Here is a 55,638-nt window from a genome sequence, read left to right as displayed (position 1 = left end):
CGTACTTCTGCACGACAAGGCCCACGTGCGCTCCTCGCTCAGTCCGTTTGCGGTCAGCTCAGTCTAACGAGCGGTCGGGAAACGCCCCCGCGATACCACATCGTGAGATGTCCCGCTCACGGCGTGATCATCGTGGGGCGCTTCACGCCGCTCCGCCAGTACCTGCCCGTCCCCGCGGGGCGTACGCGGAATGTGTGCCGGGTCACCCCGCCGGGTCGCGCCGCCACCGACCGCCCCCGCCGGGGCGCGCCGCGGCTACTTGACCGTGCGCATGCCGAGCGGGCCGAGGATCTCCTGGGCCATCACCCGGCCCGCCTCCTCCGCGAGGGCGTCCTCCGTCAGGTCCTCGTCCGTGTCGAGCCCGTCCAGCTCCTCCAGCGGCTGGTCGAGGCGCACGTGCGAGACCAGGGACTGGAGGGCCCGCAGGGTCGCCGAGGCGGTCGGGCCCCAGTTGGAGAAGTACGAGAACTGCCACCACCACAGGGCCTCTGTGGTGCGGCCCGCCCGGTAGTGGGCCAGGCCGTGGCGCAGGTCCATGACGATGTCGGCCAGGTTGTCCGAGATGCGGCACGGCACGGGCGCCTTGCGCGGCTCGTACGGGTCGAAGACCTCCGAGAAGACGTCGACCGGGTCGAGCATGGCCGCGAACCGCATCCGCAGCTCGTCGACGTCCACGTCGGGACCGGTGTCCGGTTCGTACCGCTCCTCCGGGATGATGTCCTCGTGCGCGCCCAGCCGGCCGCCGGTGAGCAGCAGCTGGGAGACCTCCAGCAGCAGGAACGGAACCGCGCTGTCGGGTTCGTCGCCCTTGGCCACTTCCGTGGTGGCGACGATGAAGGACTCGATCGAGTCGGCGATCTGGACCGCGAAGCTGTCGGGGTCCAGCGAATGCGCGTGCAGTGTGGCGTCAGACATCGAGGAGTCGTCTCCCTTCGAACGCTCGCCCGAGCGTGACCTCGTCGGCGTATTCCAGGTCTCCGCCAACGGGAAGTCCGCTGGCGAGGCGCGTGACCTTCAGGCCCATGGGCTTGACCATGCGCGCCAGGTACGTCGCGGTGGCCTCCCCCTCCAGATTGGGGTCGGTCGCGAGAATCAGCTCGGTGACCGTTCCGTCCGCGAGCCGGGCCAGCAGCTCGCGGATCCGCAGGTCGTCCGGGCCGACGCCCTCGATCGGGCTGATCGCGCCGCCGAGCACGTGGTACCGCCCACGGAACTCGCGCGTCCGCTCGATCGCGACGACGTCCTTCGGTTCCTCGACCACACAGATGACCGCGTCGTCGCGGCGCGGATCCCTGCAGATGCCGCACCGCTCCTCCTGCGCGACGTTGCCGCACACCGCGCAGAACCGCACCTTGTCCTTGACCTCCAGGAGGGCATGGGCGAGGCGGCGTACGTCGGTGGGCTCGGCCTGCAGGATGTGGAAGGCGATCCGCTGGGCGCTCTTGGGACCGACGCCTGGCAGCCTGCCCAGCTCGTCGATGAGGTCCTGAACCACGCCTTCGTACAACGGAACGCCTCTCGTGGAGTGCTGTGATGCTTACGGTAGTTGCAATGCGTACGGGTTAGAAGGGCGGGAGCCGGGGCCGGTCCCCTCCCGCCCGGCCGCCGGCACCGGGCGGCGCCTAGAAGCCCAGGCCAGGGATGCCGCCGCCGCCCAGGCCCTGGGCCAGCGGACCGAGCTTGGCCTGCTGGAGCGCCTGCGCGTTCTCGTTCGCGGCCTGGACGGCGGCGACGACGAGGTCGGCGAGGGTCTCGGTGTCCTCCGGGTCGACCGCCTTCGGGTCGATGACCAGGGAGCGCAGCTCGCCGGCACCGGTCACGGTGGCCTTCACCAGGCCGCCACCCGCCTGCCCGTCGACCTCGGTCCGCGCCAGCTCCTCCTGGGCGCGGGCGAGGTCCTGCTGCATCTTCTGGGCCTGCTGGAGGATCTGCTGCATGTTGGGCTGGCCACCACCGGGAATCACGGTCACTCCTGGCATTTCGACGACAGGTATTCGGTAAGCCGAGCCTACGTGGTCGTCGGACGGTCTGCCCCATCCACCGGCCTTCACTCCTTCGGGTGGAATCCCGGCGCGCCCCCTAGCTGATCAAGCCCCTCTTGCGGGCGGAAATACCGGGATTCCGCGCTTCCGGCCCACCATTCGGCGGTAGGAAAGGCATGCGCACCAGTACGCACACGCGCATCGCACCGCCCGCACGTTACGGATTGTCACGCAGAGCGCAGAGGAGTGCCCCGGTGAGCCAGCCGGAGATGCAGCCCGGGGGCCCCGCCCGGGGGGAGGGCGACAGCCAGGACCGGTACGGCGGCCCCGGTGGCGATCTGACCGGGCGGCCCTTTCCGCTCGGGGACTGGGGCGAGCCGGCGGAGCGGCTGGACGAGCTCTACCGCTGGGTCGAGAGCCATGCGCTGCGTACGGCCGACTGGTACCTGGAGGGCCGCGCGTGGAAGCGCCGGGGCGCCCGGACCCTGCGGATCGGTACGGCGCTGGGCGCGACCGTCGGCGCCGGGCTGCCGCTGCTGGACCTGACCGGTGCCCTGGATGGGGCGTCGGGCTGGGGGTACCTGTCGCTGCTGCTGGCCGCAGCGTGCCTGGCCTGCGACCGGTACTTCGGCTTCACCTCCGGGTGGATGCGGGACGTGGCGACGGCCCAGGCGGTGCAGCGGCGTCTGCAGGCGCTCCAGTTCGACTGGGCGGCGGAGAGCATCCGGGAGGTGCTGGGCCCGACGGAGGGCACGGCGAGCGAGGCGGCGGAACGGTGCCTGGGGGTGCTGCGGCGGTTCTCGGAGGACGTGACGGAGCTGGTGCGGGCGGAGACGGCGGACTGGATGGTCGAGTTCCGGTCGGGGCCCGCGCCGCTGGTGATGCAGTCGACGCTGGCCTGCGCGCCGCCCCGGACGGAGGGCGGCCACCCCGCCGGGCGGTTCCCCCTGCCCCCGGGCACCCGCCCCAACATGCCGCGCCAGCGCCCGCCGGAGCCCCGCTGACCACCGACCCGCTGGGGGTCAGCTGAAGATGATCATCGAACCCTGGCCCAGGCTGCGCGTGGCCGCCGCGTGGAGGCCGAGCCAGACGTGCCGTTCGCGGGCGAAGGGGCTCTCGTCGTGCGGGATCGGCCCTGCGGGCTCCTCCAGGGCGGTCGGGCGCTCCGGGGGGCGGGGTGCGGCCGGGGGGTTCGCCGGGTCGATGCCGATCGACGGGGCGACGTACTCCAGCTCCCGGAGCAGGCCCTGGGCGGAGCCCAGCGGGCCGCCGCCCGACAGCAGTTCCTCGTTGGACAGCGGGGTGGGGAAGTCGACGGGCACGTAGGCGCCCGCGTGGTCGTAGTGCCACACCAGGTGCGACTGCTGGGCCGTCGACTCGAACATCTCCAGCAGCTGCTCGTAGTCCCCGCCCAGCGCGTCGACGGGCGTGACGGCGAGGCCGCAGATCTGGAGCAGGTAGGCCCGGCGCAGGAAGTGCAGGGCGTCGTAGTCGAAACCGGCCACCGGTGCGACGTCGCCCGACAGGCCGGGCATGTAGGCGAAGACGGGCACGGTCGGCAGGCCCGCCTCGGTGAGGGCCTGGTCGTACACGGCGATCTCTTCGGCGAAGGGGTTGTCGGGGCTGTGGCACAGCACGTCGACGAGGGGGACCAGCCACAGGTCACAGGCCAAGGGACACTCGCTCTCCTTAAGTGACGCACGCGGTCGCGCGCATACGGCGGTGGTGAGGGCCGTGTCCACGGCGGTGCGGGCCGGGGGCACGGCGGTGGCGGGCGGGACGGGGCGGTGCGCGGCGCGGGTGCACATCCCATACCCACCCGCCGTCGGTGGTAAGAGCCGTCAGCGCGGCCCGTCCTTCCTGTCCAGGTGGTCCGCCCACCGCAGGGAGTGCGCGTTGTACCCGTCGATGGCCGCCATCACCGCGTCCGGGTCGCCCAGCGTGACCGCGTCGACCAGTGCCTCGTGGCCGTTCCACAGCCAGGCGCCGGGGTCGCGGGCGTTCCGCAGGTGCGGGACGGCGAACACCCACGCCTGGACGCGCAGCCGGTGCAGGAAGTCGGCGATGTAGCGGTTGGCCACGAAGCCGCTGAGCTCGCGCCAGAACCGCAGGTCGTACCCGATGAGGATGTCCAGGTCACCGGCGCGCGCCGCCCGCGCCGCCTCCTCGGCCCGCCGCCGTACCGACACCAGCGGCGTCCCGTGCGGGTGGAGCGCTCCGACCCGGTCGGTCAGGCGCCGGAAGACGCCGTCCACGATCAGCGCGCGGGCCTCGACCATGCCCCGGTAGTCGTCGACGGAGAACCGGTGGACGCGGAAGCCCTTGTGCTGGTCGGAGTCGAGGAGCCCCTGGGCGGTGAGGTCGACCAGCGCTTCCCGTACGGGCGTCGCGGACACCCCGTACTGCTCGGCGATGTGCTTGACCGTGAACTCCTGGCCGGGCTGGAGACGCCCAGCGAGCACTTCGTCACGCAGCGCGTCCGCGATCTGCTGCCGCAGGGTGTTGCGGGTCACGGCTCCGCTCGCGGGCATGGCTTCTGGCCCCCTCCGTCCGGTTCCGCACACCTTAAGCCAGGCGGAGGGGGCGCTCGGAGGCGGTTACACGGTGTACTCGTCGGCGACCGCGAGCGCCGCGTCGAAGGCGGCGAGACCCTCCTTGGCCTCCGCCTCGGTGATGTTGCAGGCGGGGACGGCGTGGGTGCGGTTCATGTTGATGAAGGGCCACAGGCCGTTCTTCTTGCAGGCCGCGCCGAAGGCCGCCATGGGGGCGTTCGCCTCGCCGGTCGCGTTGTACGGGACGAGCGGCTCGCGCGTCTCCTTGTTCCGCACCAGGTCCAGCGCCCAGAAGGCACCCAGGCCCCGCACCTCGCCGACGGAGGGGTGGCGCTCGGCAAGTTCGCGCAGGCCGGGGCCGAGGACGTGCTCGCCGAGGTGGGCGGCCCGCTCGACGACCTTCTCCTCCTCCATGGCCCGGATGGTGGCCACGGCGGCGGCGCAGGCGAGCGGGTGGCCCGAGTAGGTGAGGCCACCGGGGTAGGGCCGCTTGTCGAAGGTCGCGGCGATCTCCGCCGAGATGGCGACGCCGCCGAGCGGCACGTAGCCGGAGTTGACGCCCTTGGCGAAGGTGAGCAGGTCGGGCGCGACGCCGTAGTGCTCGGCGGCGAACCACGCGCCGGTCCGGCCGAAGCCGGCCATGACCTCGTCGAGGACGAGGACGATCCCGTACCGGTCGCAGATCTCGCGTACGCCGGGGAGGTAGCCGGGCGGCGGGGTCATGATGCCGGCGGTGCCGGGGACGGTTTCGAGGATGATCGCGGCGATGGACTGCGGGCCCTCGAACGCGATGGTGTCCTCGAGGTGCCGCAGGGCCCGCTCGCACTCCTGCGCCTCGTTCTCGGCGTGGAACGGTGAGCGGTAGAGGAACGGCGCCCAGAAGCGCACGACGCCGGCGGACGCGGTGTCGGAGGCCCAGCGGCGCGGGTCGCCGGTGAGGTTGATCGCGGTGGAGGTGGCGCCGTGGTACGAGCGGTATGCGCTCATGATCTTGGGGCGGCCGGTGTGCAGCCGGGCCATCCGGGCGGCGTTCTCGACGGCCTCGGCGCCGCCGTTGGTGAAGAAGATCTTGTCGAGGTCGCCCGGCGTGCGCTCGGCGATGAGGCGTGCGGCCTCGGAGCGTACGTCGATGGCGAAGGCGGGCGCGAAGGTGGTCATCCTCGCGGCCTGCTCCTGGATCGCCGCGACGACCCTGGGGTGCTGGTAGCCGATGTTGGTGTAGACGAGGCCGCTGGTGAAGTCGAGGTAGCGGTTTCCGTCGTAGTCCCAGAAGTACGCCCCCTCGGCGCCGGCGACGGCGAGCGGGTCGATCAGGCCCTGGGCGGACCAGGAGTGGAACACGTGCGCGCGGTCGGCCGCCTTGACGGCGGCGCCGGTCTCGGGATCGGCGTGAGGGGCGGGATCGGCATGAGGGGTCATGCCGCACAGGGTAAGGACGTGCTGATGGGCGCCGGTATGGCCATCTTGTATGCCGGAAGGCGCGGAGGTCGGCAGGGTGTCGGGCGTGAGCCCTCGGAAGAGGTATTGACAGCATCCTGTCGAAGTGACAGCATTCTGTCATAGCTCGGCGGACCGCTCAGGGCCCAGCCACCCCATCCAGCCGAAGACGCGTGCACCAGGAGGCCACCATGCCCGGCACCGACGACCGCAGGACCGTCCATCTCGCCGTCTACGACACGCTGGCCGACTGGGAGACCGGCCACGCCACCGCCTGGCTGGCCCGCAGCGGCTTCGAGATCCGCACGGTCGGCCCCACCACCGACCCGGTGACGAGCATCGGCGGGCTGCGCGTCCTTCCCGACCTGGCCCTGGCCGACCTGCGGCCCGAGGACAGCGCGCTGCTGATCCTCCCGGGCGCGGACCTGTGGGACGCGGGTGACGAGCTGGCGCCCTTCGCCGCCACGGCGCGCGCGTTCCTCGACGCGGGGGTGCCGGTGGCCGCGATATGCGGAGCGACGGCTGGTCTGGCCCGGGAGGGTCTGCTCGACGACCGGCCGCACACCAGTGCCGCGCCCTTCTACCTCGCGGCCACCGGCTACAAGGGCGGCGAGCACTACGTCGGAACGGACGCGGTCACCGACGGCGGCCTCATCACGGCCGGGCCCACGGAGCCGGTCGCCTTCGCCCGCGAGGTCCTCGGGAAGATGGGCGCGTTCGAGGGCAGGCGGCTCGACGCCTGGTACCGGCTGTTCCACCACTCGGACGAGGCCGCCTTCGAAGAGCTGAACGCGTGACCCGCGCGGAACGGGAATTGCAGGACCTGCTCAGCCGCACGGCGCTCGGCGTGTTCCGGCTCAACGGCCAGTTCCTCGCCGTCTCGGAGAAGCTGGCCAGGCCGGCCGGGCTCACCGCCGCGTGGTGGCAGGTCCTCGGGGCCGTGCTGGCCGAGCCGCTGCCGGTGTCCGGGATCGCCCGCGCCATGGGCATCACCCGGCAGAGCGTGCAGCGGATCGCGGACCTGCTGGTCCACGAGGGCCTGGCCGAGTACCTGCCGAACCCGGCCCACCGGCGCGCCAAGCTCCTCGCCCCGACGCACCTGGGCCGGGTGACGGTCGCCCGCATAGAGCCCGGCCACGCCGACCTGGCGACGCGCCTGGCCGCCGCGCTCGGCGAGGAGGAGTTCGCCGAGACGGCGAGCGCCCTGGAGCGCCTGTCCGCGGCACTCGACACGGTCGACGCCGCGGGCCCGGGAGCGGCGCCCTCAGCCGGTACGGCGCGTTCCTGACGAACCGTAGGGCCGCCACGGGGCCGTCGGGTAATGTTGCCGCGTTCAGCAGGAGACCCACCGAGGAGGTGAGACCCATCAACGCCAGGTCAGGCAGGGCTCTCCCCTCCCACCGCTCGTAGACACGGGTCACGAGTCGCACGGGAGCGCCCTTCGGAGTCCCGAAAGGCTTCCGCTTCCATGTCCGCGTCACCGGTTCCCCCGTCGTTCTCCACCACCGTCACCAGGCTGCGCGCCGCCGGCTGCGTCTTCGCCGAGGACGAGGCGGAGTTGCTCCTGTCCACCGCCCGCACACCGGACGAACTCGACGCCATGGTCGAGCGCCGCGCCGCCGGGCACCCCCTGGAACACGTCCTCGGCTGGGCCGGGTTCCACGGCCTGCGGATAGCCGTGGACGAGGGGGTGTTCGTCCCGCGCCGGCGCACCGAGTTCCTCATCACCCGCGCCAAGGCCCTCGCCCCGCCCCGGGCCGTGGTCGTCGACCTCTGCTGCGGCACCGGCGCGCTGGGCGCCGCGCTGGTGGCGGCGCTGGACCGGGCCGAGTTGCACGCGGCCGACATCGACCCCGCCGCCGTGCGCTGCGCCCGGCGGAACGTCACCTCGGCGGGAGGGCGGGTGTACGAGGGCGACCTGTACGACCCGCTCCCGGCGGCGCTGCGGGGCCGCGTCGACGTCCTGCTCGCCAACGTGCCCTACGTCCCCACCGGCGAGGTGGAGCTCCTGCCCGCCGAGGCGCGGGTGCACGAGGCGCGCGTGGCGCTCGACGGCGGCGCGGACGGGCTGGACGTGCTGCGCCGCGTCACCGCCCAGGCCGCTGCCTGGCTGGCACCCGGAGGCAGCCTGCTGTTCGAGACCAGCGAACGCCAGGCGTCCGCCGCGGCGGCGGTCGTCGCCGGGGACGGGCTCGTCCCGCAGGTCGTGACCTGCGAGGACCTGTACGCCACGGTGGTCATCGCGACTCGGGCGGCGTAGCGGTCGCCCGCGCGACGGCCACCAGCGTCGCGAGCAGCAGATACGGGTGGACGAACCGGCCGGGTGCGGTCGGCGGGCACCGCCACGCGAGCGGCCAGGTGCGCCCGACGAGGGCCGGGACGGGTACGTAACTCACGGCCCAGCGAGCGGCGTTGAACGGCATCGCACCGGGCGGCCAGGCGCGGCCCGCCGAGCCGCCCGGCGGGAGGAGGAAGTACACGCCTCGCCGTCCGTTGGCCTCGATGACGACGGGACCCGGGTCGCCGCCGGTCAGGTGCTCCAGGAGGTCGGCGGCCCGGCGGCCGTCGTCCCCGTCGACGCGCACGGCGTCGAATTGGACGCCCGCTTTGCGGAGTTGGAATCCGGAGGACGGAATCCATTCGATGTTCGGGTGGCAACTTGGCGCATTCACAGGGACATCGTGGACCGCCACGGCTAGCGTTCTGCACGATTGCGGAGGCTCGTCGAACCCGCGTTGACCTGCGAAAACGACGTCATGCCGCAGTCGAATCCGACGGGGATGGGTTGTGACCGGTTGAGACTGGTCGAATCGAGGTGGTGACGCACTTTGGCGCGAACCGAGAACAAGGAGACGGCGGGTCCGGCGACGCGGCTCGTGGCGGACATGGCGCGCAAGATGCGTGTGAGGAAGGGATGGACCCAGGACCAGCTCGGCAGGGAGATCGGCTTCACGGGCGCGGCGGTGAGCGCCATGGAGACCTGCGCCCAGCCGGCGAGCGACGCGATGCTGGTGCAGCTGGAGAAGGTGCTCGGTGACGGGCTGGGCCTGTTCGAGCAGGCGCGGATGTACGTGCGGCTGGACAAGTATCCGGAGCAGTTCAAGAACTACGCGCTGCTGGAGCAGAAGGCGGTGAGCCTGTCGCTGTACGCGACGCTGGTGGTGCACGGGCTGTTCCAGACGGAGGCGTACGCGCGGGCGCTGATCGGCGGTGGGTACCCGCCGCTGCCGGAGCGGCGGGTGGAGGAGCTGGTCGAGGCGAGGATGGCACGCAGGGAGCTGTTCGAGCGGGAGCCGGTGGCGCTGATCGAGCTGGTGCTGGAGGAGTCGGTGCTGCGGCGGACGATCGGGAGCGCGGAGGTCATGCGGGGGCAGTTGCTGCACCTCGCGGAGTGCGCGCGGAGGCGGAACGTGACGGTTCAGGTGCTGCCGCTGGACTGCGGAGCGAGTGGGGAGCACGCTGGCGACCAGGGCGACATCAACCTGGTGGAAACCCCAGAGCACGACCACCTCGTCTACCTGGAGATCCAAACCGAGAGCCTGCTGATCAAGGACCGGGCGAAGGTCAGTACGTACGGCCAACGCTATGCGAAGATCCGAGCACAGGCCCTCGACACCCGGGAGTCGCTGGGCCTCATCGAGCGGTTGGCAGGAGAGAAGAGATGAGCAGCACCCTACGGTGGTTCAAGTCCAGCTACAGCGACAGCAGTGGCGGCAACTGCGTCGAAGTGGCCTTCGACTGGCGCACTTCCTCGTACAGCAGCTCCAGCGGCGGCGAGTGCGTCGAGGTGGCCGCCTGCCCCCACGCCGTCCACGTCCGGGACTCCAAGAACCCGGGCGGTCCCGTCCTCGCCGTCGCCCCGGCGGCCTGGGGGTCTTTCCTCGGCTGGGCCGAGTAGGGTTGTTCGTAGAAATCACCCGAAAGGGGGCGACATGTCCGCGATCAGGCAAAGTGTCGAGATCTCGCGTCGTCCCGAGGACGTCTTCTCCTACCTGACGGACGCCTCCCACATGCCCGAGTGGCAGGAGAGCGCCCTGGCGGTCAGCCCGGTCGGCGACACCGCCGTGGGCGTGGGCGCGCGGGTCAGGGTGACCCGGCAGATGGGTCGCCGGCGGATGCCGATGACCATGGAGATGCGCGAGTACGACCCTCCCCGGAGCTTCCGCATGGACGGGATCGACGGCCCCGTCCGGGGCCATGTGCACGGGACGGTCGAGCCGATCGGCGACGGCGAGCGGTCGCGCGTGACGCTGGACCTGGACTTCGAGTCGCACGGGGTCGGGAAGGTACTCGTGCCGCTGGTCGTCCGCCCGCACGCGAAGAAGGAGATGCCGAAGAACGAGCAGCACCTCAAGGACATTCTGGAGGCACGCCCATAGCCGACACCGGAGCCCGGGCGCGCTCCGGGCCCCGCGTTCGCCGACGGACCTGCCTTCGATGGTGACCACCCGCACGCCGGTCCCCCGGTAGCGAACGGGGTGGCCACCCGGCGGTGGCCACCCCTGTGTCATAAGCCGAATTCACCCTTGCCGGTGCGGCCGGCGAGGCTCAGTACAGCGTGCCGCGCGCTCCCCACCCCGAGCCGATCTGGATCGTGGGGCCGAACGTGCCGTCGCCCCTTCCGCTGTTGCGCAGCAGCTTGCCGTTGGTGTCGCGGGAGACGAGGTCGTTCTTCCCGTCCCCGTCGACGTCCCCCGCCCCGATGATGGCGTCGCGCCCCGCTCCCCAGTCGCTGAACACCAGGGTCCGGGCGTGGAACGCGCCCGTGCCGGTCGACTCGTACCGCCACAGCTCGCCGCCCGCGTCACGGGCGAGCAGGTCGGCGTGGCCGTCCCGGTCGAGGTCGCCCGCGCCGATGAGAGTGAGGCCGTTCCACTTGCCGGCGAACTTGACGCCCGCCTTGATGCCGCCCGCCCGGTCGTCCGCGTACAGGTAGAGGTCGCCCGTCGAGCGCTGGCGGGCCAGCAGGTCGGCGCGACCGTCGCCGGTCATGTCGCCGGGGTTGAGCAGCGCGTCGAAGGCGTTGAAGCCCGCGCCGATCTTCACCTTGGGGCTCGTGGGGCCGGGGACCCCGGCGCACTTGGCGCCGTGGCGGTACAGCTCGCCCGTGGTGGTGCGGGTGAGGACGTCGTTGCAGCCGTCGTTGTCCAGGTCCCCGAAGGGGACGACGGCGCTGACGCCGGTCCAGCCGCTCGACGTCGTCGACGTGCCCTTCACCGGCTCGTGGGCGCTCAGGGCGCCGCCGCTGCGGGCGAACAGCTCGCCGACGCCGTCACGGTCGTAGTCCCGGAACGGCAGGTACACGTCGGCGACCTGGATGGTCCCGGTGCGCACCGCGCGCGGACCGCTGCCGTCGCCGGGGTCGGCGGTGAGCGTCCAGGTGTAGTGGCCGGCGGGCACGGGGGCACGATCCGAGCCCCTGCCGTCCCAGCCCATCGAGACCTGCGCCCCGAAGCGGTCGGCGGAGCTCCAGCCGGCCACGGTCGTACCGGCCGGGTTCTTGAACTCGATGCTGGTGCGGAGGGCGGGCCGCGACAACTGCCAGGAGCCGTGCCAGCCGCTGTCCCCGCCGTTCGCGACGTTCAGCACCGTGGTGTCCTGGCGCTCCTCGATGACGGTGATCGGGGAGCGCGGCACGGTCACCGGCTTGATGTGGATGCGCTCCTCGGCGTCCGTGAACGCCACGTGTCCGCCGAACTTGTCGACGGACCAGTCGGCGTCGGCCGGGACGGAGGCGAAGTCGGCCGTCCTGACGGCCGCCGGGTCGCCCGTGTGGAAATCGGTGAGCGTGAGCTTCCCGGCCGCGCGGTCCTTGCGCACCACGAACCCGTCACCAAGCTGCGTCTCGCCGAACGGCACGGGGGTGCTCAGCCGGGTCTTCTGGTCCCAGACACCGGCCTTGGCACCCTTGGCACAGCTCCAGTGGAGCCAGCGGCCCACGGCCTGGAGCCGGTCGGGGGTGCAGCCGGAGCCGATCGCGAGGGCCGACGACGTCGCCTTCGTCTTCACGTCGTACCAGGAGACGGTGGAGGGCTTGGCGGGGTCGGACAGCCAAACGGTGGTGCCCCACACCGTGGACGCGGCCTTGCCGCTGAAGGAGCGGGTACTGAACTGCCGCTGGAGGTCGCCCACATACTGGGTGGTGGCGGTGCCCGACACGACGTACCGGCCGGAGCCGCCGGACAGCCGTCCGTACATCCCGTCGGCGTGCTCCCCGGTGAGTCCCCCGATGACGTCGGTGTTCGACTGGTGCGCCGCCTCGCCGTTGCCGAGCGGGACCAAAGCGTTGACCAGGATGGGCAGGCCCCGGACCATGACCCGCCGGTCCGCCGTGGGGGTTCCGGTGATGGACAGGAGGTGCCGGTACAGCTCCGAGGCGGGCGACGCGCCGGCCGTGGTCCGGTAGTGCAGCGCCCCGGCGCCCAGGGTGAGGCCGTCCACGGTCGTGGGCGCGGTCGGGACGTCCTGGACCTTGGTGATCACCGGCACGCCGTCCGCGTCGAGACCGATCCGGCGCACCGCCCAGTCCGTCGCGCCGGTGCCCCCGGTGACGAGCAGGCTGCCGTCGGGGGCGGCCTGCGGACGCGCGGCGGAGTGCGCCAGCAGGAAGCGGGGCTGGCCACCACCCACGGGGATGGCCTGGAGCTGTACGCCGGGCAGGGCGGACTTCCAGCTCTCGGGTGTCCAGCCGAACACGATCCAGTCGCCGATCAGCACCTCCGCGCCCTGGTCGTACCGGTATCCGTTCGCCGGTGCCGGCATCTGCGTCACCACCGGCGTGGCCATCGGGTTGTCGCGCGGCACGGTGCGGACCTGGCGCGGGGCGTCGCCGCCGTAGCGGTCCAGCAGGTGCCGGTCACCGAACTGTTCGAGGTCGACGTCCCCGTGGTCGGGCATCTCCCGCAGCTCGGCGGAGGCGTAGTCGACGAGGTACTCCTTCTCGACCGCCCCGTCGAGGGTGGCCAGGAACACCACGGCGCCCTTGGCCGTCCGCTGGTAGGCGACGCCGTACATCAGCTTGAAGCCACCGGGCACCCCGGTCACCGGCTGCTCGACCGCCTTGCCGTCCCGCATGCGTACGACACCGAGCGAGGCGAGCGACCCGTCCGCCGCCGACCGGGACACGAGGATCGAGTCGGCGGTGAAGCCCTCGGTCCAGCTCGCACCCTCCGGCACCTCCACCCTCCGCACCCCGGTGGAGCCCAGCGCGGTGATGCTCACCGTCCGGGGCGCGCCCGGCGTCGCGGGGTCGAGGGCGGCACGCATGCCGCCGTACCCGTCGCCGGTGGCCGCCAGCGGGGTGCTCGCGCCGGTGGCGTACTCCGTCCAGAGAGTCCCGGTGGTGCCTTCCCGCTGGTGCAGGAAGCCGTCGGCGCCCGCTTCCAGCACGGTGTCGGCGCGCGGCTGGTAGCGGACGGGCGCGGGCACCACGACCTCGGCGGCCGGGCCGTCCGCGGCGAGCGCCGCACCCGGGAACAGCGGCACGAGGGTGCCGGCCAGAGCGACGGACAGGACGACGGACGCGCCGGAGCGCGTCAGGGCATGACGTGGCAAGGGCCCCTCCCCAGGAACCGAAGAAGCGGGAAGACGGCGCGGCGGCTCGCCACGACTGACGTGTCCGGCCCGGCCCCCCGGCCGCACCCTCCCCCGCAAGACGCTGGGATCGTAACAGCGGCCCCGGACAACCCGGCAGGCACTCCCGACCTGGTACGACGAAGGGACCGGCTACGACGAAGAGGCGGCCACCCGCCGGTGGCCGCCTCCGTACCGGGTTGCGTACCCGGTGGGTCTCAGCAGCTCAGGTTCGAGCCCGCGGGGACGCCCAGGATCTGGGTGAAGCGCTGGTAGTTGTTGACGCGGCTCTGGACCTGCGCCGGGTTCTTGCCGTCGCACTCCAGGGAGCCGTTGATGGAGCGGATGGTCTGGCCGAAGCCGGCGCCGTTGACCATGGCGTTGTGGGGGGTCATCGTGCCGGGGCCGTTCTGGGTGTTCCAGTACCAGAGGCCGGTCTTCCAGGCGACCGCCGGCTCCCGCTCGACGCGGTGGGGGTTGTTCAGCAGGTCGATGCCGAGGGCGTCGCCGGCCGCCTTGTAGTTGAAGTTCCAGCTGAGCTGGATCGGGCCGCGGCCGTAGTAGGCGGCCTGGCCGGCCGGGCAGCCGTAGGGCTGGTTGCGGTCGCAGTAGTGCGGGTAGTTGGCGGTGTTCTGCTCCACGATGTGGACCAGGCCGCCCGTCTCATGGCTGACGTTGGCGAGGAAGGCGGCCGCCTCCTGCTTCTTCACCGTGTCGCTGCCCGTGTTGGCGAAGCCGGGGTAGGCGCTGAGCGCGGCGGTCAGACCGCTGTAGGTGTAGAACGAATTCCGGTTCGGGAACATCTGGTTGAACTGCGCCTCGCTCACCACGAAGCCCGAGGGGGACGGCGACGGTCCCGGGCCGGTGCCGCCGCCGCACGTGCCCTGGTCGGACCAGACGTCGGAGGAGCCGGGGCGTTCGTTCTGGGTCCACCACTTCGCCAGCCAGTTGCGGCCGTTGTAGGAGGCGGTCCCACCGCCCGTGTAGACGGCGGAGGAGCTCCACGGCGCCGCGCACTCGGCGGCCGACGCGGAGGAGGCGGGGAGGACGATGGCCAGACCGATGGCCATGACGAGTGCCGCGAGAGCGGCGAAGGAGGTCAACAGGCGTCGCACCATGGGGGTTGTCCTTCCGTGGGGATGGCAACCACCGAAGCGTGAGTGGTCTGTACCTGTCAAGGTCTAGACCAAGTTTTCCCCGATTCGGGACCGGCCCCGGGCGGCTGGCCCCGACCGCCCGCGCGCGCGGCGGAGTTCGCCGGACGGGTGTCTGGCATGCTCTGTTCGCGTGGACCCCCTGCATGCTGAAGACCCCGTCCGGATCGGCCCGTTCCGCCTGCTCGGCAGGCTGGGGTCCGGCGGCATGGGCCGCGTGTACCTGGCCCGGTCCGCGGGCGGCCGGACCGTCGCGGTCAAGGTCGTGCACGCCGGACTCGCCGCCCAGGACGAGTTCCGCCGCCGCTTCGCCCGCGAGGTCGCCGCGCTGGAGAAGGTCGGGGGCGTCGGCACCGCGCCCGTGCTCGGCGCGGACACCGGGGCCGAGGCGCCCTGGGTGGCCATCGGGTACGTCGCCGGGCCGTCCCTGCGCACCGTGGTCGGCACCGAGTACGGGCCGCTGCCCCCGGCGTCGGTACGCTCACTGGCCGTCGGGCTGGCCCGCGCCCTGGAGCACATCCACGCGGCCGGGCTGGTCCACCGGGACCTGAAGCCGGCGAACGTCCTGCTCACCGTGGACGGTCCGCGCGTCATCGACTTCGGCATCGCCCGCGCCGTCGACACGGTCACCGACGGCGGCCTGACCAGCACCGGCGCGGTCGTGGGGTCGCCCGGGTTCATGTCGCCCGAGCAGGTGCGGGGCGAGCGGCTCACCCCGGCGTCGGACGTCTTCTGCCTCGGCTCGCTCCTCGCGTACGCGGCGACCGGCCGCGCCCCGTTCGGCACCGCCGACAGCGGCGTCCACGCCGTGATGTTCCGCATCGCCCACGACGAGCCGGACCTCACCGGGCTGCCCGCCGAGCTGGACGACCTGGTACGCGGCTGCCTGGCCAAGGACCCGGCCGCCCGCCCCACCGCCGCCCGTCTCGCCGAGCACGTCGAGGCCACCGACCCGTGGCTGCCCGCCGGACTGCTCGCCCAGCTCGGGAGGACGGCCGCCCGGCTGCTGGACGAGGACGGCACCCCGCCGCACGGCGGCGGCTCCGCGCGGGAGGACGGCGCGGCGCGGGACGGTGACGCGGCGCGGGACCGCACCCCCGCGCGGGACGGTGACGCGGCGCGGGACGCCACCACCTCGCCGGCCGGTGCGCCGACCCGGAACGGCGACCCGACCCGGAACGGCGGCCCACGAAGGCGGCAGCGGCGGCGTCTGCTGGCCGGAGCCGCCGCCGCGCTGACCGCCGCGGCCGCCGTCGCGTACGGCCTGGTGGAACGGAACGGGACACCGGGCGCGCCCACCGGCGGCACGGTCGCGCGGGACAAGCCGCGCAATGCCGTCCCCGCCGGCTTCCTCGGCGCCTGGGAGGGGGTCCTGCGGGGCACCGAGACCGCTCCGTACGAGACCGCCCGCATCGAGATCACCGAGGGGGCGCCGGGCGACAAGGCGGCGGTCCACGTCCACGTGGGCGGCGAGCGGCTCTGCATGGGCCGGTCGACGCTCGTCTCGGCGGACGAGGACAAGATCGTGTTCGGCGAGAGCGACGTGACGACGAGCGTGCCCGCCAAGCGCTGCACACCGGCCGCCCACCAGAAGCTGACCGTGCGCTCCCCGGAGGTGCTGGAGTGGTCGTCGGGCGCGGCGACCGCCACGTTCCGCCGGGCGCGGTCGGGGCCGCGGGTGGTGCCCTCGGAGTTCCTCGGGCGCTGGAAGGACGTACCCCACCCGGACGTGTCCGACCCGCAGGCGGACCTCTACGAGCACGAGGTGACCATCACGCAGGGGCCGGTCGGCGCGCCGCTCGTCCGGTTCGCGCACAGCTTCCCGCGGACCGACGAGGAGACCGGCGAGCCGCTGCCGGACACGGTCCACTGCGAGCAGACCGCCGTCCTCGGCGGCGCCGGCACCCTGCTGGTCCTGGGCCCGGCGACGGTCGACGCCGCCGCGTCCGACCGGGAGTGCACCGCCTCGGGCGCGTCGGCGAACCTGCGGATCCAGCGCGTCGACGGCAAGGACCGGCTGCTGGTGTACGGCATGGACGCGGACGGGGAGCCCGGTGAGTTCTCCAAGGAGAACTGACCGGGCTCCCCGTCACGGGCCCCTGCTCGGGACCCGGCGCGTGCGCCTAGAGGAAGGAGTTGATCTCGATCGTCTCGGTACGGCCCGGGCCGACGCCGATCGCGGAGATCGGCGCGCCGGACATCTCCTCCAGCGCCTTCACGTACGCCTGCGCGTTCTTGGGCAGGTCGGAGAAGGTCTTGGCCTTGGAGATGTCCTCGGACCAGCCCGGCAGGTACTCGTAGACCGGCTTCGCGTGGTGGAAGTCCGTCTGCGAGTAGGGCAGCTCCTCGACGCGCTTGCCGTCGATCTCGTACGCCACGCAGACCGGGATCTGCTCCCAGCCGGTGAGCACGTCCAGCTTGGTGAGGAAGAAGTCGGTCAGGCCGTTGACGCGGGTGGCGTACCGGGCGATGACCGCGTCGAACCAGCCGCAGCGGCGGTCGCGGCCGGTGGTGACGCCGCGCTCGCCGCCGATGCGGCGCAGCGCCTCGCCGTCCTCGTCGAACAGCTCCGTCGGGAACGGACCGGCGCCGACACGGGTGGTGTACGCCTTGAGGATGCCGATGACCCGGCTGATCTTCGTGGGGCCGACGCCCGCGCCGGTGCAGGCACCGCCGGCGGTCGGGTTCGAGGAGGTGACGAAGGGGTACGTGCCGTGGTCCACGTCCAGGAGGGTGCCCTGGCCACCCTCGAAGAGGACGACCTTGCCCTCGTCGATGGCGTTGTTGAGGATCAGCGTGGTGTCGGCGACGAACGGCTTGATCCGGTCCGCGTACTGGAGCATCTCCTCGACGATCCGGCCGGACTCGATCGCGCGGCGGTTGAAGACCTTGGCGAGCAGCTGGTTCTTCTGCTCCAGGGCCGCCTCGACCTTCTGGGTGAGGATCGACTCGTCGTACAGGTCCTGGACGCGGATGCCGACGCGGTTGATCTTGTCGGCGTACGTCGGGCCGATGCCGCGCCCGGTCGTACCGATCTTGCGCTTGCCGAGGAACCGTTCCGTCACCTTGTCGAGGGTGACGTTGTACGGCGTGATCAGGTGCGCGTTACCGCTGATCAGCAGCTTCGACGTGTCGACGCCGCGCTCGTTCAGTCCGCTCAGCTCGGAGAGCAGGACCGCCGGGTCGACGACGACTCCGTTCCCGATCACCGGGGTGCACCCCGGGGAGAGGATTCCGGAAGGGAGAAGGTGCAGCGCGTACTTCTGGTCGCCTACGACGACCGTGTGGCCGGCGTTGTTGCCGCCCTGGTAACGCACCACATAATCAACGGATCCACCGAGGAGGTCGGTGGCCTTTCCCTTGCCCTCGTCACCCCACTGAGCACCGAGCAGCACAAGTGCGGGCACAGGCGTACACCCCTTCCGGGCGGGGCATGTCCAAGGCGCGGGGAGTACGGACGTCGTACGACGGTGTACGACACAACCTGAGCCGTCGGACCGGGTGCCCCGGAATAGACGAAGCCCCTGGCGCAATAGCGCAAGGGGCTCTTGCACAAAGATGCTACCCGAGGAAGGACCGAGGTGTCGGCTCCCGACCAGCTGCTGGTCGTCATCGACGCGGTAGCGCGCCGGAACGACGGCGAATCCGTACGGATCGCGACGGACGTGCTCCGCGCCGGGGCGAGCGTGAAGATCTGTCTGGCCGACACCCCCGCGGAGTTCGCCCGGGCCCTCGCGCGGCGGGGTTCGCGCCGTCCGGTGGTCATCGGCGACGACCGGGCGCTGCTGCGGGCGGTGGCCCAGTTGCACCGGGAGCGGGAGCTGGCCGACGGGGCGTTGTCGCTGGTCCCGGTGGGGGCGCGGGGCGGTGTGGAGCTGGCCGGGGCGCTGGGCGTGCCGCTGGGCGCGGTGGCGGCGGCGAGGGCGGTGCTGGACGGGGCGGCGCGCCGGCTGGACCTGCTGGTCGACGACAGCGACGGGGTGGTGGTGCGGGGGCTGCGGATTCCGGCGGGGCCCGCGGGCCTGGCGGTGGTCGAGCCGCCGACGGTGTGGGACACCTGCCGGTCGCTGGTACGGACGCTGGTCCGTCCGGCGCCCGCCGTCCCGGCGATGCGGGCGCACCGGCTGCGCGTGGAGGTCGACGGGCGGCTGCTGAGCGACCTGGACGACCCGGTCGAGGGCGTGACGGTGCTGTCCCGGGGCGGGGTCGCGGAGGTCGTCGTCCGCCCCCGGGCCGCGGAGCCGGTGCGGGCGGAGGCGACGGCGGTCACCATCTCGGGCGCGTCGTTCCGCTACCGGGCGGACGCGCTGGTGACGGGGCCGGTGTGGACCCGCACCTGGACCCTGCGCCCCTCGGCGTGGTCGCTCACCCTGCCGGCGGCGTGACGCCCGCGCGGCCGGGGCGCGTGGCCGGGCCCGTACGGCCGGGGCGCGTGGCCGGGCCCGTACGGCCGGGGGCGGCAGGGCCCGCGCGGCTTCTACAGCGCGTCCAGCGGGCCCGTGGTCGTGGGGGATGACGGGTCCGAGGGGGCGTCGTCGTCATCGTCCGGCGAGCCGGGGAACATCAGCCAGGCGCTGGCGCTGATCATGCCCAGGGACGTCATTCCGAGGGCGAACTTCAGCAGCCGCATGCCGCCCGTCCACTCGTGGGGCGGACCGAACACGACCCAGAAGCCGAGGCCCGTTCCGGCCAGCAGGACGAGGACAGCGGCGGTGCGGCGCAGGGCGGTTGACATCCCCGCATGATCTCATTCGCGCTCGCGCGCCGTGGCGGCACGGTGCTCCCGCCAGCGACCCAGCAGTTCGTGCATCTCGTCCTGGAGGAACGCGAAGAAGTCGGCCGTCTCGGCCACCCGCGCCCCCGCCGCCGTGTCCGTGCCGAGTGTCTCCGCGCCGTCGCGCAGGACGGTCTCCCAGCGGGTCAGCAGCTGGTCGCGGCGGGTGAAGGTCTCGTACCAGAGCTCGTTGTGCAGCACGTACCGGTCGCGCCGCGAACCCGGCTCCCGCTCGCGGCTGACCATGCCGACCTGGTTGAGGTAGCGGACGGCGCCGGACACGGCGGCCGGGCTGATCCGCAGCCGCTCCGACAACTCCGCGGAGGTCAGCGAACCGCTGTCGGAGGCGAGCAGCGCCGCGAAGACGCGGGAGGCCATGCGCTGCATGCCGGCCTCGGTCAGCTCGGCGGCGAAGCGCTCGACGAAGCGGCCGGCCGGTGGTTCCTCGTTCTCCATGGACATGCCCCCGACTTTACACGCTTCCTTAACTTCACAAGTTTGTGAAGTTACCGTACGTTCAAAATCATGACGAACGCCATCACCGTCTCCGGACTGCACAAGTCGTTCGGGCGGACGCACGCACTGGACGGTCTCGACCTGGCCGTCGCGACCGGCGAGGTCCACGGCTTCCTCGGCCCCAACGGGGCCGGCAAGTCCACCACCATCCGCGTCCTGCTCGGCCTGCTGCGCGCCGACTCCGGCACCGCCCGGCTCCTCGGCCGCGACCCCTGGCACGACGCCGTCGAACTGCACCGGCGCGTGGCCTACGTCCCCGGCGACGTGACCCTGTGGCGCAACCTCTCCGGCGGCGAGGTCATCGACCTGCTCGGCAGGCTGCGCGGGGGCCTCGACCCGGCCCGCCGGGCCGAACTCGTCGACCGGTTCGAACTCGACCCCACCAAGAAGGGCCGTACGTACTCCAAGGGCAACCGGCAGAAGGTCGCCCTCGTCGCCGCCTTCGCCTCGGACGTCGACGTCCTGGTCCTCGACGAGCCGACCAGCGGCCTCGACCCACTGATGGAGGAGGTCTTCCAGCGGTGCGTCACCGAGGAGCGCGACCGGGGCCGGACGGTGCTGCTGTCCTCCCACATCCTCAGCGAGGTGGAGAGCCTCTGCGACCGCGTCAGCATCATCCGCAACGGCCGCACCGTGGAAACCGGCTCCCTCGCCGAACTGCGCCACCTCACCCGGACCAGCGTCACCGCCGAACTCGCCGGCCCGCCCGGCGCGCTCGCCCACCTGCCGGGCGTCCACGACCTGGACGTACGGGGGCACCGCGTCAGCCTCCGGGCCGACACCGACAAGCTGGACGCCGTGCTGCGGTCCCTCGCCGACTCCGGCGTACGGTCCCTCACCAGCACCCCGCCCACCCTGGAGGAGCTGTTCCTCCGCCACTACCAGGAGGCCGGGCGGTGACCGCCTTCACCGGGACCGGCGCCCTCACCCGGCTCGCGCTGCGCCGGGACCGGCTGCTGCTGCCGCTGTGGGCCCTGGTCGTCGGCGGCATGGTGGCCAGTGGCTCCGGGTCGCTCGGGGCGCTCTACGACACCCCCGCCGAGCGCGCCGCCCTCGCCGCGTCGATGACCGCCAACAGCTCGATGCGCTCGCTGTACGGGCCGGTGCTGGGCGACTCGATCGGGGCCCTGGTCGCCTGGCGGTTCACCACGTTCGCCGCGGTGCTCGCCGCCATCATGAGCATGATCATCGTGGTACGGCACACCCGCGAGGAGGAGGAGACGGGACGGCAGGACATGCTGTCCGCCGCCCGGGTGGGCCGCCGGGCCCCGCTCACGGCCGCGCTGCTCACGGCCCTCCTCGCGGACGCCGCCGTCGCCCTGATCGTCACCGCCGGGCTGTCCGGCGAGGGCCTGCGCGGCGCCCTCGCCCTCGGCCTCGCGGTCGGCGGCACCGGCATGGTCTTCGCCGGCCTGACCGCGATCGTCGCGCAGCTCACCGAGAGCGCCCGGCTCGCCAGGGGCCTCACGGCGGCGCTGCTCGGCCTCGCGTTCGCGCTCCGGGCGGCCGGCGACGCGGGCGGCTCCCCCGCGCCGACCTGGGCCTCCCCCATCGGCTGGGCGCAGCACGTCCGGCCCTTCGCCGGCGAGCGCTGGTGGGTCCCGCTGCTGATGGCGGCGGCGGTCGCCGCCCAGGGCACGGTGGCGTTCGCGCTGTCCGCCCGCCGCGACGTCGGCATGAGCTTCCTCCCGGCCCGCCCCGGACCCGCGTCCGGGCGCATCGCCACGGCGGGCGGTCTGGCCTGGCGGCTCCAGCGCGGCGGCCTCCTCGGCTGGACGGCCGGCTTCCTGGTCGCGGGCGTGGTCTTCGGCGGCATGGTCGAAGGCGCGAGCGACCTGGTCGGCGACAACGAGCAGGCGCGGCGGATCTTCGAGCGGATGGGCGGGCAGGCCGGCCTCCAGGACGCCTTCCTCGCCACCATGACCGGCCTGTTCGGCATGGTCGCCGCGCTCTTCGTGGTCGGGTCGGTGCTCCGCCTGCACGGCGAGGAGACCTCGCAGCGCGCCGAGCCGGTCCTGGCGGGCGCGGTCGGCCGCCTGCGGTGGGCGGCCGGCCACCTGGTCATCGCCTTCGGCGGCGCGGTCGCGCTGATGGCCGCGGCGGCGGCCGGGCTCACCCTGGCGTACGGGCGGGACGGCGGCCCGATCCTGGGCGCCGCGCTCGCCCAGCTTCCGGCGGTGTGGGTACTCGGCGGCCTGGCGGTACTGCTGCACGGGGTGGTCCCGAAGGCGGCCCCCGCGGCGTGGGGCGTGGCGGGCCTGTGCCTGGCCCTCGGCTGGATCGGCCCGGCGCTGGACCTGCCGGGGCCGGTGCTGGACCTGTCGCCCTACGGGCACCTGCCCAAGCTGCCGGGCGCGCCGGTCGACCCGGCGCCGCTGCTGCTGCTGACCGGCCTGGCGGCGGCCCTGGCGGCGGCCGGCCTGGCGGGGCTGCGGCGGCGGGACGTGACCGCCTGACGTGCTCACCCCGGCGGGCCCGCGACGGCGGAACGTGCCCGCCCGACGGCTCACACCTCGACCAGCAGGCCGTCCAGCCCCCGGATCACGAGGCCCGGCCTGCGCTCCGGCTCCCTCACCGGCCGGAGCTCGGGGGCGCGCTCCAGCAGGGCCGTCATCGAGGCGGCCAGCTCCATACGGGCCAGCGGGGCTCCCACGCAGTAGTGGATGCCGGCGCTGAAGGAGATGTGGGGGTTGTCCACCCGCGCCAGGTCCAGCGTGTCGGGGCGGTCGAAGGCGTCCGCGTCCCGGTTGGCCGAGCCGAACAGGAGGGCGATCTCCGAGCCGCGCGGCACCGTGGTGCCGCCGATCTCGATGTCGTCCAGCACCCAGCGCTCGAAGAGCTGGAGCGGGGTGTCGTAGCGGAGGAGCTCCTCCACGGCGGTGGGGACCAGCCCAGGGTCGGCGCGCAGGGCGGCGAGCTGCTCCGGGTGGCGGAAGAGCGTCCACCAGGCCCCGACCGTGGAGTTGACCGTCGCCTCGTGGCCGGCGTTCAGCAGCAGCACGCAGGTGGAGACCAGCTCCTGGCCGGTGAGCCGGTCACCCTCGTCATGGGCCGCGATCAGCGCGCTGATCAGGTCCTCGCCCGGCCTGGCGCGCCGCTCGGCGATCAGCTCCCGCAGATACGCCGAGAACTCCACCGACGCCCTGACCGCACGGGCCGCCGTCTCCTCGTCCGGGTTCAGCTCGTACATGCCGCAAATGTCGGCCGACCAGGGCCGCAGCGGCGCCCGGTCGGCCTCGGGGATGCCGAGCATCTCCGCGATGACGGCGACCGGCAGCGGCTCGGCGACGGCGGTCAGCAGGTCGCCGCCGCCCTCGGCGACCAGGGAGCCGACGAGTTCGTCCGCCAGCCGGTGGACGTAGGGCCTCAGCCGCTCGACCGTGCGCGGGGTGAACGCCTTCGACACCAGGCGCCGGATGCGCGTGTGGTCCGGCGGCTCCAGGTCCAGCATCCCGTGGTCGTTGAGGGTGTGGAACGGCTCGTGCGCGGCCGGCGGCGGCGTACGCCCGAAGTCCTCGTCAGTGAAGCGGTGCCGGTACGTCCGCCCCAGCCGCCGGTCCCGCAGCAGCGCGGACACGTCCGCGTGGCGCGGGACCAGGTACTGGCGCGTCGGTTCGAACCAGTGCACCCGGCCGCGGGCGCGCAGTTCGGCGTAGGCCGGGTAGGGGTCGGCGACGAAGGCGGGGGACCACGGGTCGAAGTCCATGCGCCCGACCCTATGCAGGGCTCAGCCCGGTGTCACCAGCCGCGCCTCGTACGCGAAGACCGCCGCCTGCGTACGGTCCCGGAGGCCGAGCTTCACCAGGATGCGGCTGACGTGCGTCTTGATGGTCGACTCGGCGACCACCAGGTGCGACGCGATCTCGCCGTTGGACAGGCCCTGCGCGATCAGCACCAGGACCTCCGTCTCCCGCTCCGTCAGGTCGCCCACCTGGGCGAGGGCCGGTGGCCGGGCCGTCTCGGCGGTCTTGGCGAACTCGGTGATCAGGCGCTTGGTGACGGTCGGCGCCAGCAGCGCCTCGCCGCCCGCCACGACCCGCACGCCCTCCGCGAGCTGGCGCGCGGAGGCGTCCTTCAGCAGGAAGCCGGACGCCCCGGCGCGCAGCGCCTGGTACACGTACTCGTCCAGGTCGAACGTCGTCAGGACCAGCACCTTGGCGTCGCCGTCCGCCGCGACGATCTCCCGGGTGGCGTCGATGCCGTTCATCTCGGGCATCCGGATGTCCATCAGGACCACGTCCGGGCGGAGGGTCGCGACCTGCCGGACCGCCTCCCTGCCGTTGACGGCCTCGCCCACCACCTCGATGTCGGGCATCGCGTTCAGCAGGACCGAGAAGCCCTCGCGGACCATGATCTGGTCGTCGACGATCAGTACGCGGATGGTCATGCCGTCTCCTGCCTCGGGGCCGGGATGAACGCCGCCACCTCGTAGCCGCCGTCCTCGGTGCTCTCCGCCGTCATCTCGCCGTCCAGCATCGCCACCCGCTCCCGCATGCCCGTGATCCCGTGCCCGGCCCCCGGCGAGGGCTTGACCAGGCCGCGCGCCGGCCCGTTCACCACCCGCAGGCCCAGCCCGCCCAGCACGTACGACACCTCCACCTTGGCGGACGCGCCGGGCGCGTGCCGCAGCACGTTGCTGAGCGCCTCCTGCACGATCCGGTACGCGGACAGCTCCACGCCCTGCGGCAGCTCCCGCGCGGCGCCGGTGACCGTGGCGTCCACGGTGAGGCCCGCCTCGCGGACGTTGGCGATCAGCGAGTCGAGGTCGGCGAGCGTCGGCTGCGGGGCGTCGGGCGCCTCGTAGTCCTCGGCCCGTACGACACCGAGGATGCGGCGCAGCTCGGTCAGCGCGGCCACCGCGTTCTCCCGGATCGTGGCGAAGGCCTGCTCCAGCTCGGGCGGCGGGTTCTCCACCCGGTACGGGGCGGCCTCCGCCTGGATGGCGACGACCGACATGTGGTGGGCGACCACGTCGTGCAGCTCGCGCGCGATGGTGGTGCGCTCCTCCAGGAGGGTGCGCTTGGACCGCTCCCGCTCGGTGACCGTCTGCTGTGCGCTGACCTCCTCCTTCGCCTCGCGGCGGGTGTGGCGGACGGTGACGGCGAGCAGGACGAGGGCGGAGGTGACCAGCAGGGGCGCGGTCTGGCCGCCGCCGCCCCGGCTGAGGAACGCCTCGCAGAAGAAGCCGTAGATCCCGGTCAGGACCCACATCCAGGCGCTGGTGCGGGGCCGGGTGCGGGCCGCGACCACCGTCAGGACGACGAGGTGGGCGCCGAAGCTGGTCGGCGCCCAGGGCCAGCCGTCCCAGAAGCCGGAGAGCACGCTGACGAACGGGGCGCTGATCAGCGACAGCCAGAACGCGCCGACCGGCCGGACCAGCGTCAGCAACACCGCGGCCGCCGGGACGACCCCGGTGACCGGCTGCCCGTCCCCGTACCCGATGGCCAGGACGATCAGCGCCGCCCCGGCGACCAGGGCGTGCGGGAACCAGGTCAGGTACTGGCGTATGAAGCGGGGCAGCCGCCTGGTCACAGGGCCGTCGGTGCCCATGGGCGGGAGCAGCCGGTAGGCGAGGGCGTCGTCGAGGAGCTCGCGGCGCATGCCCAGGAACATCCCGTGGGCCATCCGGTACTCCGGGCTGCGGGTCTTGGTGTCGGTCACGTCAGCAACGGTAAGCAAGGACGGGGACGCGGTCGTCACCTTCGATACGGATCCTTCCGCGTCCCCCTGGAGTACTACGCGGCTGATCACGCCGCTGATCACGCCGCCGGTCAGGCGCGGAACGCCCCGGCGTGCTCCCGCGCCCACCGGGCGAAGGTCCGGGCCGGACGTCCTGTGACCTTCTCCACGGTGTCGAGGACCGTGCGGCCCTCCGGCGGGGTGTCCCGGTACATCTCCAGCAGGAAGTCGATCACGTCCTGCGGCCGGCCCGCCGCCCGCCACTGCCCGACCGCCTCCGCCTCGGACAGCTCCACCAGCCGTATCTCCCGGCCCCGGGCCGCCGCGATGGCGTCGGCCTTGTCGTGGAGCGTGAGCACCTCCGGGCCGGTGATCAGGTACTCCTGCCCGGCGTGCCCGTCCTCGGTGAGCGCGACCGCCGCGACGGCACCGATGTCGCCCTCGTGGACCATGGCGCTGAGCCGGCCGGGGAAGGGCTCGCGCACCTCGTCCCGCGTGCGGACGCCCTCCGCCCACTCCAGGGCGTTCGCCATGAACTCCACCGGCATGACCACCGTCCAGGCGATGTCCCCCGCCCGCACGGCGTCCTCCAGCGGGGTGGGGCCGCCGCCGTTGAGGACGGTGATCCGCTGTACGCCGGCCTCGCGGGCCAGTTCCACGATGCGCGGTCCGGTCTCCAGCGGGGCGAAGCAGGCGCCACCGAAGGTGATCAGGTGCAGCCCGGTGACCCCGTCCAGCGCGGCGGTGAGGGTGCCGGGGTCGGTGAGGTCACCGCGTACGACCTCGACGCCGGCCGGGAGGTCCGCCTTGCCGGGGTCACGGGTCAGGGCACGGACGGGCTGTCCCCGGCGCAGCAGCTCGGCCACCACCTGGCGGCCGACGGTCCCGGTCGCTCCGGTCACGAGGTTGATGCCGCGCACGGGGTTCCCGTCGTGCACGGGGTTCACGGGGTTCACGGGGTTCACGGGGTTCACGCGGTTCATGCCGTTCAGGTCGTGCACGGGGTTCACGGGGTTCACGGGGTTCGTCATGCCGCTGACGCTATGGACCCTCGCGGTCAGCTTCCGTCCTCGACTACCAGGCCAGTTGGGCGATCTCCTCCGCCACCACCGCGCAGGCGTCGGCGGCCGGGTCGATCAGCGGGAAGTGGCCCACCCCGTCCAGCAGCGTCAGCCCGACCATCTCGCCCGCCTTCGCCGCCGCGTCCACGTACGCCTCGGCGACCGCCTGCGGGACGACCGAGTCCTCGCGGCCCTGGACGACGGCGGTGGCGATCCCGGTCGGCAGCAGCGCGGCCGGGTCGGCGTGGCCCGCCCGGCTCTCGTACGCGGCGTCCCCGCCGAGCAGTTGCCGCACCGCGCCCCCGCACACGTCCAGCTCAACCGCCCGCCCGAAGTGCGCGATGGGCGCGAGGGCGACGACCCCGCGCAGGGCGGGCGGGGCGTCCAGCCGCCACGGCGCCCCGGCGGGCAGCACATGCCGGGCAGCCGCCCACAGGGCCAGGTGCCCGCCCGCCGAGTGGCCGGTGACCACCGTGCGACGCGGGTCGGCCTGCGGCAGGTGGGTGCGGGCCAGGCCGGGCAGCGCGTCCAGCGCGGTGGCGACGTCGTCGAACGTCTCCGGCCACCGCCCGGCGACGGGCCCCTCACCGCGCGGTGACGGGATCTCCCCTCCCCGCCGGTACTCGACGCTGGCGACGGCGAAGCCGCGCCGCGCCAGGTAGTCCGCGAAAGGGGTGATGTGCCGCCGGTCGTACGGCGCCCGCCAGGCCCCGCCGTGCAGCACGACGACGAGCGGCGCCTGGTCGCCCCCGCGAGGGGCGTAGAAGTCCACGACCTGGTCCGGGTGGTCGCCGTAGGAGGCGGTGGAGTCCGGGTCCACGGGCGGGTGCGAAAGCGCCGACGCCTCCTCGGCGGCGTCGCGCGCGGCGGGGTCGGGCATGGTGCTCAACCTTTCGGTGACGGGGCCGAATTGGCCTGACCTGCGGGGACGGTACCAGCACTCACGCCCCCGCAGATCAGGGCCGAACATCAGCCCGTGGACTCCGAAAGAACGTCCGCGAGCACCCGCGCCGCGCGCTCCGCGTCCGCGAAGGAGACGTACAGCGGGGTGAACCCGAACCGCAGCACGTCGGGGCGGCGCAGGTCGCCGACAACGCCCCGCGCGATCAGCTCCTTCATCACGGCGTGGGCCTCCACGCAGCGCAGGCTCACCTGGCTGCCGCGCTCCCCGTGCGCCTCGGGAGTCACCGAGGTGACCCGCCCCTCGGGCACGTACGCCTCGACGCACTCCAGGAAGAAGTCCGTCAGGGCCAGGCTCTTGGCCCGTACCACCTCGACGGGCACCCCCTCCCACACGTCCAGCGACGCCTCGAGCGCCAGCATGGAGAGGATGTCGGGCGTGCCGACGCGCCCGCGCGCCGCGCCCTCGGCCGCCGCGTACCCGGGGGTCATCGCGAACGGGTCGGCGTGCGAGTTCCAGCCGGGCAGCGGCGAGTCGAAGCCCGGCTGGTGGCGCTCGGCCACGTACAGGAAGGCGGGCGCGCCGGGTCCGCCGTTGAGGTATTTGTACGTGCAGCCGACCGCCAGGTCCACGCCGTGCGCGTCCAGGTCCACGGGCAGGGCGCCAGCGCTGTGGCACAGGTCCCACACGGCGAGTGCGCCCGCCGCGTGCACGGCCGCCGTGATGCCCGGCAGGTCGTGCAGCCGGCCCGTGCGGTAGTCGACGTGGTTGACGAGCGCGACGGCCGTGCGCGGCCCGACCGTGCCGGCCACGTCGCCGGGGGCGGCGGCCACCAGCCGTTTGCCGGTCAGCCGCGCGGCCGACTCGGCGATGTACCCGTCCGTGGGGAACGTGGTGGCGTCCACGACGATCTCGTCCCGGTCCTCGCCACCGGCGCGGTCCACCAGCCGTACCGCCGCCACCAGCGCCTTGAAGACGTTGACGCTCGTGGAGTCGCCGACCACCACCTGGCCGGGCGCCGCGCCGACCAGCGGCGCGATCCGGTCGCCGATCCGCTCCGGCGCGGTCCACCAGCCGCTCTCGTCCCAGGAGCGGATGCGCAGCTCGCCCCACTCGCGGGTGATGACGTCGGCCATGCGGCCGGGCACGTGGCGGGGCAGGGCACCGAGCGAGTTGCCGTCGAGGTAGACGACACCGTCGTCGAGCGCGAAGAGTTCGCGGTGCTTGGCGAGCTGGTCCCGGGCGTCCAGCGACGCCGCCTTCGCTATGAGGTCAGACATGGCTGCGCGCCGTCCACACCTCGGGGAAGACGTTCTTGCGGGTCCGCTTCTCCAGCCAGGCCACCCCGGCCGAGCCGGCGGTGCCCGTCTTGGAGCCCATCGCGCGCCGCGTCGCCACCAGGTGGTCGTTGCGCCATCGCCACACCAGCTCGCCGACGTCCGTCAACGCCTCGCCGAGTCGCACCAGTTCGGCGTGCTCGTCCGGGTTCGCGTAGACGCGCGCCCAGATGTCCTCGACGACCTGCGACGGCTCGTACTTCTGCGACAGGTCGCGGTGCAGGACGCTGTCCGGAACCGGGTGCCCGCGCCGGGCGAGGAGCCGCAGCACCTCGTCGTACAGGCTCGGCTCGTACAGGGCCTTCTCCAGCTCCGCGTGGACGCGCGGTGCGCCCCGGTGCGGCACCAGCATCGAGGCGGACTTGTCACCGAGGAGGAACTCCAGCCGCCGGTACATCGCCGACTGGAAGCCGGAGCCCTCGCCGAGGGCACTTCGGTAGGAGTTGAACTGGGCCGGAGTGAGGCGGGCGAGCGGCTTCCAGGAGGCGTTCAGGGCCTCCAGCTCGCGCACGGAGCGCTCCAGCGCGTCCATCGCCACCGGGACGCGGTCCTCGCGCAGCGCGCGGCTCGCGGTCTCCCACTCGTGGACGATCACGGTGAACCACAGCTCCATGACCTGGGTGGTGACCAGGAAGACCATTTCTCCCGGATCGTCCGAGAGCGGGTGCTGGAGGTGGGTGAGGACGTCCGCCTGGACGTAGTCCTCGTACGGCGTCGTGCCTGTGTACTCCAGGTTCGGGGTGTCCGAACCGGGCACGGAGGCATCGGGGGAAGTAGACATCGCTGTCTCCATCAATGCGTGCTACCGGGTAGCGGTCTGCCCCCCTTTTTCGGGCGCTCGGTTCGCCTCCGGGGCGCCTGAGCGTGTGCCGACGGACGATCGTGCCCGGGCCGCCCGTACCTCGCGACCCTCCGCGCGTTCTCCCTTTCGACACCCGCGTGCCCCTTCGGCTCACTCGCGATGCGTCCCGCAGGCGGAGCCCCGGTCCCCTCGGGACCACCGGTCTGTGCAGGCGGTCCCAGTCGCATCATGACACGAGCGGCCCCTCGATGTACCGGCCGGAGGTGTCATCCGGCCGGGCCCGGGACGGCCGCCCGCTCCACGACGACGCGACCCGCCGCGCCCGGCCGGAGGGTTCCGGTCCGGGCGGGCGGGCGCCGGCACCGCGGGCCGGCTCGCGCCGGTCCGGGGACGGCTCGCGTCAGCTCAGGGTGTCCGCCGCCAGGGGCGAGGAGTCGCGGAGGAACGTCGAGCACCGCTCGTACTCCTCCTGCTCACCGATCGACCGCGCCGCACGCGCCAGGGCGTTCAGGGCGCGCAGGAAGCCGCGGTTCGGCTCGTGCTCCCACGGCACCGGGCCGTGGCCCTTCCAGCCGCTGCGGCGCAGGGCGTCCAGGCCCCGGTGGTACCCGGTCCTGGCGTACGCGTACGACTCGACGACCCGGCCGGCCCCGAACGCGTCGTCGGCGAGCTGGGCCCAGGCCAGGGAGGAGGTCGGGAACTTCGCGGCGACGTCCGCCGGTGCGGCGCCGCTCGCGAGCAGCTCCCGCGGCTCCGGGTCGTCGGGCAGATGGGTGGGGGGCGGTCCCCCCAGCAGGTTTTCGTGGATGGCCATGCCACCAGTGTCACAGGCCCGGCACCGCGTGTGCGATGCCGGGCCCGTGCCGGACGAACGGTGTGGTGCCCCGCGGGGCGTTACTTCAGCTTGGTGCCCGTCGAGCGCAGCGCGGCGCATGCCTCGGTCACCCGCGCGGCCATGCCCGCCTCGGCCAGCTTGCCCCAGGTGCGGGGGTCGTAGGTCTTCTTGGAGCCGACCTCGCCGTCGACCTTCAGCACGCCGTCGTAGTTCTTGAACATGTGGTCCGCGACGGGGCGGGTGAAGGCGTACTGGGTGTCGGTGTCGAGGTTCATCTTCACGACGCCGTTCTCCAGCGCGGTGGCGATCTCCTCCGCCGTGGAGCCGGAGCCGCCGTGGAAGACGAAGTCGAACGGGTCGGCCTTGCCGAAGCGCTCGGCGACACCCTGCTGGAGGTCCTTGAGCAGCTCGGGGCGGAGCACGACGTTGCCCGGCTTGTACACGCCGTGGACGTTGCCGAAGGAGGCGGCCAGCAGGTAGCGGCCCTTCTCGCCCAGACCGAGCGCCTCGGCGGTGCGGATGGCGTCGTCGACGGTGGTGTACAGCTCGTCGTTGATCTCGTGGGTGACGCCGTCCTCCTCGCCACCGGTCGGGGTGATCTCGACCTCAAGGATGATCTTGGCGGCGACCGCCTTGGCCAGCAGCTCCTGCCCGATGGCCAGGTTGTCGGCGAGGGTCTCGGCCGAGCCGTCCCACATGTGGGACTGGAACAGCGGGTTCTCGCCCTTGGCGACACGCTCGGCGGAGATGTCGAGCAGCGGACGTACGTAGCCGTCCAGCTTGTCCTTCGGGCAGTGGTCGGTGTGCAGGGCGATGGTGACGTCGTACTTCGCGGCGACGATGTGCGCGAACTCGGCCAGGGCGACCGCGCCGGTCACCATGTCCTTGCTGTACTGGCCGCCCAGGAACTCCGCGCCACCGGTCGAGATCTGGATGATGCCGTCGCTCTCCGCCTCGGCGAAGCCACGGAGGGCGGCGTGCAGAGTCTGCGACGAGGTGACGTTGATGGCCGGGTAGGCGAACTTGCCTGCCTTCGCCCGGTCGAGCATCTCGTTGTAGACCTCGGGGGTTGCGATGGGCATCTGTCCGCTCCTTGTGATCTGCGGTTGCGTAGCTGCTGATCCCTGACCTGGGGGCGACGTCATCGTCGCACCTATCTTTCCAGACTCCCCCGCGGGCTCCACCCCGCGTACCACGAGGGGCGGACCGTTTCACGTGAAACAGTCCGCCCCCCGATGAACCCGCAGGTCAGCCCCCTGCTGCTCAGCTCAGACCGAGCTCGTCCAGGCTGTACGCGTACAGGTAGGGCACCCCGGCCGTCCCGCTGATCCTGTCGCCCGCACCGGTCGCCCGGTCGACGATCGTGGCCACGGCCACGACCTCCGCACCGGCCTCCCGGACCGCCTCGACGGCGGTGAGCGGCGAGCCGCCGGTGGTGGAGGTGTCCTCGACCACCAGGACGCGGCGGCCCTCGATGTCCGGGCCCTCGACGCGGCGCTGCATGCCGTGCGCCTTGGCGGCCTTGCGGACCACGAAGGCGTCGAGCCTCCGGCCGCGCGCGGCCGAGGCGTGCAGCATCGCGGTGGCGACCGGGTCGGCCCCCAGGGTGAGGCCGCCGACGGCGTCGAAGTCCAGGTCGGCGGTCAGATCGAGCATGACCTGACCGACGAGCGGGGAGGCCGCGCCGTCCAGGGTGATCCGGCGCAGGTCGACGTAGTAATCGGCCTCCAGACCCGAGGAGAGGGTCACTTTGCCGTGCACCACGGCCTTGTCCTTGATCTGCTGGAGCAGATCGGCTCGTACGTCAGTCATGCCCATGAGCTTAAAGCCGCCGCCAGGCCAGGGTCGCGGCGATCTCCAGCGGCTCGATGGGGGTCACCAGGCGGGGGGCGGTGTTGAGACCGTTCGGCGGGCCCGACTGGGGTTCCACGCAGACCGCCTCCCGCTGCTCGTCGTACACCACGACCCAGGGGCTGCGGCTGGTCACCTTCAGCTCCAGCTGCCCGGGCCAGGTGAGCGTGACGTCCACCCCGTCCGGCATGCCGAAGCAGTCGTCCCAGGGTCCGGGGGTGGGCTCGATCCGGCGGCCGGTGGGCAGGTGGTCCTCCCCCCGCTCCTCCTGCCACTCCGGGGCGAAGTCCAGAGTGACGTCGTCCCCGCCGAGGTTCCGGTTGAACCACGGGTGCCAGCCGGCCTGCGCCGGGAAGGAGTCGCCGTACGTCTCCACGCCGAGCTGGAGCGTGAGCGCGTCCTCGGTCAGCCGGAGGGTCTGCGTGACCCGGCCGGGGTGGGGCCAGGGCTCGGCCAGCTCGTAGGTGAACGCCGCCTCGGCCTTGTCGGCGACGGCGACGCGCCACGCGGTGTCCCGGCCGGTGCCGTGGATGGCGTGCGGCGGGGAGTTGAGCGGCATCTGGTGCGAGACCGCTCCGTCGAGGAAGCGGCCGTTCTCGATCCGCCCGCACCAGGGCACCATCGGGAAGCATCCGTACTTGCCGCCCTGCCGCAGGAGTTCGGTTTCGCCGATGCGCAGGCTCTCGATGCGGCATCCGTTGTCCGGGCGCACCGTCAACTCGACGTCTCCGGCGGTGAGCCGGACGCTCTGTTCGCTACTGGTCACGTCACCGACACTACTTGCGGCGCCGCAGCGCGCGCCCGACCACCACGGCGGAGGCGAGTGCGAGGGCGGCGGCCGGGGCGAGCCAGCGCAGCGCGTCGGTCGTGGAAGCGGTCTGCGGACCGGGGGTGGGCGCGTACCGGCCGCGCGGTGGGGCGTGGTCGACCTCCTCGGCGCTGCGCCCGATCATGGTGCGCCGCGCGTGTGCCGCCTCGGCGCCCGGATCGACCAGCGCCCCCTCCGGGATGTCGGGCACCTCGAACTCGGCGTCGGCCAGCGGGTCCAGCGACGGCGGCGGGACCGGCGCGTCGAACACGGACCCGGCGCTCTCGGCGCCCTGGTCCACCCCGTCGTCGTCCACGTCCAGTTCGTCGAGGCCGGGTGCGCCGGGGTCGGACGCGTCGGCGTGGTCGGCGTCCCGCGCGTCGGGGGCGGCGGCAGCGGCCGGGGACGTGGTCGCGGCGGACGCCGCCGCTCCGGCGAGCGACTCGGCGAAACGGTCCAGCAGGCGGTGGGCCGCCGAGACCGCCGCGTCGTCCGGCAACTCCGCCAGCCGGCCGTCGGCGCTCGTCGTCCCCGCGAAGCGCAGCGCCGTACCGCCGTCCACGGCGGACAGCCGCACCGTCAGGGCCAGCTTCGCCGTACCGGCGCCCCGCACCTCCGTGCCCTCGCCCTCCACGGCGTAGGCGCCGTCCTCCTGGGCGGTGACGCGCAGGGCACCCCGGTAGGTGATCGAGTGCCCGGCGGCCCGGACCTTCAGGCGGCCGGACAACGGGCCCGCCGACGCGTCCGCGTCCTGCTGGAACCCCGGTACGCACGGGGCGACCCGAGCGGGGTCCGCCAGCACCGCGCGGAGGGTCTCGACGTCGACCGGAACGAACACCTCATGCTCCATGGGGACCGAGCCTACCCACGCCCGGGGCCCACGTCTCCCATGCGCGCATGGTCAAAAGGGGGTCACTCGCCGTACCTGGGGTGCACCAGCGTCGACGGCGGCAGGTCCGCCGGACCCGGCGCGGGCACGGCACGCGCCCCGCCCGCGCCGACCGGGTCCGGCGGCACACGGCCCCGCGCCGCGAGGAGGAAACCCCAGTCGGACGGCACCGAACCCTCGTCGGTGGACCGGTCGGGGCCCGCGGCGAACCCGGAGAGCCGGCCGGTCGCGCGGTAGGGCCGGGTCAGGAAGCCGGCCGACCGCAGGGTGGCGTCCACCGTCCAGTACGTGCGCGGTCGCGACTCCATGGGCCCCGCGTGGACCGCGAGCCGCCCCCGGTCGGCGAGGACCCGGGCCGCCAGGCCGTAGAACTCCGCCGAGTACAGCTTCGTGCTGGCCGTGATGCCGGGGTCCGGCAGGTCCGAGACCACCACGTCGTACGCCGCGCCCGCCTCCGCCGCCTCCCGCAGCCGGGCGAACGCGTCCCCGTACACCACCCGCACCCTCGGGTCGCCGTACGCGTATCCGTTCAGCCGGGCCAAGGCGGGGTCGTGCCGGGCGAGCCGGACCACGCCCGCGTCCAGCTCGAAGACCGTCACGGACTCCACGTCGCCGTGGCGCAGCACCTCCCGCACCGCCAGCCCGTCACCGCCGCCCAGCACCAGCACGCGCGCGTGCGGCCCGCGCATGACGGGGTGCACCAGGGCCCGGTGGTACCGGTGCTCGTCCCGCCCGCTCACCCGCAGGCGACCGTCGAGGAACAGCTCCGGCGGCCGGTCCGGCCCGCCCGTGAGCACCACCTCCTGGACGTCCGTCCGCACGGCGACCCGCACCCGCTCCCCGTACACCGCCCGCCGCACCGACCGCTCGAAGTCGTCCGCCAGTACCGTCGCCGTCGCCAGCACCGCCAGCACCGCCACATTGGCGACCACCAGCAGCCACCGCGCCCGCGTCGACAGGTCGCGCCCGAACAGCCACAGCACCAGCGCCCCGCCCGCCACCGCGTTGACCGCCCCGGTGAGCAGCGCGCTCGTCAACTGCCCCAGCCACGGCAGCAGCAGGAACGGGAACGCCAGCCCGCCGACGAGCGCCCCCACGTAGTCGGCGGCGAACAGGTCGGCGACCGTCCCGCCCGCGTCCTGCTCGGCCCGCCGCGAGATGCGCTGGATCAGCGTCATCAGCAGCGGCATCTCCGCCCCGATGAGCACCCCGATGGCCATCGAGAAGCCCACCAGCGCGTACCGCGACTCGCCGATCCACGCGAACGTGGCGTGGAGCACGAGGGCCGAGCAGCCGCCCACCAGCGCCAGCGCGGCCTCCAGCAGCCCGAAACCGACGGCCGCCCGGCAGCGCAATCGTTTCGCGAGGAGCGAGCCGACGCCCATCGCGAAGACCATCACCGACAGGACGACGGACGCCTGCTTGACGGAGTCCCCGATCAGATACGACGCGAGGGCCACCAGCTCCAGTTCGTACACCAGGCCGCACGCGGCGCACAGGAAGACCGTGGCCAGCACGAGGAAGCGCCCCGCCCGCTGCCGCACGGGCAGCGGCGCCGGGCCGCCCTGCGCGGGCGGCACGGCGACGGAGACGTGCGGCGCTTCGATCACGTGATTAACGCTACGTCACGACTCGATTACCATTTGTCACCCACAAGGGTGCAACTAGAGGGGCGCGGGCATACGGACGCCCACACTGGTCCTGGTGACCACGAGCTGTCCCTCTTGCGGGTACGCGTGCCATGTGCGCCACCGCACCTGACCCTCGTGCCGCTGCGCGAGCATGGCCGTGAAGGCGTGCGGGGAGCCGGGGAACGTACCGGCGAGCCCGTTGGGGTGGTCGGCGACCAGCGCCAGCAGTTCCTGGGCCCGGCCGGCGAACGACCCCTTCGACAAGGTCTCCACGCGGGCGGCGAACTCGTACTCCCAGGGCCCGATCCGCTTGGCCACACCCAGCGGCAGCGGTGTGCTGCTGCCCGGCATACAGGCGACGGTCTCCGAACAGCTGCCCTGCTCGTCCTCCAGCAGGACCTGGTGGGAGGCGCCGAGGAGCCTCAGTTGGAGGGTGGCGCCGGACAGTTCGAGATCGAGCACGGCGAGAGCGGGCAGCGCCTCCCGACCCAGCGCCCAGGCCAGGTCGGCGGCGCGCGTATCGGTGTAGGAGGTCGTGAGCGTCGTGAGCATGGGTCGGCTCCGCAAACAGGGTTTGACGGGTGGACCGGGGGCGTCCCGGGAGACGTTCAGGGGGACTGGGGGATCCCGTCTCGAAATCCACGCACAAGGTCCGGGGGCTGGATGTTCTCGACAGCGAGGGAATCACGAACGGCGTATGACTCACAGCGTTTTTACCCAACTTGCCGTGGTTTCCATCCCCTGGGGGGCCTGCCGGTTCAACTGTTCAACAAGAACCGACCGCTTGGCTCCACAAAAATGCCAACGGCAAGGCGCCCGGAGGAAGTTCACCGCCGGGCGCCTTCCCGTGGTCGCGGACCGGCTGCCCCGTGTCAGCTGCCTCCGCCACCACATCCACCGCCGCCCCCGCAGGACGACCCCCCGCCCCCGCAGGAGGACCCGCCCCCGTCACCGGCCCACCAACCGCCGCCGGCGGAACCGTCGGCGGCCGCGGAGCCCGAACTCGACCGGCGGCGGCCCTTCCCCCCGCCCGCCGCACCGACCGCGATGAGGAATCCCACCAGCACGATCAGCCCGGCGGCGATCAGACCCAGCTCCATGTACGTCACCATCCCCCGTGTCGTCGTCCCCCGTGTCGTACGTGTGAGGGGGATGCCCCCGCCCGGACCCCTCCCAATCCGAATTGAGGAAGTCCAGAGGTTCGACAGGCGCGGGGGCGCGGGGGCGCGGGGGCGCGGGGTTCAGCTGCAGGACGAGCCTCCCCCGCCACCGCACGAGGAACCGGAGCCACCCCCGCACGACCACCAGCTCGAACACGACGACGAAGAAGAAGAAGAGGAGGAAGACGACGATGAGGAGGAGGACGAGTCCCCCGCCCACCGGCTGCCGCGCCGCTTCCGTCGGCCGCCGCCCATCGCCGCCCGGCACACCCCCACCGCGATCGCGATGAACACGAAGAAGAAGAACGCCTCGAACGCACCTGCCTCGATCATGGCCCCCCACCTGCCTTTGCTCCGGATGCTCCGTATGTGTGGCAGGGAGATCCCCCCGGTGATCACGCCCCAAAGCGCACTTGAGCAACTCCAGAGCTTCGCCCCAGGATGACCGTCATGAAACGACCGCCGCTCAACCGCCGCCTCGCCGAGTTCGGAACGACGATCTTCGCGGAGATGTCCGCCCTCGCCGTCTCCACCGGCTCGGTCAACCTCGGCCAGGGCTTCCCCGACACCGACGGGCCCGACCGGATCGCCGAGGCGGCCGTCCGGGCCATCCGGGACGGCCGGGGCAACCAGTACCCGCCCGGCCCCGGCGTCCCCGAGCTGCGCACCGCCGTCACCGACCACCAGCGCGAGCGCTACGGGCTGCGGTACGACCCCGACACCGAGGTCCTCGTCACGGCGGGCGCCACCGAGGCGATCGCCGCCGCCCTGCTCGGGCTCGTCGAGCCGGGCGACGAGGTGATCGCGCTGGAGCCGTACTACGACTCGTACGCCGCCTGCGTCGCCATGGCGGGCGGCACCCGGGTCCCGGTCACCCTGCGCCCGCGCGGCGGCCGGTTCGTGCTCGACCTGGACGAACTGCGGGACGCCGTCACCGACCGCACCCGCCTCATCCTGCTCAACACCCCGCACAACCCCACCGGCACCGTCCTCACCCGTGAGGAACTGGCCGCCATCGCCGCGCTCGCCGTCGAACGTGACCTGCTCGTCGTCACCGACGAGGTCTACGAGCACCTCGTGTTCGACGACTCCGCGCACCTCCCCATCGCCACGTTCCCCGGCATGCGCGAGCGCACGGTCACCATTTCGAGCGCGGGGAAGACCTTCTCGTTCACGGGCTGGAAGGTCGGGTGGGCCACCGGCGCGCCGGAGCTGATCGCCGCCGTGCGCTCGGCGAAGCAGTACCTGACCTACGTCTCCTCCGGTCCGTTCCAGTACGCGATCGCCGAGGCGCTGCGCCTGCCGGAGACGTACTTCACCGGGCTGCGCGACGACCTGAGGGCCAAACGGGACCTGCTCGCCGACGGACTGGCGGGGGCCGGCTTCGAGGTGTTCCGCCCGCAGGGCACCTACTTCGTCACCGCCGACATCCGCCCGCTGGGCGAGCACGACGGCATCGCGTTCTGCCGGGCGCTGCCCGGCCGCTGCGGTGTGGTGGCGATCCCGCACGCGGTGTTCTACGACCACCGCGAGCAGGGCCTGCCGTTCGTGCGGTTCGCGTTCTGCAAGCGGGCCGAGGTGCTCCAGGAAGCGGTGAAGCGGCTGGTGGCCCGCTAGGCGAGGTCTTGGCCTCCACGGTCCGGGCCCGGCGGGCCCGCCTTAGCGGGTCCCGGGCGCTCTGTCACGGCGACACGCGCGCGTGGCGGGACCGCGGGGGAGGACCACCCGGGCGGGCCGCCAGCGGTCGCGCCGGGCGCGGACGGCACCCAAGGTCGGGGTGACCGTTCACGCGCGCACGGAGGTGCACCCTGTCCGCCGAGACCTTCGACCACGCGACAGCCGCGGGAACCGCCCGTCCGGTGCCGGGGTGGCGCGCGGCGCTCCACCGCGCGGCACCGGCGCTGGGCCTGTTCGCCGCCGCCCGGCTCACCGGGATGCTGGTGATGGCGCTGTGGGCGTGGCACACCGGACGGTCGCCGCGCGCCCTGCTGGCCATGTCCTGGGACTCGGACTGGTACCTGGGGATCGCCGCGTACGGCTACGGCACGACCCTGTACTGGCCCGACGGCGTCGTCCAGTCGGACCTGGCGTTCTTCCCGCTGTACCCGGCGCTCGTCCGGGCGGTGGCGACCGTGCTGCCGGTGGCGGGCGGCACGGCGGGCCTGCTGGTGTCCTGGGCCGCGGCGGGGGCGGCGGCCTGGGGCGTCTTCCTGATCGGCGAGCGGCTGCACGGGCGGGGCGTCGCGACCGCGCTGGTGCTGCTGTGGGGCCTGCTGCCGCACTCGATCGTGCTGTCGATGGCGTACACGGAGCCCCTGCTGACGGCGTTCGCCGCCTGGTCGCTGTACGCGGTGCTCACCCGCCGCTGGCTGTGGGCGGGCGCGCTGGCGGCGCTGGCGGGGGCGGCGCGGCCGAACGGCATCGCGGTCGCGGCGGCGGTGGGCGCGGCGGCGGCCGTCGAGGCGTACCGCCTCTTCCGCGGCGGGCGCCGCACGGACTGGCGGCTGTGGGCCGGTGCGGCGGTGGCGCCGGCCGGCTGGGCGGGGTACGTGCTGTGGGTGGGCGTACGCAAGGGCGATCCGCTGGGCGGGTACTTCGCCGTGCAGGCCGGCTGGACGTCCCGGTTCGACTTCGGGGTGGGCACCTTCGGCTTCGTCCGCCGGGTGGTGACGCGGCCGATGGACCTCGGCTTCACCGGCGCGCTGCTCATCACCGCGGCGGGGGTGGTGCTGTTCGCGCTGTTCGTGCTGGAGCGCCCGCCGCTGCCGCTGGTGGTGTACACCGCGGTGCTGGTGGTGATCGCGGTGGGCGGTTCGGGCTTCTTCGAGTCCAAGCCGCGCTTCCTGCTGCCGGCGTTCCCGCTGCTGCTGCCGGTGGCGTGCGCACTGCGCAGAGCCCGGCCGGAGGCGGCGGCCGTGGTGGTCGCCGCCCTGGCCGGGCTCTCGTACGGCTACGGGACGTACCTGCTGGCACTCGCCCCGATGGCGCTGTAGGCGGTGTTCAGACCTCGTCGCCGGGCTTCTCGTCGCCCTCGGTCTCCAGGCCGAACTGCTCCACGAGCCACTTGTCGAACTCGATGGACGCGCGCACCCAGCTGACCGTCGACTGCACGAAGTGCTCCAGGCTGACGCCGGTGCCGATCAGCATCTGCGCCTCGCCGATGAGCCGCACGGTCGCGCCGCCCTGCTCGTCCTCGTGGAGGTGCGTGTAGACCTTCGGCCACAGGGTGCGGCGGTTCCAGTCGTCGATCGTCTCCAGGATCTGCGCGCGGTTCTCGACCGGGTGCGGGCGGTCGTAGAAGGTCCGCACGGAGAAGACCTGCTGCTCCGCCTCGCCGCGGAACATGAAGTACGTGCGGAATTCCTCCCACGGCGCCGCGAGGTCACCCTCGTCGTCGACGACGTACTTCAGCTCCATCTGCTCCAGGAGCTGCTTGACCAGGTCCTGGTCCGGGACGACGGGGCCCGCCGGTCCCTCGGCCTGCTGGGGCTCGGGCTGGCCACCGAAATTCGGAATCGAGCCGGGGTCGATGCTCACCGTGAAATTCCCTTCGAACGATTCCTGCCATCCTCTCCCATCCCCGGCCGTCGGTGGCAACCCCGGACACGGGCGATCCGCTGCGGGCGGACGGACCGCGCGGGCCGCTACTCCGCCCGGCCCACGATCAGCCCGTCCTCGAAGCGGTCCACCCGGACGGTGTCGCCGTCCCGGACCTCGCCGGCGAGGATCTCCTTGGCGAGCCGGTCGCCGATGGCCGTCTGCACCAGGCGGCGCAGCGGGCGGGCGCCGTACGCCGGGTCGAAGCCCTCGACGGCGAGCCACTCCAGAGCGGCCGGCGTGACGTCCAGGGTGAGCCGGCGCTCGGCGAGCCGCTTGGCCAGGCGCTCGATCTGGAGGCCCGCGATGTGGGCGAGCTGGTCCCGGTCGAGGGCCGAGAAGACCACGATGTCGTCGAGGCGGTTGAGGAACTCCGGCTTGAAGGAGGCCCGGACCACTTCCAGCACCTGTTCCCGCTTCTGCTCCTCCGGGGCCACCGGGTCCATCAGGAAGTGGCTGCCCAGGTTGGAGGTGAGGATGAGGATGGTGTTGCGGAAGTCGACCGTACGGCCCTGACCGTCGGTCAGCCGGCCGTCGTCGAGCACCTGGAGCAGGATGTCGAAGACCTCCGGGTGGGCCTTCTCCACCTCGTCGAGCAGCACCACGCTGTACGGGCGGCGGCGCACCGCCTCGGTCAGCTGGCCGCCCTCCTCGTACCCGACGTAGCCGGGAGGGGCGCCGACGAGCCGCGCGACGCTGTGCTTCTCGCCGTACTCGCTCATGTCGACGCGGATCATGGCCCGCTCGTCGTCGAAGAGGAAGTCGGCCAGTGCCTTGGCCAGCTCGGTCTTGCCGACGCCGGTGGGGCCGAGGAAGAGGAACGAGCCGGTGGGGCGGTCGGGGTCGGAGATTCCGGCGCGGGTACGGCGCACGGCGTCCGACACCGCCCGTACGGCCTCGGCCTGGCCGATCAGGCGGCGGCCGATCTCGTCCTCCATGCGCAGCAGCTTCTGCGTCTCGCCCTCCAGCAGGCGCCCGGCCGGGATGCCGGTCCAGGAGCCGACGACGTCGGCGATGTCGTCGGCGCCGACCTCGTCCTTGACCATGGTGCTCTTCGTGCCGGCGGTCTTCGCGGCCTCCTGCTCGGCCTCGCTGGCCGCCTCCAGCTCCCGCTCCACGGCCGGGATCTCGCCGTACAGCAGCTTGGAGGCGGTGTCGAAGTCACCGTCGCGCTGGGCACGCTCGGCCTGACCGCGCAGGTCGTCGAGCTGCTCCTTGAGCTCACCGACGCGGTTGAGGCCCTGCTTCTCCTTCTCCCAGCGGGCGGTCAGGCCGCGCAGCTCCTCCTCCTTGTCGGCGAGGTCGCGGCGCAGCTTCTCCAGGCGCTGTACGGAGGCGGGGTCGGACTCGTTCTTCAGTGCCAGCTCCTCCATGCGGAGGCGGTCGACGGCGCGCTGGAGCTCGTCGATCTCGACCGGCGAGGAGTCGATCTCCATCCGGAGCCGGGAGGCGGCCTCGTCCACGAGGTCGATCGCCTTGTCCGGCAGGAAGCGGGAGGTGATGTACCGGTCGGAGAGCGTCGCGGCGGCGACGAGCGCGGAGTCGGCGATCTGGACCTTGTGGTGGGCCTCGTAGCGGCCCTTGAGGCCGCGGAGGATCGCGATGGTGTCCTCGACGCTCGGCTCGGCCACCAGCACCTGCTGGAAGCGGCGCTCCAGGGCGGGGTCCTTCTCGATGCGCTCGCGGTACTCGTCGAGGGTCGTCGCGCCGACCATGCGCAGCTCGCCGCGGGCCAGCATGGGCTTGAGCATGTTGCCCGCGTCCATGGCGGAGTCGCCGCCGGCGCCCGCGCCGACGACCGTGTGCAGCTCGTCGATGAAGGTGATGATCCGGCCGTCGCTGTCCTTGATCTCGGACAGCACGGTCTTCAGCCGCTCCTCGAACTCGCCCCGGTACTTGGCGCCGGCGAGCATGGCGCCGAGGTCGAGGGCGACCAGGCGCTTGTTCTTCAGGCTCTCGGGGACGTCGCCCTTGACGATCCGCTGGGCGAGGCCCTCGACGACGGCGGTCTTGCCGACGCCGGGCTCGCCGATGAGCACCGGGTTGTTCTTGGTGCGGCGCGAGAGCACCTGCACCACGCGGCGGATCTCCTGGTCCCGGCCGATGACCGGGTCGAGCTTGCCGTCACGGGCGGCGGCCGTGAAGTCCGTACCGAACTTCTCCAGCGCCTTGTACTGGCCTTCAGGGTCCGGTGTGGTCACGCGGCGCCCTCCCCTCGTCTCCTCGAACGCGTCCAGCAGCTTCCCGGCACCGGCGCCCTGCCGCTCCAGCACCTCCCCCGCCCGGCCGCCCTTGGCGGCGATGCCGATGAGCAGGTGCTCGGTCGACAGGTACTCGTCGCCCAGCTCCCTGGCGCGCCGCGAGGCGTCGGCGATGACGGCCAGCATCTCGCGGTTGGGCTGCGGCGGGGCGACGGTGGAGCCGGTGACGCTGGGCTGTGCGGCGAGCACGCGCTCGGCCTCCGCGCGCACGGCGGCCTGGTCGGCGTCCACCGCGGCGAGCAGGTCGACGATGTTCTCGTTGTCCTGGCCCGCGAGCAGCGCGAGCAGCAGGTGCGCGGGGGTCAGGTCCGGGTGTCCTTCGGACACGGCGCGGCTGGTCGCGGCGTTCAGCGCATCCCGGCTCTTGTTGGTCAGCTCGGCGTCCACGGGCGCTCTCTCCTCCTCGGTACCACGGGGTCTGACGGGGTCTGGGGTCCGACGGCTTCCGGCGGCCATGACGGCATGACCGCCATGACTCCTCCAACGTACGTAAAGTTGAGTCTATTCCACTCAAGGTGGTCGGGGACACCGGCCGCCGGTAGGTTCGCGGACATGGCCATCGACCTCCGCGCTCCCGGCGACCCCTTCCTCGGCTTCTGGCGCGAGTACCACATGAGCACCTTGACCACGCCCCGTCCGGACGGAACTCCGCACGTGGTCGCGGTGGGGGTGACCTATGACCCCGAGGGCGGCGAGAAGGGCATCGCCCGGGTGATCACCAACAAGCACAGCCGCAAGGTCGCCAACGTCCTGGCCGCGGGCCCCGGGGGTGCGCGGGTGGCGGTGTGCCAGGTCGACAAGGGGCGCTGGTCCACCCTGGAGGGCGTGGCGACGATCCGCACGGAACCGGAGGTCGTCGCGGACGCGGTGGAGCGGTACGCGGCCCGCTACGGCCGTACGCCCACGCCCAACCCGGACCGGGTGGTCATCGAGATCACCCTGACCCGGGCGATGGGACGCGCCTGAGCCCGGGACCCGGGAAGCCGGCCGACCCGGGGAGCCCGGCGCCGGGGGCGCCCGGACCGGCGGCGGACGTACGCGGACAGCACAGCGGCGCCACCGTGTTCAGGTCCACGATGGCGCCGCTGTGTGGGGGAAGCACCTGAGCGATCTACAACGACGGGGGAATCGCTCAGGCGCTGCGGGGGGTGGCGGTGGTGGTCTCCGGCTCGACCAGCTGGTGATCACGCTGGTCGAGGTTGACGAAAATCATGCCGTACCGGATGGCGCACCGGACGGGCTGCGGAGCTCCGCGGGGCCGCCGGAGGCATCGGTACGCTCGGATGTCCTCGTCGTCTCCGCGCGTGATGACGATCGGCTCCCCGAAGAGGGTGACCATCAACGAATCGCCACTGTGCGGCACAGCAGTGACGAGGTCGATGAAATGCCACCCGGACCGGTAAGCGGATGCCATCTCGCGCCGGAAGCGCGAGTCGTCGGGAACGTTCATGCGCCGGGAACGTGCCAGGCGGGGTCGGTGTCGGCCGGGCCCGACAGCGCGGTCACGGCGTGCCAGCCGGGGTCCGGCGGCGTGGTCACAGCGGTCTTGGGAGCCGCATGCCAGGCCGGATCCTCGGCCACCCCCAGAACCCCTACCGCGCCGGCAGCGATGAACGCACTGGCAACCACTGCGCGTATGAGTCTCTTCGTCATCACCGAGCAACCTCACTTGAAGGCAACGTCTCTTTCCAACCCCCGCGGGTACGACGATTGCTCACTCTCCACGCTTCCACCACCTACGACAGGCATCATGTTCCTGAGATGCAGGAGCCTGGGGGTGTACAGATGAGCGCGAAATGGGACAAGCATGGGCACCCCCATTCCCACACAGAGTTGTGCGAGGCGGGTTCCGAGCTCTACGCCAACGCCTTGCGCAGTGGACGAATACCCCGGTCAGAGGCGGATGAGGTGCCGTGCCTCCTCGACCTGGCACTGCTCCACCCCGACCCGGACGACGCCCAGTGGCTGCGCCCCGTCCCGCCCTCCTCGGCGCTGGCGCAACTGCTCCAGCCCATCGAGCGCGAGATCCTGGAGCGTAGACGTCTCACCGTCGAACTGTCCGACGCGTTCGAGCCATTCATGGCGATCAGCGCCCAGAACGCCCCCACCACACACGCCATCACCGTGCTCGAGGGGCTCAACCGCATCAACGCCACGCTGGACCGCGTGATCTCCGGCTGCGAGAAGGAACTGCTCACCGTGCAGCCGGGCGGCGGACGCCCCGCCCAGGCCCTGAGCGAGGCCCTGCGCCGGGTGAAGCCCCTGCTCGGGCGGGGCGTACGGATGCGCACGCTCTACCAGCACACCGCGCGGCACACCGAGTTGACGCTGACGTACCTCGACCACGTCGGCCCCGAGGTGCAGGTGCGCACCCTGGAGCAGATCATCGACCGGCTCATCATTGTCGACCGCGAAGTGGCCTTCGTCCCGGCGCGCAGCGACCGCCAGGTCGCCCTGGAGCTGCGCCACCCCGGGCTGGTCGCCTACCTCGCCGGGGTCTTCGACCAGTTCTGGCAGCTGGCCGTACCCATCAACGAGCAGATCCCCTACGACCTGAAGTCGGACGGCATCAGCGGCGTCCAGCGCTCCATCGCCAAGCTCCTCGTCGAAGGCCACGTCGACGAGGCGATCGCCCGCCGCCTCGGCATGAACGTACGGACCTGCCGCGCCCACATCGCCAAGCTCGCCGCCGTCCTCGGCAGCGGCAGCCGCGCGCAGCTGGGATACCTGATCGCCCGGTCCGGCATCCTGGAGCAGGACCACTGACCGGGCGCGATACCGCCCCGCCGCCCCCGCGCGCCCCGGCCGACCGGACGTCGGCCAGGCGTCCGGCCAGGCGTCCGGCTAGGCGTCCGGCTTCCAGGGAGTGACCTCCAGCGTCCCGGTGTTGCCGAGGTCCAGCGGGCCCCCGTCGGCCGGGGCGACCGTCTGGGCGGCGGCGCCGGAACCCGGGGTCACCCGCACATACGTGCCGTTCGTCGCCACGACGTCCGTACGGGTCACCGTGTTGCGCCACACCACCGACGCCCGTGCCTGCCCGCCGGGCGCCAGGACGAACGTGGACGGCACGGCGGAGCTGTCGACGCTCGACCCGCGCCGGACGGTCACGTCCAGCTTCTCGTGGCGCTCGCCGAGCACCTCCACGGCCGGGTACCCGCTCACCTCGAACGGCTTCGTGCCGCAGTTGCGCAGGGTCAGCCCCATCGCACGCAGGCCCATCGCCGCCTCGGTCGTCCCGGTCCCGACCCGCACCCCTGAGGCCGGACAACCCGGCTCGGCGGCCCCGGGCGCCCGTGAGACCGTCCGGGGCGGCGTCCCCGGCGACGACGGCTCGGGAAGCGGCGGGGGCGTCGCCGGGCGCGCCGTGATCCGTTCCGGCAGCGGGGCGTCACCCGTCTCGTCGTCGCAGCCCGTCCCGACGGCGGCCAGCGCCACCAGGGCCGCGCCGGCGCCCAGCCGGCCGCTCAGGGTTCCCCGTTTCGTACGCACGCCCGGATCATCGCACGCGCGGCCGACCGGACCGCCGCAACCGCCCTGTCCGCCATAGCCGTTCGGGAGCCGGCCCGCAGGCCGGACCGCCGGGGCTCAGGGCCCCGTAGCCGCCCGGAAAGCCTGACGGCCCCCTCCGCCGCTGCGGAAGGGGCCGTCCGGTAAGACGTCAGGCGTGTTCGCCGCGCTTGGGCGGCCGCCACACCACCAGGGCGCTCGCCTGCTGCACGTCCTGGTACGGGACCAGGTCGCGGCGGTACGAGGCGTGCACCTGGGCCTCGCGCTGCCGCATCGCCGCCGCCGCGCCCTCGACCGCCGCCGACAGCTCCGCGACCCGGGACTGGAGGGCGGCGACCTGGTTCTCCAGTTCGATGATCCGCTTGATCCCCGCGAGGTTGATGCCCTCGTCCTGCGACAGCTGCTGCACCTGCCGCAGCAGTTCGATGTCACGTGCCGAGTAGCGCCGGCCCCGCCCGGCCGTGCGGTCCGGCGAGACCAGGCCCAGCCGGTCGTACTGGCGCAGGGTCTGCGGGTGCAGTCCGCTGAGCTGGGCCGCCACCGAGATCACGTACACCGGTGTCTCTTCGGTCAGCTCGTACGGATTGCGACGGCGTCCGTCCATCTCAAGCCCCCTTCGCGGCCTGGAACAGCTCGGCCCGCGGGTCCTCACCCGCCATGGCCTCCCGGTACGTTTCGAGCGCCTCACGCGCCTTGTCGCCCAGGTCCTTGGGCACGGCCACCTCGACGGTGACGAGGAGGTCGCCACGGGTGCCGTCCTTGCGGACCGCCCCCTTGCCCCGGGCGCGCATGGTCCGGCCGTTGGGCGTGCCGGCCGGGATCTTCAGCGTGACCGCGGGCCCGCCGAGGGTGGGCACCCTGATCTCGCCGCCGAGCGCCGCCTCGTCGAACGTGACGGGCACCGTGACGGTCAGGTTGTCGCCCTTGCGGCCGAAGACCGGGTGGGCTCCCACGTGCACCACCACGTACAGGTCACCGGCGGGGCCGCCCCGCTCGCCGGGCGCGCCCTTGCCGCGCAGCCGGATGCGCTGCCCGTCGGAGACGCCCGCGGGGATGCGGACCTGCATGGTGCGGGACGACTTGGCGCGCCCGCTGCCGTGGCAGACGTCGCACGGGTCCTGGGCGATGAGCCCGCGGCCCTTGCAGTCCACGCACGGGTCGGTCAGCGAGAAGGAGCCGCTGCCGCCGCGCGAGACCTGGCCGGTGCCCACGCAGGTCGGGCACACGCGCGGCGTGCCATTCTTGTCGCCGGTGCCCGAACAGGCCTTGCAGGGCTGCTGGCTGGACATCCGCAGCGGGACCGTGGCCCCGTCCACCGCCTCGGTGAAGCTGAGCGTCACCTCGGACTCGATGTCCTGGCCACGGCGCGGCTGGGTGCGCGTGCCGGCGCCGCCCCGGTTGAACAGGCCGCCGAACACGTCCCCGAGGCCGCCGCCGAAGCCACCGGCCCCGCCGGCACCGCCGGCCCCGCCCTGGGCGCCCCCGAAGAGGTCGCCCAGGTCGAAGTTGAAGGTACCACCGGCACCGCCACCCGGACCGGCGCGGAAGCCGCCGTTGCCGAACAGGGCGCGGGCGTCGTCGTACTCCTTGCGCTTCTTGGGGTCGCCGAGGACGTCGTTCGCCTCGGAGATCTCCTTGAAGCGCGCCTCCGCGCCCGCGTCACCCTTGTTGGCGTCCGGGTGGAACTCGCGGGCGAGCTTCCGGTACGCCTTCTTGATCTCGGCCTCGGTGGCGTCCTTGGGGACGCCGAGAACCTTGTAGTAGTCCTTCTCCACGAAGTCCTTCGTGCTCATCGACGTCCCTCCTTCCGATCACCGGTCAACGCGTCAGCCCTCCTCGGGGCCACCGCTCTCCTCGTCGGCCGCCTGCGGCTCCTCCTTGGGCGCCTGGGCCGCCGGAGCGGCGCCGGGCTGGGGCTCGGCCACCGCGACGCGGGCGGGCCTGATGGTCCGCTCGCCGATGCGGTACCCCGGCTGCAGGATCGCCACGCAGGTCGTCTCGTTGACGTCCGGCGCGTACGAGTGCATCAGCGCCTCGTGGATCGTCGGGTCGAAGGGCTCGCCCTCCTTGCCGAACTGCTGCAGGCCCATCTTGGCGGCGACCGTCTCCAGCGATTCGGCCACCGACTTGAAGCCACCCACCAGCTCGCCGTGTTCACGGGCGCGGCCGATGTCGTCGAGCACCGGCAGGAGCTCGGTCAGGAGGTTCGCGACGGCGATCTCCTTGACCGTGACCCGGTCGCGCTCGACCCGGCGGCGGTAGTTCTGGTACTCGGCCTGGAGCCGCTGGAGGTCCGCGGTGCGCTCACCGAGCGCGGTGCGGGCCTGGTCCAGCTGGGCCGTCAGGCCGGCGACGGTTGCGGTCGCGTCCCCTGCCGGGGCCGCCGGGCCCTCCTCCGCGGGGTTCGCGGAGGGCGTGGCACCGGCGGCGTCCGCGGCGGCGTCGTCAGCGGCGGCGCCGGAGGGGACGTCGGGCTTCTCCTCGAAGCCCGGGGTCTCCTCCGTCATGCGGCCCCCTTCGGCTTCTCGTCGTCGACGATCTCCGCGTCCACGACGTCGTCGTCGGCGGCACCCTGGGCGGCACCCGGGGCCTCACCGGCACCGGCGGCACCGCCCGCGGCCTGGGCGTCCGCGTACATGGCCTGGCCGAGCTTCTGCGAGACCGCCGCGACCTTCTCGGTGGCGGTGCGGATCTCCGCGGTGTCCTCGCCCTTCAGCTTCTCCTTGAGCTCGGCCACCGCCGTCTCGACCTCGGTCTTGACGTCGCCCGGGACCTTGTCCTCGTTGTCCTTGAGGAACTTCTCGGTCTGGTAGACGAGCTGCTCGCCCTGGTTGCGGGTCTCGGCGGCCTCGCGGCGCTTGTGGTCCTCCTCCGCGTACCGCTCGGCCTCCTCACGCATCCGGTCGACCTCGTCCTTCGGCAGCGAGGAGCCGCCGGTGACGGTCATCTTCTGCTCCTTGCCCGTGCCCAGGTCCTTCGCGGTCACGTGCATGATGCCGTTGGCGTCGATGTCGAAGGAGACCTCGATCTGCGGGACGCCGCGCGGGGCCGGCGGGAGGCCGGTCAGCTCGAACATGCCGAGCTTCTTGTTGTACGCCGCGATCTCGCGCTCGCCCTGGTACACCTGGATCTGCACCGACGGCTGGTTGTCCTCGGCCGTCGTGAAGATCTCGGAACGCTTGGTCGGGATCGTGGTGTTGCGCTCGATCAGCTTGGTCATGATGCCGCCCTTGGTCTCGATGCCGAGGGACAGCGGGGTCACGTCGAGGAGCAGGACGTCCTTGACCTCACCCTTGAGGACACCGGCCTGGAGCGAGGCGCCGATGGCGACGACCTCGTCCGGGTTCACACCCTTGTTGGCCTCCTTGCCGCCGGTCAGCTCCTTGACGAGTTCGGCGACGGCCGGCATGCGGGTGGAGCCACCGACGAGGACCACGTGGTCGATCTCGGAGAGGGCGATGCCCGCGTCCTTGATGACGTTGTGGAACGGCGTCTTGCAGCGCTCCAGCAGGTCCGCGGTCAGCTGCTGGAACTGGGCGCGCGTGAGCTTCTCGTCCAGGTGCAGCGGGCCCTCGGCGGACGCCGTGATGTAGGGCAGGTTGATCGAGGTCTCGGTGGACGAGGACAGCTCGATCTTGGCCTTCTCGGCGGCCTCGCGGAGGCGCTGGAGGGCCATCTTGTCCTTGGACAGGTCCACGCCGTGACCGGAGTGGAACTGCTTGACCAGGTAGTCGACGACGCGCTGGTCCCAGTCGTCACCACCGAGGTGGTTGTCGCCGTTGGTGGCCTTCACCTCGACGACGCCGTCGCCGATCTCCAGCAGCGAGACGTCGAAGGTGCCGCCACCGAGGTCGAAGACCAGGATGGTCTGGTCGTCCTTGTCGAGGCCGTACGCGAGGGCGGCGGCCGTCGGCTCGTTGACGATGCGCAGGACGTTGAGGCCCGCGATCTCGCCGGCCTCCTTGGTGGCCTGGCGCTCGGAGTCGTTGAAGTACGCCGGGACGGTGATCACCGCGTCGGTGACCTTCTCGCCCAGGTAGGCCTCGGCGTCGCGCTTCAGCTTCTGCAGGATGAAGGCGCTGATCTGCTGCGGGTTGAAGTTCTTCCCGTCGAGCTCGATCTTCCAGTCCGTGCCCATGTGGCGCTTGACGGACCGGATGGTCCTGTCGACGTTCGTGACCGCCTGGCGCTTGGCCACCTCGCCGACGAGCACCTCGCCGTTCTTCGCGAAGGCGACGACGGACGGCGTGGTCCTGGCGCCCTCGGCGTTGGTGATGACGGTGGGCTCGCCGCCTTCCAGAACGCTGACGACGGAGTTAGTCGTGCCCAGGTCGATGCCGACCGCACGTGCCATTTTCGATTCCTCCAACTGACTTGAGTGGAACAGGCTCAAGGATGCACGACCCGAGGAGCTGAGTCAACAGAGTTGAGTCCACCACACTCAACTTCGCTGGCCGGACCCATGGCAGAGCAGCCTCGGGAGCACCGGACGAGCGGCCGGACGAGTGACGGGGCTACCGGCCGGACGGGTGGCGGGACCACCGGCCGACGGACACCCAGCCGCCGGCCGGACGCACGCGGGGCGACCGGCCGGACGGAGCGCGACGCGCTGCCGGGCGACGGGAGAATCCGGCGGCCGAACGGGCGGCCGCTCCGGTGCACGACCCGCCGCGTACCCGCAACCCCTACCACCACACACACAACCGTGCGATCGTGCAAGAAACCCACAAAAGCCGCATTTCGCGCAAAGTCGTCAGGTGTGTGTCCCATGCGCCCCTCCCCCCACCCCAAGCGCATCCTCGATCTGGCCCTCGGGTCCGCCCTGCTCGCCCTCGCCGCCCCGCTGCTCCTCGCGGCAACCGTCGCGACCGCCCTGGGACGGCCGCCCGGCGGCGTCTTCGTGGCGGAGACGCGAACCGGGCTGGGCGGCCGGCCCTTCACGCTGCGCTACCTGCCCGTGCGCCGCTTCCGCCTGGACGTGCTCTCCCGCCTGCCGCACGTCCTGCGAGGCGAGATGTCGCTGGTCGGGCCGGCGCCCCTGCCGCCCGGCCACCCCGCCGCCGGAGCCCCCTGGCGCCACGGCGTCAGACCGGGACTGACCGGCCTGGCGCAGGTCCGGCGCGGATCCGCGCTGCCATGGGACGAGCCGCTGCTGCTCGACCAGCACTACGTGGAGCACGAGTGGATCGGACTCGACCTCGCGCTGCTGCTGCGCACGGTGCGCGGGTGGCGCGGGTCGCGCACCGTGCCCGGTCAGGCTCACCTGAGCGACGCAGATCACCGCCTGCGCGGCTACAGTGCGGCGGAATAAGTGGGTACGCTCAGCACGGACTGAATAAGTTACCGCTTAGTAGTAGTGCCTAAGCCCTCCCACCCTCGCAGGCCCGAGGAGCCTCCATGCAACTCGCCGCGATCATTGTGTCGCTGACCCTGACCGTGGTCGGCGTTGCGCTGCTCGCCCGCGCCATCGGCCAGTTCGTCCGCTACTTCAAGCTGGGCCAGCCGGTCCCCGCCGGCACCCGGACCGACAACCCGTACCAGCGCAGCGTCACCCTGGTAAGGGAGTTCCTCGGCCACACGCGGATGAACCGGTGGGGCATCGTCGGCGTCGCCCACTGGTTCGTGGCGGTCGGCTTCCTGACGCTGCCGCCGACCATCGTCACGGCGTACGGCCAGCTGTTCCAGGCCGACTGGACGCTGCCGGTCATCGGCGGCTTCCTGCCGTACGAGCTCTACATCGAGTTCATCGGCGCGATGACCACCCTCGGCATCGCCACGCTGATCGTCATCCGCCTGCTGAACCTCCCCTCGCGGCCCGGCCGCAAGTCACGGTTCGCCGGCTCGAAGATGGGCCAGGCGTACTTCGTCGAGTACGTCATCCTCACCATCGGACTCGCGATCTACGTCCTGCGCGGCCTCGAGGGCGCCCTGCACCACGTCGACCACTACGAGGCCGCGTACTTCGCCTCGTATCCGCTGGTCCTGGCCTTCAAGGGCCTGAGCGTGGGCGCGCTGCAGAACCTGGTCTACCTCTTCGCCATGATCAAGCTGAGCACCACCATGATCTGGATGATCACGGTCTCGCTCAACATCAACATGGGTGTGGCCTGGCACCGCTTCCTGGCGTTCCCGAACATCTGGTTCAAGCGCGAGGCCGACGGCTCGACCGCCCTCGGCGCGCTCCAGCCCATGACGTCGGGCGGCAAGGAGATCGACTTCGAGGACCCGGGCGAGGACGACGTCTACGGCGTCTCCCAGGTCGAGCACTTCTCCTGGAAGGGCATCCTCGACTTCTCCACCTGCACCGAGTGCGGTCGCTGCCAGTCGCAGTGCCCGGCCTGGAACACCGGCAAGCCGCTCTCCCCGAAGCTGCTGATCATGTCGCTGCGGGACCACGCGCACGCCAAGGCGCCGTACCTGCTGGCCGGCGGCGGCAAGACCATGGAGGGCGACGAGAAGGCCTCCGAGGAGGCCCTGAAGGACGTCCCCGCCGCCGCCCTCGCCGAGGCCGAGCGCCCGCTGATCGGCACGCTGGAGGAGAACGGCGTCATCGACCCGGACGTGCTGTGGTCCTGCACCACCTGCGGCGCGTGCGTGGAGCAGTGCCCGGTCGACATCGAGCACGTCGACCACATCGTCGACATGCGCCGCTACCAGGTGATGATCGAGTCCGCGTTCCCGTCCGAGGCGGGCACGATGCTCAAGAACCTGGAGAAGAAGGGCAACCCCTGGGGTCTGGCCAAGAAGCAGCGCGTGGAGTGGACCAAGGAGGTCGACTTCGAGGTCCCGATCGTGGGCAGGGACGTCGAGGACCTCTCCGAGGTCGACTACCTGTACTGGGTCGGCTGCGCGGGCGCCCTCGAGGACCGGGCCAAGAAGACCACCAAGGCCTTCGCGGAGCTGCTGCACATGGCGGGCGTCAAGTTCGCGATCATGGGCGGCGACGAGAAGTGCACGGGTGACTCCGCCCGCCGCCTGGGCAACGAGCCGCTGTTCCAGCAGCTCGGCCAGGAGAACGTCGCGATGCTGAACATGGCGTTCGGCGAGGACGACGAGGACGAGTCGACGAGGAAGCCGAAGTCGGCGAAGAAGATCGTCGCGACCTGCCCGCACTGCTTCAACACGATCGCGAACGAGTACCCGCAGCTGGGCGGCGAGTTCGAGGTCATCCACCACACGCAGCTGCTCCAGCACCTCATCGACGAGGGCAGGCTGACCCCGGTGACGCCGGTCGACGGCCTGATCACCTACCACGACCCGTGCTACCTGGGCCGGCACAACAAGGTCTACACGCCGCCGCGCGAGATCATGTCGGCCGTCCCGGGCCTGCGCCAGCAGGAGATGCACCGCCACAAGGAGCGGGGCTTCTGCTGCGGCGCCGGTGGCGCGCGGATGTGGATGGAGGAGCGGATCGGCAAGCGCATCAACACCGAGCGCGTCGACGAGGCGCTGTCCCTCAACCCGGACATCGTCTCCACCGCCTGCCCCTTCTGCCTGGTGATGCTCACGGACTCCGTGAACGGCAAGAAGAACGACGGCAAGGCCAAGGAGAGCCTCCAGGTCGTGGACGTGGCCCAGCTGCTGCTGGACTCCGTCAAGACGCCCGCGGAGCCCACCGCGGCGGAGGAGACGGACCCCGAGCCGGAGCCGGTGAAGTAGTCCGGCGTACGAGAACGGCGGAAGCGGCCGGACCTGCCCCCGAGGGGGCGGGCCCGGCCGCTTCGTTTCAACCGTCGGGCTTCACGAGCCGGTCGGTCCGGCCGTCGGCGACTCCGTCCGTCCCACGACGCTACCGGCCGGCCATGTGACCTACGCCTCAGTACCGTCACGAGAACCGCTGAACGGTCGCACACCTACGCAAACCGGTCACCGTTCGACGATTCCGCCCCTTAGGGGATGTCACAGCTCAGCAGCAAAGGGGTCCCTCCGTCCCGCCCCCGTCCACCGGACACGGCGCGACCGGGTACGTTCGGTGACGTGGCTGGATTCAGGATCGGACGCGGCCGGGACAACCGCACCCCGCGACAACAGCAGCAGGCGCCCTACGGCGGAGCGGCGGCGCCGCCCCCGTACGCGGGGCCCCAGCAGCAGTGGCACCAGGGGCAGCACGGGCACCGGGGACAGCACCACGGACAGCCCCACGGGCAGCCCCAGGGACAGCAGCCGTACGGCGAGCCGGAGTACTTCGGCGACCCCTACGCGCAAGGGCACGCCGCTCCCCCGCACGACCCGTACGCGGCGAACAACCCGGGTCACACCCGGGCGTTCAGCATCCACGACGAGGCGTACGCCGCCGCGCCCGACGCGTACGGCGACGGCGCCACCTACCAGGCCGGCGCCCCCGCCGCCCCGGCCGGCCCGCGCCTGCACTGGAAGCAGCTGCTCAGCGGCATCGTGATGCGCCCCGGACCCACGTTCTGGCAGATGCGCGACCACGCCGTGTGGGGCCCGGCGCTGGTGGTGACCTTCCTCTACGGCCTGCTCGCCCTCTTCGGGTTCGACCAGGCCCGCGAGGAGACCATCAACGCCACCCTCTCCACGGCGGTCCCCTCGGTCCTCGTCACCGGCGTCATGTTCGTCATCGGCGGCGCGATCCTCGGCGCGGTCACCCACACCCTGGCCCGCCAGCTCGGCGGCGACGGCGCCTGGCAGCCGACGGTCGGCCTCTCGATGCTGATCATGTCGATGACCGACGCGCCGCGCCTGGTCTTCGCCCTCTTCCTGGGCGGCGAGAACACCCTCGTCCAGGTCATCGGCTGGCTGTCCTGGCTGGCGGCCGGAGCGCTCTTCACGTCGATGGTCAGCAAGTCCCACGACCTGCCGTGGCCGAAGGCCCTGGGCGCGTCGGCGATCCAGCTGGTGGCCCTGCTGTCACTGATCAAGCTGGGCACCCTCTGACCCGTCCGCCGGTCGCCCGGACACCGAGAAGGGCCCCCGCGGCGCACGCGGGGGCCCTTCTCCGTACTCGTGACTGCGAAACGCGCGTCGCCGGGCCGGTCAGGCGTCCAGGACCTGACCCGAGCGCTGCACCACGGGCTTCTCGACGCTCCACGGGAAGTTGATCCACTCGTCGGTGCGCTTCCAGACGTACTCGCACTTCACCAGCGAGTGCGACTTCTCGTAGATCACCGCGCTGCGCACCTCGGCGACCGTGCCGAGGCAGAAGTCGTGCACCAGCTTCAGCGTCTTGCCGGTGTCTGCGACGTCGTCGGCGATCAGCACCTTCTTGTCGCTGAAGTCGATCGCGTTGGGCACCGGCGCGAGCATGACCGGCATCTCCAGCGTGGTGCCGACGCCGGTGTAGAACTCCACGTTCACCAGGTGGATGTTCT

56 protein-coding genes (2 of these 56 running past the window's edge) are annotated in these 55,638 nt (G+C 72.3%); 19 read left to right on the top strand and 37 right to left on the bottom strand.

Annotation, left to right across the window (positions count from 1 at the left end; all coding sequences use genetic code 11):
- The 4 genes from IE109_RS07470 to IE109_RS07455 all read right to left on the bottom strand — a co-directional run.
- Positions 1-25: the beginning of an aspartate kinase gene (locus IE109_RS07470; protein WP_156693136.1), read on the bottom strand. Its footprint begins 1,247 nt before the window's first position; 25 of the gene's 1,272 nt are visible here — the first part of the coding sequence; its start codon is at positions 23-25; its stop codon lies beyond the left edge, outside the window.
- A gap of 230 nt (positions 26-255) precedes the next feature.
- Positions 256-915, bottom strand: coding sequence for a DUF5063 domain-containing protein (locus tag IE109_RS07465; RefSeq protein WP_189549945.1), 660 nt, complete (start codon positions 913-915; stop codon positions 256-258).
- Positions 908-1,507, bottom strand: coding sequence for a recombination mediator RecR (gene recR, locus IE109_RS07460; RefSeq protein ID WP_189549944.1), 600 nt, complete (start codon positions 1,505-1,507; stop codon positions 908-910). The genes IE109_RS07465 and recR overlap by 8 nt, the downstream gene beginning before the upstream one ends.
- A 115-nt stretch (positions 1,508-1,622) precedes the next feature.
- The gene (locus tag IE109_RS07455; RefSeq protein ID WP_073756841.1) at positions 1,623-1,964 is read right to left on the bottom strand and encodes a YbaB/EbfC family nucleoid-associated protein; all 342 of its coding nucleotides are present in this window, start codon (positions 1,962-1,964) and stop codon (positions 1,623-1,625) included.
- 272 nt (positions 1,965-2,236) lie between these two features.
- Between IE109_RS07455 and IE109_RS07450 the strand changes: the two genes are divergently transcribed.
- Positions 2,237-2,986 (top strand): SLATT domain-containing protein, encoded by a 750-nt coding sequence (locus tag IE109_RS07450; RefSeq protein ID WP_229890700.1) that lies wholly within the window; start codon positions 2,237-2,239, stop codon positions 2,984-2,986.
- An 18-nt stretch (positions 2,987-3,004) separates the two neighbouring features.
- On the opposite strand, the gene IE109_RS07445 is transcribed toward IE109_RS07450, so the two are convergent.
- The 3 genes from IE109_RS07445 to IE109_RS07435 all read right to left on the bottom strand — a co-directional run bounded on the left by IE109_RS07445 (position 3,005) and on the right by IE109_RS07435 (position 5,953).
- Positions 3,005-3,655, bottom strand: coding sequence for a putative DNA-mimic protein (locus IE109_RS07445; protein WP_189549943.1), 651 nt, complete (start codon positions 3,653-3,655; stop codon positions 3,005-3,007).
- Positions 3,656-3,823: 168 nt separating this feature from the next.
- Positions 3,824-4,513 carry a GntR family transcriptional regulator gene (locus tag IE109_RS07440; RefSeq protein ID WP_189549942.1) on the bottom strand — a complete coding sequence of 230 codons (690 nt, stop codon included), beginning with the start codon at positions 4,511-4,513 and terminating at the stop codon, positions 3,824-3,826.
- A gap of 66 nt (positions 4,514-4,579) precedes the next feature.
- Complete coding sequence (locus tag IE109_RS07435; protein WP_189549941.1) at positions 4,580-5,953, bottom strand: aspartate aminotransferase family protein; 1,374 nt, start codon at positions 5,951-5,953, stop codon at positions 4,580-4,582.
- Positions 5,954-6,162: 209 nt separating this feature from the next.
- On the opposite strand from IE109_RS07435, the gene IE109_RS07430 reads away from it, so the two are divergent.
- From IE109_RS07430 to IE109_RS07420, 3 genes are all read left to right on the top strand, one after another.
- Complete coding sequence (locus IE109_RS07430; protein WP_189549940.1) at positions 6,163-6,768, top strand: type 1 glutamine amidotransferase family protein; 606 nt, start codon at positions 6,163-6,165, stop codon at positions 6,766-6,768.
- Entirely contained in the window at positions 6,765-7,259 is a 495-nt protein-coding gene (locus IE109_RS07425; RefSeq protein WP_189549939.1) for a MarR family winged helix-turn-helix transcriptional regulator, read from the top strand. The genes IE109_RS07430 and IE109_RS07425 overlap by 4 nt, the downstream gene beginning before the upstream one ends.
- A gap of 180 nt (positions 7,260-7,439) precedes the next feature.
- Positions 7,440-8,231, top strand: a complete 792-nt coding sequence (locus IE109_RS07420) for a putative protein N(5)-glutamine methyltransferase (RefSeq protein ID WP_189549938.1) — start codon at positions 7,440-7,442, stop codon at positions 8,229-8,231.
- Here IE109_RS07420 and IE109_RS07415 read toward each other — a convergent pair.
- Positions 8,209-8,643, bottom strand: a complete 435-nt coding sequence (locus tag IE109_RS07415) for a hypothetical protein (protein WP_189549937.1) — start codon at positions 8,641-8,643, stop codon at positions 8,209-8,211. The genes IE109_RS07420 and IE109_RS07415 overlap by 23 nt on opposite strands.
- A gap of 156 nt (positions 8,644-8,799) precedes the next feature.
- On the opposite strand from IE109_RS07415, the gene IE109_RS07410 reads away from it, so the two are divergent.
- From IE109_RS07410 to IE109_RS07400, 3 genes are read left to right on the top strand one after another with little or no spacing between them, the layout of a single operon-like run.
- Complete coding sequence (locus IE109_RS07410) at positions 8,800-9,636, top strand: helix-turn-helix domain-containing protein (RefSeq protein ID WP_189549936.1); 837 nt, start codon at positions 8,800-8,802, stop codon at positions 9,634-9,636.
- Complete coding sequence (locus IE109_RS07405; RefSeq protein WP_189549935.1) at positions 9,633-9,869, top strand: DUF397 domain-containing protein; 237 nt, start codon at positions 9,633-9,635, stop codon at positions 9,867-9,869. The genes IE109_RS07410 and IE109_RS07405 overlap by 4 nt, the downstream gene beginning before the upstream one ends.
- 34 nt (positions 9,870-9,903) lie before the next feature.
- The gene (locus IE109_RS07400; RefSeq protein ID WP_189549934.1) at positions 9,904-10,350 is read left to right on the top strand and encodes an SRPBCC family protein; all 447 of its coding nucleotides are present in this window, start codon (positions 9,904-9,906) and stop codon (positions 10,348-10,350) included.
- A gap of 169 nt (positions 10,351-10,519) precedes the next feature.
- Here IE109_RS07400 and IE109_RS07395 read toward each other — a convergent pair whose 3' ends face one another.
- Together IE109_RS07395 and IE109_RS07390 are read right to left on the bottom strand one after the other, a co-directional pair.
- Positions 10,520-13,525, bottom strand: a complete 3,006-nt coding sequence (locus IE109_RS07395) for an FG-GAP-like repeat-containing protein (RefSeq protein ID WP_189549933.1) — start codon at positions 13,523-13,525, stop codon at positions 10,520-10,522.
- 236 nt (positions 13,526-13,761) lie between these two features.
- Entirely contained in the window at positions 13,762-14,661 is a 900-nt protein-coding gene (locus tag IE109_RS07390; protein WP_189549932.1) for a glycoside hydrolase family 19 protein, read from the bottom strand.
- 169 nt (positions 14,662-14,830) lie between these two features.
- Between IE109_RS07390 and IE109_RS07385 the strand changes: the two genes are divergently transcribed.
- Positions 14,831-16,774: a serine/threonine-protein kinase gene (locus tag IE109_RS07385; RefSeq protein ID WP_189549931.1), complete on the top strand. Its 1,944-nt coding sequence runs from the start codon at positions 14,831-14,833 to the stop codon at positions 16,772-16,774.
- A gap of 46 nt (positions 16,775-16,820) precedes the next feature.
- Here IE109_RS07385 and IE109_RS07380 read toward each other — a convergent pair whose 3' ends face one another.
- Complete coding sequence (locus tag IE109_RS07380; protein WP_189549930.1) at positions 16,821-18,104, bottom strand: adenylosuccinate synthase; 1,284 nt, start codon at positions 18,102-18,104, stop codon at positions 16,821-16,823.
- Positions 18,105-18,278: 174 nt separating this feature from the next.
- Between IE109_RS07380 and IE109_RS07375 the strand changes: the two genes are divergently transcribed.
- Positions 18,279-19,082, top strand: coding sequence for a diacylglycerol kinase (locus IE109_RS07375; RefSeq protein WP_189549929.1), 804 nt, complete (start codon positions 18,279-18,281; stop codon positions 19,080-19,082).
- A gap of 92 nt (positions 19,083-19,174) precedes the next feature.
- On the opposite strand, the gene IE109_RS07370 is transcribed toward IE109_RS07375, so the two are convergent.
- Both IE109_RS07370 and IE109_RS07365 read right to left on the bottom strand, forming a co-directional pair.
- The gene (locus IE109_RS07370; protein ID WP_189549928.1) at positions 19,175-19,432 is read right to left on the bottom strand and encodes a hypothetical protein; all 258 of its coding nucleotides are present in this window, start codon (positions 19,430-19,432) and stop codon (positions 19,175-19,177) included.
- A 12-nt stretch (positions 19,433-19,444) separates the two neighbouring features.
- Positions 19,445-19,933, bottom strand: coding sequence for a GbsR/MarR family transcriptional regulator (locus tag IE109_RS07365; protein WP_189549927.1), 489 nt, complete (start codon positions 19,931-19,933; stop codon positions 19,445-19,447).
- 63 nt (positions 19,934-19,996) lie between these two features.
- On the opposite strand from IE109_RS07365, the gene IE109_RS07360 reads away from it, so the two are divergent.
- Positions 19,997-20,887, top strand: coding sequence for an ABC transporter ATP-binding protein (locus IE109_RS07360; protein ID WP_189549926.1), 891 nt, complete (start codon positions 19,997-19,999; stop codon positions 20,885-20,887).
- Positions 20,884-22,443, top strand: coding sequence for an ABC transporter permease (locus tag IE109_RS07355; RefSeq protein WP_189549925.1), 1,560 nt, complete (start codon positions 20,884-20,886; stop codon positions 22,441-22,443). The genes IE109_RS07360 and IE109_RS07355 overlap by 4 nt, the downstream gene beginning before the upstream one ends.
- A 50-nt stretch (positions 22,444-22,493) precedes the next feature.
- Here the strand turns inward: IE109_RS07355 and IE109_RS07350 are convergent, their stop codons facing one another.
- The 15 genes from IE109_RS07350 to IE109_RS07280 form a co-directional block, all read right to left on the bottom strand.
- Positions 22,494-23,693 (bottom strand): cytochrome P450, encoded by a 1,200-nt coding sequence (locus IE109_RS07350; RefSeq protein WP_189549924.1) that lies wholly within the window; start codon positions 23,691-23,693, stop codon positions 22,494-22,496.
- A gap of 21 nt (positions 23,694-23,714) precedes the next feature.
- The gene (locus IE109_RS07345) at positions 23,715-24,374 is read right to left on the bottom strand and encodes a response regulator (RefSeq protein ID WP_189549923.1); all 660 of its coding nucleotides are present in this window, start codon (positions 24,372-24,374) and stop codon (positions 23,715-23,717) included.
- Positions 24,371-25,735 carry a sensor histidine kinase gene (locus IE109_RS07340; protein ID WP_373297663.1) on the bottom strand — a complete coding sequence of 455 codons (1,365 nt, stop codon included), beginning with the start codon at positions 25,733-25,735 and terminating at the stop codon, positions 24,371-24,373. Before IE109_RS07340 ends, IE109_RS07345 begins: the two co-directional genes overlap by 4 nt.
- Positions 25,736-25,758: 23 nt before the next feature.
- Entirely contained in the window at positions 25,759-26,697 is a 939-nt protein-coding gene (locus tag IE109_RS07335) for an NAD(P)H-binding protein (protein WP_229890697.1), read from the bottom strand.
- 43 nt (positions 26,698-26,740) lie between these two features.
- The gene (locus IE109_RS07330; RefSeq protein ID WP_189549922.1) at positions 26,741-27,607 is read right to left on the bottom strand and encodes an alpha/beta hydrolase family protein; all 867 of its coding nucleotides are present in this window, start codon (positions 27,605-27,607) and stop codon (positions 26,741-26,743) included.
- 89 nt (positions 27,608-27,696) lie between these two features.
- Positions 27,697-28,908 (bottom strand): kynureninase, encoded by a 1,212-nt coding sequence (gene kynU, locus IE109_RS07325; protein WP_189549921.1) that lies wholly within the window; start codon positions 28,906-28,908, stop codon positions 27,697-27,699.
- A complete protein-coding gene (locus IE109_RS07320; protein ID WP_189549920.1) occupies positions 28,901-29,746 on the bottom strand; it encodes a tryptophan 2,3-dioxygenase family protein in 846 nt (281 codons plus the stop codon). Before IE109_RS07320 ends, kynU begins: the two co-directional genes overlap by 8 nt.
- A gap of 421 nt (positions 29,747-30,167) precedes the next feature.
- Positions 30,168-30,581, bottom strand: a complete 414-nt coding sequence (locus IE109_RS07315; RefSeq protein ID WP_189549919.1) for a DUF3151 domain-containing protein — start codon at positions 30,579-30,581, stop codon at positions 30,168-30,170.
- An 80-nt stretch (positions 30,582-30,661) separates the two neighbouring features.
- A complete protein-coding gene (fbaA, locus tag IE109_RS07310) occupies positions 30,662-31,747 on the bottom strand; it encodes a class II fructose-bisphosphate aldolase (RefSeq protein WP_268251461.1) in 1,086 nt (361 codons plus the stop codon).
- A gap of 118 nt (positions 31,748-31,865) precedes the next feature.
- On the bottom strand, positions 31,866-32,414 hold the full coding sequence (gene pyrE, locus IE109_RS07305) for an orotate phosphoribosyltransferase (protein WP_189549917.1): 549 nt from the start codon (positions 32,412-32,414) through the stop codon (positions 31,866-31,868).
- Positions 32,415-32,424: 10 nt separating this feature from the next.
- Complete coding sequence (locus IE109_RS07300; protein WP_189549916.1) at positions 32,425-33,219, bottom strand: aldose epimerase family protein; 795 nt, start codon at positions 33,217-33,219, stop codon at positions 32,425-32,427.
- A 10-nt stretch (positions 33,220-33,229) separates the two neighbouring features.
- Positions 33,230-34,111, bottom strand: coding sequence for an SRPBCC domain-containing protein (locus IE109_RS07295; RefSeq protein WP_189549915.1), 882 nt, complete (start codon positions 34,109-34,111; stop codon positions 33,230-33,232).
- Positions 34,112-34,173: 62 nt separating this feature from the next.
- Positions 34,174-35,757, bottom strand: a complete 1,584-nt coding sequence (locus IE109_RS07290) for a polyamine aminopropyltransferase (RefSeq protein WP_229890760.1) — start codon at positions 35,755-35,757, stop codon at positions 34,174-34,176.
- A gap of 57 nt (positions 35,758-35,814) precedes the next feature.
- Positions 35,815-36,333, bottom strand: coding sequence for a DUF2617 family protein (locus tag IE109_RS07285; protein ID WP_189549914.1), 519 nt, complete (start codon positions 36,331-36,333; stop codon positions 35,815-35,817).
- 320 nt (positions 36,334-36,653) lie between these two features.
- Positions 36,654-36,881 carry a hypothetical protein gene (locus IE109_RS07280; RefSeq protein WP_189549913.1) on the bottom strand — a complete coding sequence of 76 codons (228 nt, stop codon included), beginning with the start codon at positions 36,879-36,881 and terminating at the stop codon, positions 36,654-36,656.
- Between IE109_RS07280 and IE109_RS07275 the strand changes: the two genes are divergently transcribed.
- The 3 genes from IE109_RS07275 to IE109_RS07265 all read left to right on the top strand — a co-directional run bounded on the left by IE109_RS07275 (position 36,880) and on the right by IE109_RS07265 (position 39,934).
- Entirely contained in the window at positions 36,880-37,386 is a 507-nt protein-coding gene (locus IE109_RS07275) for a hypothetical protein (protein ID WP_189549912.1), read from the top strand. The two genes, IE109_RS07280 and IE109_RS07275, sit on opposite strands and share 2 nt — an antisense overlap.
- The gene (locus IE109_RS07270) at positions 37,383-38,558 is read left to right on the top strand and encodes a pyridoxal phosphate-dependent aminotransferase (protein WP_189549911.1); all 1,176 of its coding nucleotides are present in this window, start codon (positions 37,383-37,385) and stop codon (positions 38,556-38,558) included. The genes IE109_RS07275 and IE109_RS07270 overlap by 4 nt, the downstream gene beginning before the upstream one ends.
- Positions 38,559-38,749: 191 nt before the next feature.
- Entirely contained in the window at positions 38,750-39,934 is a 1,185-nt protein-coding gene (locus tag IE109_RS07265) for a putative hexosyltransferase (protein WP_373297662.1), read from the top strand.
- Positions 39,935-39,941: 7 nt separating this feature from the next.
- Here IE109_RS07265 and IE109_RS07260 read toward each other — a convergent pair whose 3' ends face one another.
- Positions 39,942-40,478, bottom strand: coding sequence for a type III secretion system chaperone family protein (locus IE109_RS07260; RefSeq protein ID WP_189549909.1), 537 nt, complete (start codon positions 40,476-40,478; stop codon positions 39,942-39,944).
- Between the two features lie 107 nt (positions 40,479-40,585).
- Positions 40,586-43,186 carry an ATP-dependent chaperone ClpB gene (gene clpB, locus IE109_RS07255; RefSeq protein ID WP_189549908.1) on the bottom strand — a complete coding sequence of 867 codons (2,601 nt, stop codon included), beginning with the start codon at positions 43,184-43,186 and terminating at the stop codon, positions 40,586-40,588.
- Between the two features lie 165 nt (positions 43,187-43,351).
- Between clpB and IE109_RS07250 the strand changes: the two genes are divergently transcribed.
- Positions 43,352-43,765, top strand: a complete 414-nt coding sequence (locus IE109_RS07250; protein ID WP_189549907.1) for a pyridoxamine 5'-phosphate oxidase family protein — start codon at positions 43,352-43,354, stop codon at positions 43,763-43,765.
- A 166-nt stretch (positions 43,766-43,931) separates the two neighbouring features.
- Here IE109_RS07250 and IE109_RS07245 read toward each other — a convergent pair whose 3' ends face one another.
- Complete coding sequence (locus IE109_RS07245) at positions 43,932-44,249, bottom strand: Rieske (2Fe-2S) protein (protein WP_073756807.1); 318 nt, start codon at positions 44,247-44,249, stop codon at positions 43,932-43,934.
- A 335-nt stretch (positions 44,250-44,584) separates the two neighbouring features.
- On the opposite strand from IE109_RS07245, the gene IE109_RS07235 reads away from it, so the two are divergent.
- Positions 44,585-45,565: a helix-turn-helix transcriptional regulator gene (locus IE109_RS07235; protein WP_189549905.1), complete on the top strand. Its 981-nt coding sequence runs from the start codon at positions 44,585-44,587 to the stop codon at positions 45,563-45,565.
- Positions 45,566-45,643: 78 nt separating this feature from the next.
- Here the strand turns inward: IE109_RS07235 and IE109_RS07230 are convergent, their stop codons facing one another.
- The 5 genes from IE109_RS07230 to dnaK form a co-directional block, all read right to left on the bottom strand.
- A complete protein-coding gene (locus tag IE109_RS07230; protein WP_189549904.1) occupies positions 45,644-46,288 on the bottom strand; it encodes a DUF4232 domain-containing protein in 645 nt (214 codons plus the stop codon).
- A gap of 169 nt (positions 46,289-46,457) precedes the next feature.
- Positions 46,458-46,910: a heat shock protein transcriptional repressor HspR gene (locus tag IE109_RS07225; RefSeq protein ID WP_189549903.1), complete on the bottom strand. Its 453-nt coding sequence runs from the start codon at positions 46,908-46,910 to the stop codon at positions 46,458-46,460.
- A gap of 1 nt (position 46,911) precedes the next feature.
- Positions 46,912-48,099 (bottom strand): molecular chaperone DnaJ, encoded by a 1,188-nt coding sequence (gene dnaJ, locus IE109_RS07220; RefSeq protein WP_189549902.1) that lies wholly within the window; start codon positions 48,097-48,099, stop codon positions 46,912-46,914.
- Positions 48,100-48,132: 33 nt separating this feature from the next.
- The gene (gene grpE / locus IE109_RS07215; RefSeq protein WP_189549901.1) at positions 48,133-48,813 is read right to left on the bottom strand and encodes a nucleotide exchange factor GrpE; all 681 of its coding nucleotides are present in this window, start codon (positions 48,811-48,813) and stop codon (positions 48,133-48,135) included.
- Positions 48,810-50,660 carry a molecular chaperone DnaK gene (dnaK, locus tag IE109_RS07210; protein ID WP_189549900.1) on the bottom strand — a complete coding sequence of 617 codons (1,851 nt, stop codon included), beginning with the start codon at positions 50,658-50,660 and terminating at the stop codon, positions 48,810-48,812. Before dnaK ends, grpE begins: the two co-directional genes overlap by 4 nt.
- A gap of 414 nt (positions 50,661-51,074) precedes the next feature.
- Here dnaK and IE109_RS33030 point away from each other — a divergent pair, with 414 nt between their 5' ends.
- From IE109_RS33030 to IE109_RS07195, 3 genes are all read left to right on the top strand, one after another.
- The gene (locus IE109_RS33030) at positions 51,075-51,617 is read left to right on the top strand and encodes a sugar transferase (RefSeq protein WP_229890691.1); all 543 of its coding nucleotides are present in this window, start codon (positions 51,075-51,077) and stop codon (positions 51,615-51,617) included.
- Between the two features lie 86 nt (positions 51,618-51,703).
- The gene (locus IE109_RS07200) at positions 51,704-53,965 is read left to right on the top strand and encodes a (Fe-S)-binding protein (protein WP_189549898.1); all 2,262 of its coding nucleotides are present in this window, start codon (positions 51,704-51,706) and stop codon (positions 53,963-53,965) included.
- A 318-nt stretch (positions 53,966-54,283) separates the two neighbouring features.
- Positions 54,284-55,204 (top strand): Yip1 family protein, encoded by a 921-nt coding sequence (locus IE109_RS07195; protein WP_189549897.1) that lies wholly within the window; start codon positions 54,284-54,286, stop codon positions 55,202-55,204.
- Between the two features lie 99 nt (positions 55,205-55,303).
- On the opposite strand, the gene IE109_RS07190 is transcribed toward IE109_RS07195, so the two are convergent.
- Positions 55,304-55,638: the 3' portion of a phosphoribosyltransferase gene (locus tag IE109_RS07190; RefSeq protein ID WP_189549896.1), read on the bottom strand. Its footprint extends 163 nt past the window's final position; 335 of the gene's 498 nt are visible here — the last part of the coding sequence; its start codon lies off the right edge, out of view; its stop codon occupies positions 55,304-55,306.

It is taken from the genome of Streptomyces lavendofoliae (genome assembly GCF_014649735.1).
Taxonomy (GTDB): domain Bacteria; phylum Actinomycetota; class Actinomycetes; order Streptomycetales; family Streptomycetaceae; genus Streptomyces; species Streptomyces lavendofoliae.
This window is presented reverse-complemented; position numbering and strand designations above follow the sequence as displayed.

Excerpts from the sequence above, each read along its gene's own strand:
- IE109_RS07465 (WP_189549945.1), bottom strand. The coding sequence starts at position 915 with ATGTCTGACGCCACACTGCACGCGCATTCGCTGGACCCCGACAGCTTC.
- IE109_RS07440 (WP_189549942.1), bottom strand. The coding sequence starts at position 4,513 with ATGCCCGCGAGCGGAGCCGTGACCCGCAACACCCTGCGGCAGCAGATC.
- IE109_RS07435 (WP_189549941.1), bottom strand. The coding sequence starts at position 5,953 with ATGACCCCTCATGCCGATCCCGCCCCTCACGCCGATCCCGAGACCGGC.
- IE109_RS07430 (WP_189549940.1), top strand. The coding sequence starts at position 6,163 with ATGCCCGGCACCGACGACCGCAGGACCGTCCATCTCGCCGTCTACGAC.
- IE109_RS07420 (WP_189549938.1), top strand. The coding sequence starts at position 7,440 with ATGTCCGCGTCACCGGTTCCCCCGTCGTTCTCCACCACCGTCACCAGG.
- IE109_RS07405 (WP_189549935.1), top strand. The coding sequence starts at position 9,633 with ATGAGCAGCACCCTACGGTGGTTCAAGTCCAGCTACAGCGACAGCAGT.
- IE109_RS07400 (WP_189549934.1), top strand. The coding sequence starts at position 9,904 with ATGTCCGCGATCAGGCAAAGTGTCGAGATCTCGCGTCGTCCCGAGGAC.
- IE109_RS07390 (WP_189549932.1), bottom strand. The coding sequence starts at position 14,661 with ATGGTGCGACGCCTGTTGACCTCCTTCGCCGCTCTCGCGGCACTCGTC.
- IE109_RS07370 (WP_189549928.1), bottom strand. The coding sequence starts at position 19,432 with ATGTCAACCGCCCTGCGCCGCACCGCCGCTGTCCTCGTCCTGCTGGCC.
- IE109_RS07365 (WP_189549927.1), bottom strand. The coding sequence starts at position 19,933 with ATGTCCATGGAGAACGAGGAACCACCGGCCGGCCGCTTCGTCGAGCGC.
- IE109_RS07360 (WP_189549926.1), top strand. The coding sequence starts at position 19,997 with ATGACGAACGCCATCACCGTCTCCGGACTGCACAAGTCGTTCGGGCGG.
- IE109_RS07350 (WP_189549924.1), bottom strand. The coding sequence starts at position 23,693 with ATGGACTTCGACCCGTGGTCCCCCGCCTTCGTCGCCGACCCCTACCCG.
- IE109_RS07345 (WP_189549923.1), bottom strand. The coding sequence starts at position 24,374 with ATGACCATCCGCGTACTGATCGTCGACGACCAGATCATGGTCCGCGAG.
- IE109_RS07335 (WP_229890697.1), bottom strand. The coding sequence starts at position 26,697 with ATGACGAACCCCGTGAACCCCGTGAACCCCGTGCACGACCTGAACGGC.
- IE109_RS07330 (WP_189549922.1), bottom strand. The coding sequence starts at position 27,607 with ATGCCCGACCCCGCCGCGCGCGACGCCGCCGAGGAGGCGTCGGCGCTT.
- kynU (WP_189549921.1), bottom strand. The coding sequence starts at position 28,908 with ATGTCTGACCTCATAGCGAAGGCGGCGTCGCTGGACGCCCGGGACCAG.
- IE109_RS07320 (WP_189549920.1), bottom strand. The coding sequence starts at position 29,746 with ATGTCTACTTCCCCCGATGCCTCCGTGCCCGGTTCGGACACCCCGAAC.
- IE109_RS07315 (WP_189549919.1), bottom strand. The coding sequence starts at position 30,581 with ATGGCCATCCACGAAAACCTGCTGGGGGGACCGCCCCCCACCCATCTG.
- fbaA (WP_268251461.1), bottom strand. The coding sequence starts at position 31,747 with ATGACGTCGCCCCCAGGTCAGGGATCAGCAGCTACGCAACCGCAGATC.
- pyrE (WP_189549917.1), bottom strand. The coding sequence starts at position 32,414 with ATGACTGACGTACGAGCCGATCTGCTCCAGCAGATCAAGGACAAGGCC.
- IE109_RS07295 (WP_189549915.1), bottom strand. The coding sequence starts at position 34,111 with ATGGAGCATGAGGTGTTCGTTCCGGTCGACGTCGAGACCCTCCGCGCG.
- IE109_RS07285 (WP_189549914.1), bottom strand. The coding sequence starts at position 36,333 with ATGCTCACGACGCTCACGACCTCCTACACCGATACGCGCGCCGCCGAC.
- IE109_RS07275 (WP_189549912.1), top strand. The coding sequence starts at position 36,880 with ATGTACGTCACCATCCCCCGTGTCGTCGTCCCCCGTGTCGTACGTGTG.
- IE109_RS07280 (WP_189549913.1), bottom strand. The coding sequence starts at position 36,881 with ATGGAGCTGGGTCTGATCGCCGCCGGGCTGATCGTGCTGGTGGGATTC.
- IE109_RS07270 (WP_189549911.1), top strand. The coding sequence starts at position 37,383 with ATGACCGTCATGAAACGACCGCCGCTCAACCGCCGCCTCGCCGAGTTC.
- IE109_RS07250 (WP_189549907.1), top strand. The coding sequence starts at position 43,352 with ATGGCCATCGACCTCCGCGCTCCCGGCGACCCCTTCCTCGGCTTCTGG.
- IE109_RS07245 (WP_073756807.1), bottom strand. The coding sequence starts at position 44,249 with ATGAACGTTCCCGACGACTCGCGCTTCCGGCGCGAGATGGCATCCGCT.
- IE109_RS07235 (WP_189549905.1), top strand. The coding sequence starts at position 44,585 with ATGAGCGCGAAATGGGACAAGCATGGGCACCCCCATTCCCACACAGAG.
- IE109_RS07225 (WP_189549903.1), bottom strand. The coding sequence starts at position 46,910 with ATGGACGGACGCCGTCGCAATCCGTACGAGCTGACCGAAGAGACACCG.
- dnaJ (WP_189549902.1), bottom strand. The coding sequence starts at position 48,099 with ATGAGCACGAAGGACTTCGTGGAGAAGGACTACTACAAGGTTCTCGGC.
- grpE (WP_189549901.1), bottom strand. The coding sequence starts at position 48,813 with ATGACGGAGGAGACCCCGGGCTTCGAGGAGAAGCCCGACGTCCCCTCC.
- dnaK (WP_189549900.1), bottom strand. The coding sequence starts at position 50,660 with ATGGCACGTGCGGTCGGCATCGACCTGGGCACGACTAACTCCGTCGTC.
- IE109_RS33030 (WP_229890691.1), top strand. The coding sequence starts at position 51,075 with ATGCGCCCCTCCCCCCACCCCAAGCGCATCCTCGATCTGGCCCTCGGG.
- IE109_RS07200 (WP_189549898.1), top strand. The coding sequence starts at position 51,704 with ATGCAACTCGCCGCGATCATTGTGTCGCTGACCCTGACCGTGGTCGGC.